The 41,358-nt window shown below is 74.3% G+C and carries 31 protein-coding genes; 20 read left to right on the top strand and 11 right to left on the bottom strand.

Annotated elements, in window-relative coordinates; all coding sequences use genetic code 11:
* From Sru01_RS02015 to Sru01_RS01995, 5 genes are all read left to right on the top strand, one after another.
* On the top strand, positions 1 to 294 hold a 294-nt coding region (locus Sru01_RS02015), incomplete at its 5' end, for a glycosyltransferase (protein ID WP_203982076.1).
* A gap of 15 nt (positions 295 to 309) precedes the next feature.
* Positions 310 to 1,413 (top strand): mannose-1-phosphate guanylyltransferase, encoded by a 1,104-nt coding sequence (manB, locus tag Sru01_RS02010; RefSeq protein WP_239136764.1) that lies wholly within the window; start codon positions 310 to 312, stop codon positions 1,411 to 1,413.
* A gap of 16 nt (positions 1,414 to 1,429) precedes the next feature.
* A complete protein-coding gene (locus Sru01_RS02005) occupies positions 1,430 to 2,344 on the top strand; it encodes a DNA-3-methyladenine glycosylase family protein (protein ID WP_203982075.1) in 915 nt (304 codons plus the stop codon).
* A gap of 336 nt (positions 2,345 to 2,680) precedes the next feature.
* Entirely contained in the window at positions 2,681 to 5,305 is a 2,625-nt protein-coding gene (locus Sru01_RS02000; RefSeq protein ID WP_445009377.1) for a bifunctional FO biosynthesis protein CofGH, read from the top strand.
* A 215-nt stretch (positions 5,306 to 5,520) separates the two neighbouring features.
* The gene (locus Sru01_RS01995; RefSeq protein WP_239136762.1) at positions 5,521 to 7,305 is read left to right on the top strand and encodes a substrate-binding domain-containing protein; all 1,785 of its coding nucleotides are present in this window, start codon (positions 5,521 to 5,523) and stop codon (positions 7,303 to 7,305) included.
* A 120-nt stretch (positions 7,306 to 7,425) separates the two neighbouring features.
* Here the strand turns inward: Sru01_RS01995 and Sru01_RS01990 are convergent, their stop codons facing one another.
* The 4 genes from Sru01_RS01990 to cofD all read right to left on the bottom strand — a co-directional run bounded on the left by Sru01_RS01990 (position 7,426) and on the right by cofD (position 11,649).
* The gene (locus Sru01_RS01990; RefSeq protein WP_203982073.1) at positions 7,426 to 7,938 is read right to left on the bottom strand and encodes a peptidase inhibitor family I36 protein; all 513 of its coding nucleotides are present in this window, start codon (positions 7,936 to 7,938) and stop codon (positions 7,426 to 7,428) included.
* Positions 7,939 to 8,294: 356 nt separating this feature from the next.
* Positions 8,295 to 9,215, bottom strand: a complete 921-nt coding sequence (locus Sru01_RS01985; protein WP_203982072.1) for a hypothetical protein — start codon at positions 9,213 to 9,215, stop codon at positions 8,295 to 8,297.
* Between the two features lie 236 nt (positions 9,216 to 9,451).
* Entirely contained in the window at positions 9,452 to 10,726 is a 1,275-nt protein-coding gene (locus tag Sru01_RS01980) for a coenzyme F420-0:L-glutamate ligase (protein ID WP_203982071.1), read from the bottom strand.
* Positions 10,723 to 11,649 carry a 2-phospho-L-lactate transferase gene (gene cofD, locus Sru01_RS01975; RefSeq protein ID WP_203982070.1) on the bottom strand — a complete coding sequence of 309 codons (927 nt, stop codon included), beginning with the start codon at positions 11,647 to 11,649 and terminating at the stop codon, positions 10,723 to 10,725. Before cofD ends, Sru01_RS01980 begins: the two co-directional genes overlap by 4 nt.
* Before the next feature lie 213 nt (positions 11,650 to 11,862).
* Here cofD and Sru01_RS01970 point away from each other — a divergent pair, with 213 nt between their 5' ends.
* The 4 genes from Sru01_RS01970 to Sru01_RS01955 all read left to right on the top strand — a co-directional run bounded on the left by Sru01_RS01970 (position 11,863) and on the right by Sru01_RS01955 (position 20,405).
* Positions 11,863 to 14,586, top strand: a complete 2,724-nt coding sequence (locus Sru01_RS01970) for a hypothetical protein (RefSeq protein ID WP_203982069.1) — start codon at positions 11,863 to 11,865, stop codon at positions 14,584 to 14,586.
* A gap of 285 nt (positions 14,587 to 14,871) precedes the next feature.
* On the top strand, positions 14,872 to 15,114 hold the full coding sequence (locus Sru01_RS01965) for a WhiB family transcriptional regulator (RefSeq protein WP_184889896.1): 243 nt from the start codon (positions 14,872 to 14,874) through the stop codon (positions 15,112 to 15,114).
* Between the two features lie 201 nt (positions 15,115 to 15,315).
* A complete protein-coding gene (locus tag Sru01_RS01960; protein WP_203982068.1) occupies positions 15,316 to 18,414 on the top strand; it encodes a glycosyltransferase family 2 protein in 3,099 nt (1,032 codons plus the stop codon).
* Entirely contained in the window at positions 18,411 to 20,405 is a 1,995-nt protein-coding gene (locus tag Sru01_RS01955) for a DUF5719 family protein (protein ID WP_239136760.1), read from the top strand. The genes Sru01_RS01960 and Sru01_RS01955 overlap by 4 nt, the downstream gene beginning before the upstream one ends.
* Before the next feature lie 133 nt (positions 20,406 to 20,538).
* Here Sru01_RS01955 and Sru01_RS01950 read toward each other — a convergent pair whose 3' ends face one another.
* Positions 20,539 to 21,003: a metallopeptidase family protein gene (locus Sru01_RS01950; protein WP_239136759.1), complete on the bottom strand. Its 465-nt coding sequence runs from the start codon at positions 21,001 to 21,003 to the stop codon at positions 20,539 to 20,541.
* Between the two features lie 227 nt (positions 21,004 to 21,230).
* On the opposite strand from Sru01_RS01950, the gene Sru01_RS01945 reads away from it, so the two are divergent.
* From Sru01_RS01945 to Sru01_RS01925, 5 genes are all read left to right on the top strand, one after another.
* A complete protein-coding gene (locus Sru01_RS01945) occupies positions 21,231 to 21,596 on the top strand; it encodes a DUF3499 domain-containing protein (RefSeq protein WP_203982067.1) in 366 nt (121 codons plus the stop codon).
* Between the two features lie 81 nt (positions 21,597 to 21,677).
* Entirely contained in the window at positions 21,678 to 23,033 is a 1,356-nt protein-coding gene (locus tag Sru01_RS01940) for a phosphomannomutase/phosphoglucomutase (protein ID WP_203982066.1), read from the top strand.
* On the top strand, positions 23,030 to 23,209 hold the full coding sequence (locus Sru01_RS01935) for a Trm112 family protein (protein WP_275412130.1): 180 nt from the start codon (positions 23,030 to 23,032) through the stop codon (positions 23,207 to 23,209). The genes Sru01_RS01940 and Sru01_RS01935 overlap by 4 nt, the downstream gene beginning before the upstream one ends.
* The gene (locus Sru01_RS01930) at positions 23,206 to 24,330 is read left to right on the top strand and encodes an SIS domain-containing protein (RefSeq protein WP_239136757.1); all 1,125 of its coding nucleotides are present in this window, start codon (positions 23,206 to 23,208) and stop codon (positions 24,328 to 24,330) included. The genes Sru01_RS01935 and Sru01_RS01930 overlap by 4 nt, the downstream gene beginning before the upstream one ends.
* A 63-nt stretch (positions 24,331 to 24,393) precedes the next feature.
* Positions 24,394 to 25,314 carry a cation diffusion facilitator family transporter gene (locus Sru01_RS01925; RefSeq protein ID WP_203982064.1) on the top strand — a complete coding sequence of 307 codons (921 nt, stop codon included), beginning with the start codon at positions 24,394 to 24,396 and terminating at the stop codon, positions 25,312 to 25,314.
* Between the two features lie 43 nt (positions 25,315 to 25,357).
* Here Sru01_RS01925 and Sru01_RS01920 read toward each other — a convergent pair whose 3' ends face one another.
* Positions 25,358 to 25,750, bottom strand: coding sequence for a MerR family transcriptional regulator (locus tag Sru01_RS01920; protein ID WP_203982063.1), 393 nt, complete (start codon positions 25,748 to 25,750; stop codon positions 25,358 to 25,360).
* 111 nt (positions 25,751 to 25,861) lie between these two features.
* On the opposite strand from Sru01_RS01920, the gene ahcY reads away from it, so the two are divergent.
* The 3 genes from ahcY to Sru01_RS01905 all read left to right on the top strand — a co-directional run bounded on the left by ahcY (position 25,862) and on the right by Sru01_RS01905 (position 30,604).
* Positions 25,862 to 27,289 (top strand): adenosylhomocysteinase, encoded by a 1,428-nt coding sequence (ahcY, locus tag Sru01_RS01915; protein ID WP_203982062.1) that lies wholly within the window; start codon positions 25,862 to 25,864, stop codon positions 27,287 to 27,289.
* 107 nt (positions 27,290 to 27,396) lie between these two features.
* Positions 27,397 to 28,647, top strand: a complete 1,251-nt coding sequence (locus Sru01_RS01910) for an adenosylhomocysteinase (RefSeq protein WP_203982061.1) — start codon at positions 27,397 to 27,399, stop codon at positions 28,645 to 28,647.
* 766 nt (positions 28,648 to 29,413) lie between these two features.
* Entirely contained in the window at positions 29,414 to 30,604 is a 1,191-nt protein-coding gene (locus Sru01_RS01905; RefSeq protein WP_203982060.1) for an ATP-binding protein, read from the top strand.
* Here Sru01_RS01905 and Sru01_RS01900 read toward each other — a convergent pair.
* The 3 genes from Sru01_RS01900 to Sru01_RS01890 form a co-directional block, all read right to left on the bottom strand.
* Positions 30,582 to 31,379 (bottom strand): RDD family protein, encoded by a 798-nt coding sequence (locus Sru01_RS01900; RefSeq protein WP_203982059.1) that lies wholly within the window; start codon positions 31,377 to 31,379, stop codon positions 30,582 to 30,584. The genes Sru01_RS01905 and Sru01_RS01900 overlap by 23 nt on opposite strands.
* Before the next feature lie 158 nt (positions 31,380 to 31,537).
* A complete protein-coding gene (locus Sru01_RS01895) occupies positions 31,538 to 32,263 on the bottom strand; it encodes a response regulator (RefSeq protein ID WP_275412129.1) in 726 nt (241 codons plus the stop codon).
* Complete coding sequence (locus tag Sru01_RS01890) at positions 32,260 to 33,429, bottom strand: sensor histidine kinase (protein ID WP_239136769.1); 1,170 nt, start codon at positions 33,427 to 33,429, stop codon at positions 32,260 to 32,262. Before Sru01_RS01890 ends, Sru01_RS01895 begins: the two co-directional genes overlap by 4 nt.
* A 174-nt stretch (positions 33,430 to 33,603) precedes the next feature.
* Here Sru01_RS01890 and Sru01_RS01885 point away from each other — a divergent pair, with 174 nt between their 5' ends.
* From Sru01_RS01885 to Sru01_RS01875, 3 genes are all read left to right on the top strand, one after another.
* Entirely contained in the window at positions 33,604 to 35,772 is a 2,169-nt protein-coding gene (locus Sru01_RS01885; protein ID WP_203982057.1) for an MMPL family transporter, read from the top strand.
* Positions 35,772 to 37,301, top strand: coding sequence for a multicopper oxidase family protein (locus Sru01_RS01880; RefSeq protein WP_203982081.1), 1,530 nt, complete (start codon positions 35,772 to 35,774; stop codon positions 37,299 to 37,301). Before Sru01_RS01885 ends, Sru01_RS01880 begins: the two co-directional genes overlap by 1 nt.
* An 87-nt stretch (positions 37,302 to 37,388) precedes the next feature.
* A complete protein-coding gene (locus tag Sru01_RS01875) occupies positions 37,389 to 38,378 on the top strand; it encodes a stage II sporulation protein M (protein WP_203982056.1) in 990 nt (329 codons plus the stop codon).
* A 21-nt stretch (positions 38,379 to 38,399) separates the two neighbouring features.
* On the opposite strand, the gene Sru01_RS01870 is transcribed toward Sru01_RS01875, so the two are convergent.
* Positions 38,400 to 39,233 carry a hypothetical protein gene (locus tag Sru01_RS01870; RefSeq protein ID WP_203982055.1) on the bottom strand — a complete coding sequence of 278 codons (834 nt, stop codon included), beginning with the start codon at positions 39,231 to 39,233 and terminating at the stop codon, positions 38,400 to 38,402.
* A 243-nt stretch (positions 39,234 to 39,476) separates the two neighbouring features.
* Complete coding sequence (locus Sru01_RS01865; protein WP_203982054.1) at positions 39,477 to 41,156, bottom strand: penicillin-binding transpeptidase domain-containing protein; 1,680 nt, start codon at positions 41,154 to 41,156, stop codon at positions 39,477 to 39,479.
* Between the last annotated feature and the right edge of the window lie 202 nt (positions 41,157 to 41,358).

Below are 41,358 nucleotides of genomic sequence, written 5' to 3'. Positions count from 1 at the left end.
GTGGCGTTCCCCTCGCGGGGTGAGGGCTTCGGCCTGCCGGTGCTGGAGGCGATGGCCTGCGGCGCCCCGGTGCTCACCACGCACCGCACTTCGCTGCCCGAGGTCGGTGGGGAGGCGGTGGCCTACTCCGAGCCGGACGCCGGTGGCATCAGGGACGCGCTGCGGGCGCTGCTGGAGTCGCCGGAGCGCCGGGCGTCGCTCGCCGCGGCCGGGATCGCCAGGTCGCGGGAGTTCACCTGGGAGGCGTCCGCCGAAGCCCATCTGACCTCATACCAGCGGGCGCTCGATCGGTGAGCTAGCCTCGCTTCTGTGACGGAGAGCTACTCGCCGGAGTCGGCATGTCTTGAGGCCATCCTCCTGGTCGGCGGGCAGGGCACCCGGTTACGGCCGCTGACGCTGAGCACTCCGAAACCGCTGCTGCCCACCGCCGGGGTGCCGTTCCTCGCCCACCAGCTGGCCAAGGCCCGCGAGTCCGGCGTGCGGCGGGTGGTGTTCGCCACCTCCTACCGCGCCTCGATGTTCGCCGAGGCGTTCGGGGACGGCTCGGCGTTCGGGCTCTCGCTGGAGTACATCACCGAACAGGCCCCGCTCGGCACCGGCGGCGCGATCCGCAACGCCGCCGAGGCGCTGACCTGCGGCCCGGACGCCCCGGTGCTGGTGCTGAACGGCGACATCCTGTCCGGGCACGACATCCGGGCGCAGGTGGCGGCGCATCTGGCCCGCCAGGCGGCGGTGACCCTGCACCTGACCGAGGTGGACGACCCGTCGCGGTTCGGCTGCGTGCCGACCGACGCGGGCGGCCGGGTCACCGCGTTCCTGGAGAAGACCCCCAACCCGGTCACCAATCGGATCAACGCCGGGTGCTACGTGTTCCAGCGGTCCTGCATCGACCGCATCCCGGCCGGCCGGGTGGTGTCGGTGGAGCGCGAGACGTTCCCCGGCCTGATCGAGGCGGGGGAGCTGGTGCTCGGGTACGCCGACCGCTCCTACTGGCTGGACGTCGGCACCCCGGCGGCGTTCGTCCAGGGCTCGTGCGACCTGGTGCTCGGCCGGTTGCGCTCCCCGGCTCTCCCCGGGGCGACCGGCGACGTGCTGGCGCTGCCGCGGTCCCGGGTGTCGCCGAGCGCGAAGGTCTCCGGCGGCACGGTGGTCGGCCCGGGCGCGGTCGTCGAGTCGGACGCCGGCGTGCACGGCAGCGTGCTGGGCGCGGGCTGCGTGGTCGAGTCCGGCGCCGTCGTGGTCGACTCGGTGGTCGGTCCGGGCGCCGTCATCGCGTCCGGGGCGGTGCTGCGCGGCGCGGTGATCGGGGACGAGGCGGTGGTCGGCTCCGGCAACGAGCTGCTGGCCGGTGCCAGGGTGTGGCCGGGCGTGCACCTCTCGCCGGGCGCCGTCCGCTTCTCCAGTGACGTCTGACCCTTAATGTGGGGGAGTGCTGGAGCGGAGGTGGCGGCCGGACGGCCCGCTGGACGTGCCGGCGGTGCTGGCGCCACACCGGCGTGGCACCGGTGATCCGGTGTGGCGGCACGCCGGCGGTGCGGTCTGGCGTACCTGCCGGACGCCGGACGGGCCGGGGACGCTGCGCGTCGCGGTCGAGGCCGGCGAGGTCGCCGGCCGGGCGTGGGGGCCGGGGGCCGGGTGGCTGCTGGAGACGCTGCCGGGGCTGCTCGGCGCGCACGATCCGGTGGCCGGCTTCCGCGCGCTGGTGGCCGCCGCCCGGCCGGCGGGCCATCCGCTGGTCCGGGAGCTTTCGGCCCGGCATCCAGGGCTGCGGCTGAGCCGCACGCTGCGGGTGTTCGAGGCGCTGGTGCCCGCCGTGCTGGAGCAGAAGGTGGTCGGCCGGGAGGCCTGGCGGGCCTGGCGCTGGCTGCTGAACCGCTACGGCGAGCCCGCGCCGGGGCCGGCACCCGACGGGATGCGGGTGTTCCCCGCCCCGGAGGTGTGGCGGGGCATCCCGTCGTGGGACTGGCACCGGGCGGGCGCCGAGGCGGTGCGGGCCCGCACGATCATCAACGCGGCCCGGCACGCCGCCAAGCTGGAGGCGGCGGAGCCGGTGGCGCTGGACGGCCTGCTGCGGGCGCTGCCCGGCGTCGGGGTGTGGACGTCGGCCGAGACCCGGCAGCGGGCCCACGGCGATCCGGACGCGGTATCGGTGGGCGACTACCACCTGCCGTCGCTGGTCGGGTGGTCGCTGGCCGGCCGCCGGACCGACGACGCCGGGATGCTGGAACTGCTCGCGCCCTACCGGGGACACCGGTACCGGATCACCCGCCTGCTCGAACTCGGCGGGCGGCGACCGCCGGCGCGAGGGCCGCGAATGGCCGCGCGGGACTACCGGTCGTTCTGACCCGCCGGCCGGCCGGAGATCGGGCCGGCCGGGGGAGCGATCGCAACCGCTCGCCGGGGGTCCAGTCCCGGCCGTCGCGGGTGTCCGCGCCGGCCAGCGGGGCGAGCAGGGCGACGGTGACGATGAAGGCGATCACGAACCAGGTCATCGGGGGCTCCTGTGGGTCGTTCTGCTGACCCCTTGAGTATGTGCTCGTGCAACTGTTTACGTCCATCGAAACCTGCTGAGCAGTACTGTTTACCAATGCTGAATTGATCTCCTGGCGGCCCCGGCCGCGCCCGCCCAGCCCGGATTACGTACTGTTCGGGGATGGACGTGAATCCCACACCGGCCGCGATGCGGCGGGCGCTGGCCCGGGCCAGGGACGGCAAGGCGCTCGACGTGACCGAGGCCGCGGTCCTGCTGCACGCCCGCGGCGCCGACCTCGACGCCCTGCTCGAACACGCCGGCCGGGTCCGGGACGCCGGCCTGGCCTCGGCCGGGCGGCCCGGCGTCATCACCTACAGCCGCAAGGTGTTCATCCCGCTGACCCGGCTGTGCCGGGACCGGTGCGGCTACTGCACCTTCGCCACCGCCCCCGCCAAGCTCCCCGCGCCGTTCCTCACCCCCGACGAGGTGCTGGAGATCGCCCGCCAGGGTGCCGCCATGGGGTGCAAGGAGGCGCTGTTCACGCTGGGCGACCGCCCGGAGGACCGCTGGCCGCAGGCCCGGGAGTGGCTGGACGCGCACGGCTACGACGACACCCTCTCCTACCTGCGGGCCATGGCGATCCGGGTACTGGAGGAGACCGGGCTGCTGCCGCACCTGAACCCCGGTGTGCTGACCTGGCGCGACCTGCAGCGGCTCAAGCCGGTCGCGCCCTCGATGGGCATGATGCTGGAGACCACCTCGCGCCGGCTGTTCGAGGAGAAGGGCGCCGCGCACCACGGCTCGCCGGACAAGGACCCCGCGGTGCGGTTGCGGGTGCTGGAGGACGCCGGCCGGTCGAACGTGCCGTTCACCACCGGCATCCTGATCGGCATCGGCGAGACCGTCCTGGACCGGGCTGAGTCGATCTTCGCGATCCGCCGGGTGGCGCGCGAGTACGGCGGCGTCCAGGAGGTCATCGTGCAGAACTTCCGCGCCAAGCCGGACACCGCGATGCGCGGTATGCCGGACGCCGACCTGAGCGAGCTGGCCGCGACCATCGCGGTCACCCGGCTGGTGCTGGGCTCCCGCATGCGCGTCCAGGCGCCGCCGAACCTGGTCGGCGACCAGCACGACCTGATGATCCGGGCGGGCATCGACGACTGGGGCGGGGTCTCGCCGCTGACGCCGGACCACGTCAACCCTGAACGCCCCTGGCCGCAGATCGAGGCCCTGGCCGCGCTCACCGCCGGCGCCGGGTTCGCCCTGCGCGAGCGGCTCACGATCTACCCCGAGTACGTGCTGGCCGGCGAGCCGTGGCTGGACCCGCGGCTGGACGGCCACGTGGCCGCCCTGGCCGACCCGGTCAGCGGCCTGGCCAGGGAGGTGAACCCCGAGGGACGGCCGTGGCAGGAGCCCGACGGGGGGTTCGCCGCCGCCGGGCGCACGGAGCTGCACGTCGAGGTGGACACCGCAGGGCGGGCCCGGGACCGGCGCGACGACTTCGCCCGCGTCTACGGCGACTGGGACGCCCTGCGCGACCGGCTGCCCGCCGGAGTCGCCCCCGGCGCCCGCCCCGCGGCCCCTGTGGGCGCCGTCCAGGCGCCTGACGGCCCCGTGGACGGCGGTCCCGCCGCGGCGCCGGCGCGCGGCGGAGCCGTCGACGGGGAGATGCGCGCGGCCCTGCGCCGCGCGGAGAGCGACCCGGCGGGGCTCACCGACGCCCAGGCCATCACTCTGCTCGGCGCGGACGGCTCCGACCTGTCCGAGCTGTGCCGGATCGCCGACGACCTGCGCCGCGCGGCGGCCGGCGACGAGGTCACCTACGTGGTCAACCGCAACATCAACTTCACCAACGTCTGCTACACCGGCTGCCGCTTCTGCGCGTTCGCCCAGCGGCGCACCGACGCCGACGCCTTCACCTTGTCGCTGGAGCAGGTCGCCGACCGGGCCGCCGAGGCGTGGCAGGCAGGGGCGACCGAGGTGTGCATGCAGGGTGGCATCCACCCTGACCTGCCCGGTACGGCCTACTTCGACATCGCCAGGGCGGTGAAGGACAGGTGCCCGGACCTGCACGTCCACGCCTTCTCCCCGATGGAGGTGATCAACGGAGCGAGCCGGACGAACCTGTCGGTCCATGACTGGCTGGTGGCCGCCAAGGAGGCGGGGGTCGACTCGCTGCCGGGCACGGCGGCGGAGATCCTGGACGACGACGTGCGGTGGGTGCTCACCAAGGGCAAACTGCCGACCCGCGAGTGGGTCGAGGTGGTCACCACCGCGCACCGCGTGGGCATCCCGACGACTTCGACGATGATGTACGGCCACGTGGACACCCCGGCGCACTGGGTGGCCCACCTCCGGCTGATCCGCCGCATCCAGGAGGAGACCGGCGGCTTCTCGGAGTTCGTACTACTGCCGTTCGTGCACCACGGCGCCCCTATCTACCTGGCCGGCATCGCGCGTCCGGGGCCAACGGCCCGGGAGAACCGCGCCGTCCACGCGCTGGCGCGCGTCATGCTGCACGGCGCGATCGCCAACATCCAGTGCTCGTGGGTGAAGCTCCAGGACGACCTGTGCCGGGCCGTGCTGTCGGGCGGCGTGAACGACCTCGGCGGCACGCTGATGGAGGAGACGATCAGCAGGATGGCCGGGTCGGAGAACGGCTCCTACAAGACCATCACCGACATCGCCGCGATGGTCGAGCCGACCGGCCGCCCGCTGCGCCAGCGCACCACCGGTTACGGCACCCCCTCCCCCGAGCGCCTGGCCGCCGCCCAGGCCAGCGACGGCGTCTACCGTAGCGTCCGCCGCCCCCTTCCGCTGCTCGCCCCCTGAGGGGAGCTACCGGGTCGCCTGATCGGGGGCGGACTCGGTGCCCGGTAGCCGCTGGTGAGTGAGCACTCTGACGCCCTCGCCGCCCGCCACCTCGTTATGAGACTTGGTTATAACAAGTTCCGTATCGAGGTGGCGGCGGGGTTGCGCGGGATGTGGGGGACGCTGGGAGAATTGTCCGGCTGGACCGTGTCCGACCTGGCAGGGAGAGGCGAACCGTGGCGCTTGGCCGTCCCGGTCGGCACCGCGCCGACCCGAACGCCGACCCGTACGCCACGCCGCCGCGCCGGCGGCCACGCCGCCGGGTCTGGGTGGCCGGCGCGGCCGCGATGGTGGTGCTGGCCGGGATCACGGTCGCCATCGGCGGGCGGCTCGGCGGGCCGTGCTCGTCGCGGAACCCGGTGCTGGTCGGGGTGGACGCCGCGGTCGACATCGCGCCGGTCGCGATGGAGGCCGCCGGCCGGTTCAACGCCACCCGGCCCGCCGTGGACGGGCGTTGCGTGCTGGTGCAGGTCACCGAACAGCCTCCCGCCCCGGTGCTGCGCACGCTGATCGGCGATCGGGCCGGTGCGGTGGCCGGCCGGCCGGACGCCTGGATCGCCGACTCCTCGGCCTGGATCCGGCTGGCCCGCAAGCAGGGCGCGCCGGACATCGCGGCCGGCGAGACCGTGGTGGCCGCCTCGCCGCTGGTGTTCGCCACCCGGCGCTCGCTCGCCCGCCGGTTCGCGGCCGGCGGCACCGAGATGAGCTGGGAAATGATCTTCCCGGCCACCGCCCGGGGGCGGTTGGAACCGGGCGCCGACGAGCCGGACGTGGTCCGGGTGCCCGACCCCTCGGTCACCGGCGCCGGCATCGCGGCCGTCGCGGCGGCCCGCGACATCGCCGGCGGCGGCGAGAAGGGCGACCGGGCGCTGACCGCCTTCGTGCGGATGGCGCAGGCCGGTTCGGCCCCCGACCACCGGTCGATGCTGGCCGCGGTGGACGACCGGTCGTTCTGGCAGCGGCCGGTCGTGGTGGTGCCCGAGCAGTCGGTGTGGCTGCACGACCGGACGCCGGCCGCCGACCCCGTCGTCGCCCTGCATCCCAAAGAAGGCACGATCCTGCTCGACTACCCCTACGTGGTGACCGCCGCCGACCCGGCGGACGCGGCCGGCGCGCGGCTGTTCGGCGGCTGGCTCGCCTCGGCGCAGGTCGGCGAGCTGGCCCGGGGCGCCGGGTTCCGGTCACCGGACGGCCGGGCGCCGCCGGCCTCGGCCGGCCCGCGGATCCCGGCGGCGCTGCCGCGCCCGCGTCCGTCCATCACGCCCGCGGTGATCGACGAGGCGCTGGAGGCGTGGAGCCGGCTGGCCCCGCCGAGCAACATCCTGGTGTTGGCGGACGCCGGGCGGCACATGGCCGAGCCGATCGCCGGCCGCAAGGACGCCACCCGGCACACCGTGGCCCTGGAGGCGGCGCACCTCGGGCTGCAGCTCTTCCCGGCCTCCACCCGGATGGGCCTGTGGGAGTTCGCCGCCGGGTACGGCGGCGGCCGCGGGTACCGAACACTGGTCGGCCTCGGCCCCATCACCCAGCCGCCCGCGGCCGGCGACGGGCTCACCCGCCGCGGCCGGCTGGACGCGCTGACCCGGACGCTGCGCCCCGACCCGAAGCGGAAGAGTTCGCTGTACGACGCGATCCTGGCCGGCTTCCGCGAGGTCACCAAGGACTACGACCCGGCGATGAACAACTCGCTGCTGGTGATCACCGCCGGGAAGGACGACGGCGGCGGCCTGTCCCGGGCCGAGCTGGCCGACCGGCTGCGCGAGGACTGGGACCCCGACCACCCGGTGCAGGTCATCGTGCTGGCGTTCGGCGCGGACGCCGACCGGGCGGCGCTCGGCGAGATCACCGCGATCACCAACGGGTCGCTGCACGTGGCCACCGCGCCCGGCGAGATCATCGACGTCTTCCTCAGCGCGCTGGCCCGCCGGTTGTGCCACCCGACCTGCGGCGGGCCCCGCTGAGGCCGGGCGGTGATCTCCGGCCGCGGCACCCTGCCGGAAAGTCGCCGTTCCCGATTTCCTTTCGCCGGATGCCGCGGCTCTGTCAGGCGCGGAGATGCGGGCGCCGCTGTGCCGCCGGGCTCAGCAGGAGTTCGCCCAGCGGTGGCTGGCGATGTTGTCGTTCATCGACTGGCCCTGGCCCGACTTTCCGTCCCACAGGAAATAGATGCCCGCCAGGTTATTGAGATAGGTGCCGTTGGGCAGGCAGTTCCTGGAGCCTTTGTAATCGGGGCTGTAGTACAGGTTGACGTCGTCGTACGAGCCGGACCAGCCGCGATTATCCAAGGAACTCGCCCCGTTGCGCATGTTCATCTCGCGGAACATTCCGGAACAGGTGCTCCAGTTGCCGTCATTCTCGGACCACTGGCAGTAAGGGCCTACTCTGTTGGTGTCGTACCATGCCCAGAGGTAGCCGTCCGCCGCCGCTGCCGATGCGGCCGACGGGGCCGACGCGATCGGCACGGCCTCCGATTTCGGTGCGGTCACGGCGGAATCGGCTGAGGACGGGTTGTCCGCCTGCGCGGCACCGGGGGTGGCGAACAGCGCCAGGGCGGCGAGTCCCAGCGTGGCGAGGGCGGTGTTTCTCCTGTGCATTGCTCTCTCTTTTCTCTCATCGGCCGGTCGGGCCGGTGGGTCTCATTTCCCGAAGAGCCCATGTCCCGCGCCGCGGCTTCCGCCGAGGTTCGTGAATGAGGCGCGCGTCTCACGGGGATCTGGGTGGTCTGATTCGGGGGCATCGCATGCTCCCGGCGGAATCACGTGACAGCGAGGGCCGGCGCGGAACGTGAATCACGGGCGTTTCATGGCTGCGGCATCGTGAACGCCGGATGCGGTCACAAGCCCTTTGCGGGGAAACGCGAGAGTGCTCAAGGCCCGGGCCCCGGGCGGTCGGTGCGGCGACCGCCCGGCGTCCGGCCGCGCTCGGCCCCCCTTGGCCGGCATGGCGGGTCTCATCCGGTCTGCACGAGGGAGCCGGCGCGTCCCAGCGCGGCGAGCTCCAGTCGCAGCCGGGTGTTCACCTCGCCGGAGTACGCACCACGCAGGCGCTCGCCGTACTGCCGGTCCAGGCGACGGATGGTGTCGGACAGGCCGCTGCTGCTCGCGCATCGGGCCTCGGCGACCGCGGTGCGCACCTCTTCGGCCCGCGCCGCGGGCTTGTCCGGTTTCGTGAACGCGGCGCGGGCTTCATAGGGATCCGGGAAGCGGAACCCTTTCGCGCCCATGCAGGTGGACCAGTTCTTGACCGACTCGGCGAACCCGGTATCGGCGAGCACCTGCCTGCCGCGCATCTCGGTGAGCGCATCGGTCATCGTCGTGACGCGGAACCAGACGTCGAGGTCCCCGTAGAGCTTCTCCTGGGCCTGCGCGATGCAACCGTCGTCGGCCCGGCCGACGGTCATGCCGTTCGGGGTCCTGACCTTTAGTTGCCTCGCGGATCGTTCGCCGTGCAGCGCGTCCAGCGCGCGCTGCCGTTCCGCCGGCGGCAGACCGGTGAAGTACCGCCGGTTGGGATCGGATCTGCGCAACCTGTCGCGCTGTGCGTAGATGTCCGTGCCGTAGCCATGCCGGGAGGCCCACATCACATCGTCGATGACGTAGGGAAAGTCGCGGTCTTCCGGCAGCGGCCGCCGGGGCACGGCCCACATGTCGAAGCCGCGGGCCTTCATACACGAACGCATCAGCTTGTCCTCGGCGTCGTGCAGCAGGTCCTTCTCCTGCTCGGTGAGGGACCGCGTGGGAGCGGCGGACGTGGCCGCGGCCGCGGCCGCGGACCGGCTGGGAGCCGGTTCGTCCAGCGCCTGGAAGATCACCACCAGCGCGGTCGCCCCCACCGCCACGATGGCGGTGACGGCACGCCGATGTAACCGCATGCGCTCTCCTCCCCGTCCCCCGTGCCCGGCCGCTGTCGAGCGGCGGCCGGATTCGCGCCCCCTGAAGCGCTCGATGACCGCAGCATCGATGAGCGCCGGATTCGGTAACAAGACCTTTGCGGGGAAACGCAAGGGTGCTCGACGCCCAGGGCCTCGCGGTCAGGTGCGAGATCGGTCCGATATCCGGCCGCGGCACATCGCGGCGGTGTGGACCGCGACGGGCGGCGGCCGGGCTTCTAGCGGGTGACGATGAAGTCGGCCGGGTCGCGCGGGGGACGGTCGCGGGGCGGCGCGGCGGCGTGGCCGACCGCCACGGCGCCCATCGGGTCCCAGATGGCGGGCAGGTCCAGCACCTCGCGCACGACCTCGCGGCAGAACATCGTCGAGGACACCCACGCCGAGCCCAGGCCCTCGACGGCGAGGTGCACCAGGAGGTTCTGCACCCCCGCGCCGGTGGCGACGACGAACATCTCGCGCTCGGCGGCGTTGCGGCGGTCGTCGGGATAGGTGTGCGACCCCTCCATCACCAGGCAGGGGACCACCAGATACGGGGCCCGGCGCAGCACCTCGCCGCGCCGCACCCGGCGGGCGATCGCCTCCTCGGTGAAGCCGGTGGCCCGCAGGTCGCGGACCCAGGCCGCGAGCATCGCGTCCAGCAGCTTCTCCCGGGCCGCCGCCGTCTCCAGCAGCACGAAGCGCCACGGCGTGGTGTGGTGCGGCGCCGGCGCGCTGATCGCCGCGGCCACCGCCCGGCGCACCGCGGCCGGGTCGACCGGGTCGCCGGTGAACTCGCGCACCGTGCGGCGGGCGAACAGCACGTCCGCCGAGCCGAACCGGAACATGTCCTCGTCCGCCGGGCGGACCAGCGGGCGGACGCCCGGGCCGTCCTCGGCGGTGACCAGGTGGGACAGGCCGCGCACCACCGCGACCGGCACTCCGTCCAGCTTGCCCTTGACCAGCTCGCCCGCGGCGGCGATCTCGTCGACCAGCGCGGTGACCGTCGCCGACAGCGGGTTGCCGTACGCGTCGGACCGGCCGCGCAGGTCGTCCAGCGGCCGGACCCCGGCCGCGCCGATCGCCAGGTCGGTCAGCCCGTTGCGCCACGGGCGGCCGAAGGTGTCCGACAGCACGACCCCGGCGCGGACCGGGAGCGCGGCCCGGATCCGCCGGGCGGAGGCGTCCGGGTCCTCCGGCAGCAGTAGCACGGTGCCGCGCTCGGTGTTGGAGGCGTCCACTCCGGCAGCCGCCATGACGAAGCCGTGCCGGGTCTGCGCGATCACCGTGTCGCCGCGCCGCGCGACGACACGGTCGGTCTCGGCGGCGATGGCCTCGGCCCGGCCGTCCCCCCGCCGGATCCGGCCCTCGGCCTTGCTGACGATCTTGGAGGTGACGACCAGGATGTCGCCCTCGGCCAGATCCGGCACGGCGGCGGCGAGCAGCGCGCCCAGGTCGTCCCCGGGCCGGATCTCCGGCAGCCCGGGAACCGCGCGCACGCTCACCGTCCGGCTCATCGGACCAGCTCCAGCGCGGCGCGGGCGATGGCGGTGGTCGCGGCCAGGTCGCTCATCAGCAGCGGCACCGCCCGGACGCGGACCCCGTCCAGCGCCGCACCCGCGTCCTGCTCGGCGACCAGCCAGCCGTCCAGCAGCCGGGAGCCGTACAGCTCCAGCACCCCCTGCGCGCTGGTCTCCACCCCGACGGCGGCCAGGCAGGCGTCGGCCATCCCGCGGACCGGGGCGCCGCCGATGATCGGCGAGACCCCGACCACGGCCTTGGCCTCCAGCGCCGACCGGATGCCGGGGATCTGGAGGATCGTCCCGATGCTCACCACCGGGTTGGACGGCGGCAGCACGACCACGTCCGCCGCCTCGATCGCCTCCAGCACCCCCGGCGCGGGCTTGGCGTCGTCCGCGCCGACCAGCGCGATGCGGTGGGCCGGCACCGAGGCGCGCAGCCGCACCCACCACTCCTGGAAGTGGATCGCCCGCCGGCCGCCGTCGTCCTCGATCACCACGTGCGTCTCGGCCCGGTCGTCGGTCATCGGCAGCAGCCGCACGCCCGGCCGCCAGCGCTCGCACAGCGCCTCGGTGACGGCGGACAGCGGGTAGCCGGCGTTCAGCATCTGGGTGCGCACGATGTGCGTGGCGATGTCCTTGTCGCCGAGCCCGAACCACTGCGGCTCCACCCCGTAGGCGGCCAGTTCGTCCTTGACCGTGCGGGTGTCGCCGGCCCGGCCCCAGCCCTGCGCCTCGTCGATGCCGCCACCCAGGGTGTACATGACGGTGTCGAGGTCCGGGCAGACCCGGAGACCGAAGAGGGTGATGTCGTCACCGGTGTTGCCGATGACGGTGATCTCCGATTCGGGGGCCGCGGCGCGCAGGCCGCGGAGGAAGCGGGCGCCGCCGATTCCGCCGGCGAGGGACACGATGCGCATGTTGTCAAGTGTTCCACTGCCCGCCGCCCGGCTCGCCGCGGCCCGCACCCGCGACCGGGTGATCGACGAACGCCCTGGTCAGAGCCCGAAAGCCGGCCGCGCATGCCGTACATATGTCAATACCGGGACCTATGAGGTTGTTGATGGGTGCCCCGGCGAAGTGCGGACCTGTGCGAAACTGCGCATGCCGTATGGACCCATTGGGGGGTAGTTGTGGTCAAGGTAGAGCCCGCGCGGCTGCGCGAGCCGGCGGCGATGATCATGCTCGCCGCCGCCTGCGCCCAGGTGCTGTTCGCGATGCTGCGGATGCTGACCGGGTCCGGCGACTCCGGCTTCCGCTCCGCCCTGGCGCTCGCCACGCTCGGATCTCCGGTGAACGTGGCACTCGCCGTCGGCGCCGTCGTGCTGGTGACCCGCTTCGGGCCGCCGACGCCGCGCGCGCGGCTGGTGAACCGGGCGGCGGCGGGCGTCCTGGCGTTCGCGGCGCTGGTCGAGTTCGTCGGCCTGGCCGGCGGCCTGTTCGCCGGTCTGTCCTTCCTCGGCCTGGTCGAGCATGTGCTGACCGGACTCCTGGCGCTGGCGCTCACCGCGGTCGGGCTGCTCTACACCATGGCGGTGCTCACCCCGGCCGCCGCGCGGCCGCGGCCGTCCTTCGGACCCGGCACCATGCCGGCCGGCCCGGGCTTCCCGCCGCACGGCCCGGCCGGCCACGCGCAGCCGGGTCCGGGCGGGCCGGGCGGCCACCAGGGCACACCCCCCGCCCTGCCTCCCGCCCCCTATCCGGCCGACGGGCAGTGGGCCGGCGATCGGCCCCAAGGCGAGCAGCAGTGGGCCGGTGATCGGCCCCAAGGTGAGCAGCAGTGGGCCGGTGACCGGCAGCCGGGCGAGCAGCAGTGGCCGGGCGAGCGGCCGCCGGGGGACGTGCCGCACTGGCCGGGTCCCGGCGCGCCCGGCCAGTGGCAGCCCGAACCGGCACCCGCCCACGCCCACGGCGGCGAACCGTACCCGCCGGCCGGCGAGCCGGGTCCGCGCCCCGACGAGCCGTTCGGCATGGGACGCCCGCCGGCCGAGGCGCCCGCCCCCGGCGGGCCGTACCAGCCGGCCGGCTCCTCCGCCGAACATCCGGCGCCCGGCCCGGGCCACCCGTGGCCCGGGTCCGCGCCGGACCGGCCGCGGCCCGAGGACCTCGACGACCACGCGGGCCGGCCGCGGGCGGCCGATCCGTATCCGCCGGGCGAGACCGGCGGCCCGGACGCGCCGGCGGCCGACGGCCGCCATGTGGCCGGCCCCGGCCGGCCCGGCCCGGCCGGCGGGCCCACCTCGCCGCACCCGTCCCAGCCGGCCGCCGGACCGTACCTTCCCGGTGCGCACGACATCCCCGGGGCGCACACCGCGCCGCCCGCCGGGTCCTTCACCGATCCCGACGCCTTCACCACCGGGGCGCGCCAGGCCATCCCGGCGACGCCCGCGAACACCGCCGACGGCCCCGGCGGCCCGCAGGGTCAGGGCCCGGCGAGCCCCGGTCCCTGGGACGCCGGCCGGCCGGCCGACCTGCTGGACGAGCCGACCTCCTACGTCCGCCCGGGCACGCCGGACCGGTCGTCCGCCGCGACCGGCCCGCAGCCGAGCCCGCTGGACCAGCCCTACGGTGTGACCGGCCCGCAGCAGAGTCCGCTGGACCAGCCCTACGGTGCGACGGGGCCGCAGCAGAGTCCGCTGGACCGGCCGGCCGGTTCGGCCGACCCGCGGCCGGGACCGCTGGATCAGCCGTACGGTGCGACGGGCCCGCAGCAGAGTCCGCTGGACGCGCCGTCCTACGGGCAGCGGCCGGGTCCGCTGGACGGCCCGCCGGCGTACGGCGCGACCGGCCCGCTCGATCGGTCCTACGGCGCGACGGGCCCGCAGCAGAGTCCGCTGGACCGGCCCGCCGGCGCGACCGGCCCGCAGCCGAGCCCGCTGGATCAGCCGTTCGGCGCGGCCGGCCCGCAGCCGGGTCCGGCGGATCGGTCCGCCGGTTCTGCCGGGTCCCAGGCGGGTCCGCTGGATCAGCCCTATGGTGGGACGGGTCCGCAGCGGAGCCCGCTGGACGCGCCGTCCTACGGGCAGCGGCCGGGTCCGCTGGACGGCCCGCCGGCGTACGACCCGACGGCGTACGACCCGACCGGCCCGCAGCCCGGCCCGCCGGACCGGACCGCCACTGCGACCGGTCCGCAGGACCAGCCGTTCGGCGCGGCCGGCCCGCGCCTGGACGCCGCGGCCCCCCATGGGCGGACCGGTCCGCAGGATCAGCCGTTCGGCGTGGCCGGCCCGCAGCCGGGCCCACCGGACGGACCTCCGGCGTCCTACGGACCGGCCGGGTCGCCGGCCGGCCCGCATGACTCCGTGCCCGGCGGATCGTACGGTGGTCCGGGCGAGCGGTACTCCGGTCACGCCGGAGACTTCTCGCGGCCCGCCGAGCCGTCCCCGCTGTACGCCGAGGCCGCCGACCCGCGGCAGCAGCAGATCGCCCAGGCGTACCAGCAGGCGCAGAACTACCAGGCCCGGCAGGCCGCGGCCGACCCGCGGCCGCCCGCCCAGGAGCCCGCGCCGCGGACCCCGGATTACGGTGCCGGGCCGTTCGGCCATCCGCAGACGCCGCCCGGCGCGCCGGGCGGTCCGTCCCGGCCGGAGCCGGAGCCGTTCCCGCGGCCCGAACCGGGCTGGACGGACCCCCGCACCGAGCAGACCGTCCGCCTGGAGCAGACGGCTTTCGAGAAGGACCCGCTGAACGCCCCGCTCCCCAAATCCGGTGCCGAGGAGCCGACGGACGAACCTCTCGATCCCACCGCGATCTACGCGCCGGATCGGTCGCAGTCCAGGCCTGAGCAAAGCGGCGGTAGAGATCAGACAGGATCCGGAGTGGATCCGGGAGGTCACTGGTACGGTTCCGATCGCTGAGGGCATTGAAGATCGGGGGATTAACCAGGCCGTCGGATCCCTCGCAGGGCGGTATATGAAGGAGTTGAGGCATCACATATTCCGCCAAAGCCCGTGTACCGGGGTGAGCTGCTCTTTCCCCGGATACTGTCCTGCTGCTTGACGCCACACGCGGCACATGCGTGTAATTACAGCTGTGTTGTTACACCTTTCACTGCATGGGTATTGGGGAAGGTGTTCCTAAGGGGGGCTCCGTTGCGGGGCGGGCGGGCGATCGGCAGGAGGTGTGCAGTGACCGATCTGGTCATGGCACAGATGCTCGGCGCGGAAGAGCTGGGATGGCAGGAGCGCGCGCTGTGCGCGCAGACGGATCCAGAGGCGTTTTTTCCAGAGAAAGGCGGTTCCACGCGCGAGGCCAAGAAGGTGTGCCGGTCCTGTGAGGTCCGGGCCGAATGCCTGGAGTACGCCCTGCAGCACGACGAGCGGTTCGGCATCTGGGGAGGCCTGTCGGAACGGGAACGCCGCCGCATCAAGCGCGAGGCCGGCTGACCCGCGAGGCGGCGCCCGCACCGAGGGCGGTCACGGTCCGAGCGGCGGCGGCCAGGCGAGGCCGCCGCGGTCCTCGGGCGAGGGGACGTGACCGCGGCGGCGAGCGGGCGGACCGGATTGGCGGAGTGACCGGCAGGCGGCGTGCGACGTGCCGTATCGTGATCGGCGCAACGCCACCCGAGCCCCAAGGACACCACCTCCGTGCACCCCTCGCCCCCCTCGGTCACCGCGATCGTCGTCGCCCATGACGGCGCCCGCTGGCTGAAGGAGACGCTGCGCGGCGTGCTGCACCAGACCCGCCGGCTCGACCGCGCCGTCGGCGTCGACAACGGCAGCCGGGACGGCGGCGCGGCGATGCTGACCGAGGCGTTCGGCGCGGGCAGCGTGCTCACGCTGCCCCGGTCGACCGGGTTCGGGGAGGCGGTGGCCGCGGCGCTGGAGAAGCTGCCGCGCACCGGCGGCCAGGAGTGGATCTGGCTGCTGCACGACGACTGCGTGCCCGATCCCGGCGCGCTGGCGGCCCTGCTGCGGGCCGCCGCCGACGACAAGAAGGCGACCGTCCTCGGGCCCAAGCTCCGCGACTGGCTGGACCGGCGCATGCTGCTGGAGGTGGGCGTCACCGTCGACCGCTCCGGCCGCCGCGACACCGGCCTGGAGCCGCGCGAGTACGACCAGGGCCAGCACGACGGCACCCGCCGGGTGCTGTCGGTGTCCACCGCCGGCATGCTGATCCGCCGCGACGTGTGGGACGAGCTCGGCGGTCTGGATCCGGATCTGCCGCTGTTCCGCGACGACCTCGACCTGTGCTGGCGCGCCACCGCGGCCGGCCACCACGTGCTCAACGTGACCGAGGCGGTGGCCTGGCACGCGGAGGCGTCGGCCCGGCGCCGCCGCCGCATCACCGCCAGCACCGACCATCCCCGCCGGCTGGACCGGCGCAACGCCATGTTCGTCATCATGGCGAACCTGCCGTTCCGGTCGATGCTGTGGTCCCTGCTGCGCAACACCGTCGGGTCGCTGCTGCGCACGCTGCTGCTCCTGCTGGCCAAGCAGCCGGCCAACGCGCTGGACGAGATCGTCGCGCTCGGCTCGCTGCTCGGCTCGCCGCGGCGGCTGATGCGGGCCAGGAAGGCGCGCCGCAAGGCCCGAAAACAGGGCCATCCGGCGGTCAGGAAGCTGTTCACGCCGACCGGCGCGGCCTACCGGCGGCTCGCCGACATGATCCAGGGGTACCTGTCCGGCGCCGGGCCGATCGACGCGGCCGGCCGCCACCACGCGATGCTCGCCGACCCGGCGGCCCAGGAGGAGGGCGACGAGCTGCTGACCGACGACGCCGGGCTGCTGCGGCGCGCGTTCGGCAATCCGGGCGTGCTGATATTCCTCGCCCTGGTCGCGGTCGCGGTGGCCGCCGAGCGCCCGCTGCTCACCGGGGACCTGCTCGGCGGCGGCGCGCTCGTCCCGGTGGCCGGTGGCGCCGAGGACCTGTGGCGGCTCTACACCTCCGGGCACCACGCCGCCGGGCTCGGTTCGACCGGCTGGGCGCCGCCGTACGTGGCGATCATCGCCGGCCTGTCCACCGTCCTGCTCGGCAAGACCTGGCTGGCCGTCTCGGTGCTGCTGCTCGGCTGCGTGCCGCTCGCCGGGCTCTCCGCCTACCTGGCCACCCGGACGATGATCTCGCACCGGCTCGCCCGGGCGTGGCTGGCCGCGTCCTACGCGCTGCTCCCGGTGGCGACCGGCGCGGTGGCCGCCGGGCGGCTCGGCACCGCCGTGGTGCTCGTCCTGCTGCCGCCGTGCGCGGCCCTGGCCGCGACCGTGCTGCTCGGCGACCGCCGCCGCGCCCGCCGTGCCGCCTGGCGGCTCGGCCTGCTGCTGGCGGTGGCGACGGCGTTCGTCCCGCTGATGTACGTCCTGGCCGGCGCCCTGGCCGCGCTCGCCGCGGCGACGTTCGGGCGGCGGCGCCGCGGGGTCGGCGGGTCGCTCGGCGTCGCGCTGGCGGTACCGCTCGTGCTGCTGTTCCCCTGGCTGGCCGGCGTGGCCGCCGACCCCGGGCGCCTGCTGCTGGAGGCCGGGCTGCACCGGTCCGGCCTGGCCGACCCGCGGCTGCCCGCCGGGTCGCTGCTGCTGCTCGGGCCGGGCGGTCCCGGGGTGCCGCCGTTCTGGGCGACCGCCGGGCTGGTGGCCACCGCGTTCGCCGCGCTGCTGTACCGCCGCCACCAGAAGGTCGCGGTGGCCGGTTGGGGAGTGGCGCTGCTCGGCCTGGCCGCCGCCCTGGTGGCCGCCCGGGTGCCGGTCGACGGCATCCCGGCCTGGCCCGGCGTGCCGCTGGCGCTGGCCGCCATCGGCCTGGTCGTGGCCGCCGCGCTGACCGGGCAGCGCGTCATCGAGCTGTACCGGGCCGGCGGCGCGCGCCGGGCCGCCGCGGCGCTGATGGCCGCCGTGGCCTGCGCGACCCCGGTGCTGGTGGCCGGGCTCTGGGTCACCGAGGGCGTGCCGGGGCCGCTGCGCCGGGGGGTGCCGAGCGCGATCGGCGACTTCGCGGCGGCGACCTCGACCGGCGGCGAGGGCACCGTCGTGCTACGGCCGCGGGACGCCGCCCGCCCGGACGGCGGGCTGCTCTTCACGGTGCTGCGCGGCCGGCCCCCGCTGATCGGCGAGCCGGAGCTGCCGGCGCCCGAGGCGGTCCGGACCCGGCTGACCGACGCGGTGGCCGGGGTGGTCTCCGGCCGCGGCGGCGAGGACGCGCTGATCCTGGCCACGTTCGGCGTGCGCTTCGTCGCGGCGCCGGCCCCGGTCTCCGAGCGGGTGCGCCTCCCCCTCGACTCCGACCCGGCACTTGCGCGGGTGAACCTGTCGCCGGCCGGCGGCCTGTGGCGCCTGGTCCGGCCGCTCGGCCGCACCTACCTGCTGGCGCCGGACGGCGGGCGGGCCGCGGTCCCGCCCGCCGAGATCACCGGTGACCGGGTCACCGTCGCGGTGCCGCCCGGGCCGGCCGGCCGCACTCTGGTGCTGGCCGAGCCGGCCGGCGGGTGGACGGCCACGGCCGGCGGCACGGCACTCGCGGCACGCGCCGTGGACGGCTGGGCCCAGGGGTTCGCCGTGCCACCGGCCGGCGGGCGGGTGACCATCGAGTTCGACCGGTTCTGGCACCGGGCGTGGCTGTGGGCGCAGCTCGCGCTGGTGCTGCTGGTCCTGGTGCTGGCCGCGCCCGGCGGCCGCCGCACCGAGGCGGTCGTCGAGGAGCCCGCCCCGGCCCCGGCGCCGGTGGAGCGGGAGCGCGAGGAGGTGCTGGTCCGGTGACGGCACAGGACGGCGAGCCGCACCCGGCCATCCAGGGGGGCGGGACCGGCCCGGCCGGGGAGCCCGGCGGGCTCTTCCGCCCCAGGTCGGAGTCCAGGCGCACCGAACCGGGGCCGCCGGAGCCGGATGGCGGGCCGGCCCGCCCGGCGGGCGGCCGGCGGGGCCGCCGGGCGAAGGCCGACGACGGCCTGGACCCGGTGCCCGAGGCCGGCCCGGTGGCGGCCGCCGGCGGCCGTCGAGGCCGGCGGCTGAAGGCGGAGGCCGTACCCGACCCGGCCACCGGCGGCCCGGCGGCGGACGATGGCCGGTGGGTGGCGGCCGGACCGGATCCGGCGCCCGGCGGGCGGCGGGTGGATGGTGAAGCCGGATCGGATCCGGCGGCCGGCGGGCTCTTCACGGCGGCGGGTGGCGGCCGGCGGGGCCGGCGGGCCAGGGACGGATCCGCGACGGATCCGGCGGCCGGTGGTGGCCCGGACGCGGCCGGTGGCGCCGCCGAGCCGGCCGCCGCCGCCCGGCGGGCCGGGTCGCGCGGCGGCGGTGCGCGGCGGGCGCTGCTCGGCCATCGCCTGTCCTTCGTCGCGCTGGTGCTGGCCTGCGCGGGCCTGCTGTACGGCGTGGCCCATCTCACCCGGCCGCCGGTGGTCGCCCCGCAGGCGGTCGCGCCGGTCAAGGTCGCGGTGCGGTCGGTGTCCACGGTGTGCCCCGACCCGGCGGACGCCCGGGTCAGCGCGATCACGCCGGCCGGCGCCCCCGGCACCGGAGCGGCCACCGTCACCGAGCTCGGCGCGGCGGCGGCCCGGCCGCAGCGGCTGGACCGGCCCGGCGTCCTCTGGCAGCGCGAGATCCCCCGCGGTTCGGGGCCGCTGGAGGTGGCCGGCTCCGGCGCGATGGCCGCCGGGCTGGAGGCGGCGCAGACGACCCGGCGGGCCGACGGCGCGTCCCGCGGGCTGGCCGGCGTGCGCTGCGTCGAGCCCGGGGCGAGCGCGTGGTTCGCCGGTCCCGGGCCGGCCACCGCCGACGTCCGGCTGTACCTGGCCAACGCCGACACCGCCCCCACCACCGTCTCGATCATGGTGTACTCCGGCGAGGGGCCGGTGGCGGGGGAGACCGGCGACGGTGTCGTGCTCGCCCCCGGCGAGCACCGTACGGTCTCGATCCGCGACCTCGCGCCGTCTCCGCTGGTCATGGCGGTGCAGGTGCGCACGGTGAGCGGCCGGGTGGCCGCCGCCGTCCGCGCGGTGCTCGGCAAGGGCGAGGGCACCGACTGGCTGCCCGCCGCCGCCGAGCCGGCCACCACCGTCGTGGTGCCCGGCATTCCGGGCGGGGGCGGCAAGCGCGAGCTGTACGTGGCCGCCCCCGGTGCCGCCGACACCGTGGTGCGGATCAAGGCCCTCACCGCCGACGGGTTCTACGCGATGAAGAACCGCGAGACGGCGGAGGTACCGGCCGGTTCGGCGGTGTCGCTCGACCTGTCGACCGGCATCGGCGGCCAGCCGTCCGCGGTCGTGCTGACCGCCGACGTGCCGATCGTCGCCGGGTTGATGGCCACCGGCACCGGTGTCCGGCCGGACGTGGCGTTCAGTGCGGGAGCGGTGCCGATCGACGTCGGCAGCGTGGTCGCCGACAACCGGGGCGGGAAGAAGACCTCCAGCAGACTGATCCTGTCCGCGCCGGCCGCCGCCGGGAAGGTGCGCGTGCAGGCGGTGCCCGAGCGCGGCGCCGCGCCGCCGCCGGTGGAGGTGCCCGTGCCGGCGGGCCGCACCGCCGAGGTCAAGCTGGCCGCGCCGGCGGGCGGCGGCGACTTCGCCGTGGTGGTGCTGCCGCTGCCCGGCTCCGGCCCGGTGTACGGCGGGCGGGTGCTGGACGAGCGCGCGCCCGGCGGCCTGCTGCTCACCGCGCAGCCGCTCGCCCGGGCCCGTACCTTCGCCCTGGTGCCGCCGGTGGTGGAGAGCCCGGCGGCCGTCCTGCCCCCGATCCCCGGGTCGCGCTGAGCCGGGTCGCGTCGAGCCGCAGCCGTCCCTGGCCCGACCTGTCCGGCCGGGGGTCCTCAGCCGGGCGGTGCCGCGCCGGGCCGCCCTGCGCCGGGCCGCCCTGCGCCGGGCCGCCCTGCGTCGGGGCGGGCCGTCAGTGGCGGTCGTCGTAGCCGGGGTCGACGGTCTCGGGGGACACGCCCAGCAGGTTGGCGACCTGCTCCACGACCACGTCGTGCACCAGCGCGCCGAGCGCGTCCCGGTCCCGGGCCCGGGCCTCCAGCGGGCGGCGGTAGACGACGATGACGGCCGGTGAGCCGCCGGCGGCCGGCCGGGCCCGGCCGAACGGGATGGGTTCGTCGGACAGCCGGCCCGGGCCGTCGCCCAGCTCGGCGGCCGGCGGGACGTCCTCGACGGCGAACTCCACCGACGAGAGCTGGTCGCCCCACTTCGGCCTGAGCCGGTCGACCGCGTCCAGCACGTAGTCGTCGAACCGCTCGGCGCGAGAGCGCGCGATCGGCACGTGCGAGGGCGCGAGCGGGCCGCGCATGCCGCGGCCGTGCCGGTCGCGGCGCCGCGGGCCGTTGGGGCGGGGACTGCCGCCAGGGGCCGAACTCACAGGGCAAGCCTAGATCGTGCGCACCGGCCGCCGTACCCCCGCCCGGGAGACGGAAGGGGGCCGCCGGGGAGGGGACTCCGGACCCCGGTACCGGCCGGCCGCCAAGGGACTTCCACGCCTGGCCATAAGGACCGTAAACGGAGGACAAGTGTCCGAATTGTGGCGACACGCTCGTTAGGAGGTGCCAGGTGGTGGCAATGTGAACGCGGACCGGATACGGTCCCTCCGTGAGCCCCGTCCGCAGCTGTTCCCGTACCGCCTGCAGGCAGCCTGCCGTCTTCACACTCACGTACGTCTACGCCGACTCGACAGCGGTGCTCGGACCCCTGGCGACGTACGTCGAACCACACTGCTACGACCTGTGCGCGGACCACGCGGAGCGGCTGACGGCCCCGCGCGGATGGGAGGTCGTCCGGCTGCCGTCGGAGGTCGGGCAACCGAGCACCGACGACCTGGAGGCCCTGGCCAACGCGGTGCGCGAGGCGGCCCGGCCGGCCCCGGCCTCCGGCGAGCCGGTGGGGCAGGGCGTGGAGGTCGGCCGCCGCGGGCACCTTCGGGTGCTGCGTTCCGCCCAGCAGAACCGCGAGCACTGAGCCCTCTCCGGCCGGGCGTCCCGCGCCGCCGGAACACAGTAGGCTCGACCGGGGACAGACGTGACTAGGGGCGGAGCGGCAGTGGGCGACCTCGCCAAGATCTTCAAGGCGTACGACATCCGTGGCGTGGTCCCCGGCGAGCTGGACGAGCGGGCGGCCGAGGCGGTCGGCGCGGCCTTCGCCGAGGTGGTGGGCGCCGACGCGGTGGTGACCGCCCACGACATGCGGGCCTCCTCCGCGCCGCTGGCCGCCGCGTTCGCCCGGGGCGTCACCGGCCGGGGCGCCGACGTGGTCGAGGCGGGCCTCGGATCGACCGATCTTCTCTACTACGCCAGCGGCACCCTGGGGCTACCCGGAGTGATGTTTACGGCCAGCCATAATCCCGCCGAGTACAACGGGATGAAGCTGTGCCGGGCCGGTGCCGTGCCGATCAGCGCGGACACCGGGCTGCGCGAGATCCGCGACCGCGCCGCCGAGATCATCGCGGCGCCGCCGGCCCCGGCCGCGCGGGCGGGCACGATCACCTCCCGCGACCTGCTCGCCGGGTACGGGGCGCACCTGCGCGGGCTGGTCGACCTGTCCGGCATCCGGCGGCTGCGGGTCGTCGTCGACGCGGGCAACGGCATGGCCGGGCGCACGGTGCCGGCGGTGCTCGCCGGCCTGCCCCTGGAGATCACCCCGCTCTACTTCGAGCTGGACGGCACCTTCCCCAACCACCCGGCCAACCCCATCGAGCCGGACAACCTGCGCGACCTGCAGAAGGCGGTGCTCGACCAGGGTGCCGACATCGGCCTGGCCTTCGACGGCGACGCCGACCGCTGCTGGGTGGTCGACGAGCGCGGCGAGTCGGTGTCCCCGTCCGCGGTCACCGCGCTGGTCGCGGTGCGCGAGCTGGCCCGGCACCCCGGCGCGCCGGTCATCCACAACCTGATCACCTCCCGGGCGGTTCCGGAGATCGTCGCCGAGCACGGCGGCGTGCCGGTGCGCACCCGGGTCGGCCACTCGTTCATCAAGGCCGAGATGGCCCGCACCGGGGCGGTCTTCGGCGGCGAGCACTCCGCCCACTACTACTTCCGCGACTTCTGGTTCGCCGACTCCGGCATGCTGGCCGCGCTGCACGTGCTGGCCGCGCTGGGCGAGGGCGACCGCCCGCTGTCGGAGGCGCTCGCGCCCTACATCCGGTACGCCGCGTCCGGCGAGATCAACAGCACCGTGGCCGACCAGGCCGCCGCGCTGGCCCGGGTGCGCGCCGGCTACGCCGGCCGGCCCGGGGTGACGTTCGACGAGCTCGACGGGCTGACGGTGTCCGGGCCGGGCTGGTGGTTCAATCTTCGTCCGTCCAACACAGAGCCGTTGCTCCGGCTGAACGCCGAGGCGGCCGACGAGAAGCTGATGGCGGCGGTCCGCGACGAGGCGCTCGCCGCCGTGAGGAGTTGACCGTGAAGATCGACGATTGGTTGCTCGACATCCTGGCGTGCCCGGCCTGCCGGTCGCCGCTGACCGAGGTCGCCGGGCAGGACGAGCTGGCCTGCACCTCCGAGAGCTGCGGCCTGGTGTACCCGGTCCGGGACGACATCCCGGTGCTGCTGGTCGACGAGGCCCGCAAGGCGTGAGGTCCTTCGAAGGCGACCGGCTCGACGATCCCGCCTTCCTGGCCGAGGGCGACCCGTCCGGCATGCTGCCGGGCGTGGCGTCCTCGGCGGCCCAGGTGCGCAGCGCGCACCGGGCGGCGGCGGAGGCGGGCGTCGCCCGGCTGGCCGGCGAGCCGCGGCCCAGGGCGCTGGTGGTGGCCGGCATGGGCACCGCCGCGCTGGCGGGCGAGATGCTCGCCGCGGTCTGCGGGGGCGGCGTGCCGATGCCGATCGCCTCGGTGGCCTCCTACCGGCTGCCCGGCTGGGTGGGCGCCGCCGACCTGGTGGTCGCGGTGTCGGCGACCGGCGACACCGAGGAGACCCGCGTCCTGGCGCTGGAGGCGGTGCGCCGCGGGTGCCGGCTGGTCACCGTGACCCGTCCCGGCTCGCCGCTGGCCGCGGTCGCCCGGCAGGCGTCCGGCCTGGTGCTGCCGGTCGTGCCGCCCGGTGGGGCGGCGAGCCCGGCGGCGTCGCCGGCCGGGCTCTGGGGCGTCCTCATGCCGCTGCTCGCGGTCGCCGAGGCGCTGCGGCTGGCCGAGATCGGGCCGGTGACCGAGGCGGTGGCCGGCCGGCTGGAAGACCTCGCGCACCGCTGCCGGCCGTCCAGCGAGTCCTTCATCAACCCCGGCAAGTCGCTGGCCCTGGAGCTGGCCGGGTCGATCCCGGTGGTCTGGGGCACCTCGCCGGTCGCCGCCGCGGCCGCGCACCGGCTGGCGGCCGGGCTCGGGGTGATCGCCGGCTATCCGGCGCTGTGGGGAGAGATCCCGGCGGCCGATCACGACCAGCTCGCCACGCTGGACGGGCCGCTGGCCGAGCGGGACATTTTCGCCGACGGGCCGTCCCTGGCCCTGCGAGTGGTGCTCCTTCGCGACCTGGAGGAACACCCGCAGGTCGGCAAGCGGCGGGCGATGTCGGCCCGGCTGGCGCACGACCGCGGGGTGGCGGTCAGCGAGATCGCCGCGGCGGGCGCGCACCCGCTGGAGCGGCTGGCCTCCCTGGTGGGGCTGGCCGACTACGCTGCCGTTTATCTCGCGCTGGGTTTCAACGCCGATCCTGGGGCACCTGGTGCTGTCACAGAACTTGCGGCACGGATTTCCCAATAAGATCGCACCTGACCGCTTTCCCGAGCGGGTAAGTGCTGGTTAACGGATAGGTGGAGGCTGCCGGTGAGCGCGGGCGGCGGTACAAAGGCGATCATCGCGGCACTGGCCGCCAACCTGGCGATCGCGGTGGCGAAGTTCGTGGCGTTCCTCTTCACGGGGTCGTCGTCGATGCTGGCCGAGTCGGTGCACTCGGTCGCGGACTCGGGTAACCAGGCGCTGCTGCTGCTCGGCGACAAGCGGTCCAAGAAGCGGGAGAACCCCAAGCACCCCTTCGGCTACGGCCGCGAGCGCTACTTCTACGCGTTCGTGGTGGCCGTGGTGCTGTTCACCATCGGCGCGGTGTTCTCGCTGTACGAAGGCTTCGAGAAGATCGCCCATCCGCACCAGGTCGAGGCGCCGATCTGGGCATTCGGCGTGCTGATCTTCGCGATCATCGCCGAGGGCTTCTCGTTCCGCACCGCGATCAAGGAGTCCAAGGCCATCAAGGGGAACAACTCCTGGGTCTCCTTCATCCGGCGGGCCAAGGCGCCCGAGCTGCCGGTCGTGCTGCTGGAGGACTTCGGCGCGCTGCTCGGCCTGGTCTTCGCGCTGTTCGGCGTGACCATGGCCGTGGTGACCGGCAACGGCGTCTGGGACGGCGTCGGCACGCTGATGATCGGCGTGCTGCTGGCGATCATCGCGGTCATCCTGGCGGTGGAGACCAAGTCGCTGCTCATCGGCGAGAGCGCCGTGCCGGAGACCGAGCGGAAGATCCGGGCCGCGCTGGAGGGCGCCCCCGAGGTCAGCAAGGTGATCCACATGCGGACCCTGCACCTGGGGCCGGAGGAGCTGCTCGTCGCCGCGAAGATCGCGGTGGAGCACGACGACACCGCCGCCGAGGTCGCCCGGGGCATCGACGAGGCCGAGCGCCGGATCCGGGAGGCGGTGCCGATCGCCCGGGTGATCTACCTGGAGCCCGACCTGTTCCGCGAGGCCCGGGTCTGACCGTCACGCCCGCCCGGGGCTGACGTCACCCCCGGGCCGGCCGTCACGCCCGCCCGGTTCCGGGCGGGCGTCCCGCGCCCTCCCGCCTGCCGGGCACGCCGGCCGGGCGGCCGCGGAGCAGGCGCAGCGCCTTCTCCTTCTCGAAGTCCAGCGCCCGGCGCGGCGCGTGGATGCGCCCGATGCGCAGGCCGAGGTCGCGGACCGCCTGGGCCACCGCCGGCTCGCTGAGCACCCGCAGGGCGAACGACAGCTCGGCCGGTGACACGTCGAAGCGGCGTTCCAGCTCCATCGCCTGGGTGACCGCGGCGAGTTCCTCGGGCCCGAACCTGCGGTGCGACCCGCCGGCCCGGGTCGGTGGGAGCAGGCCGAGCGCCTCCCGGTAGCGGAGCATCCGGGGGGACAGGCCGAGGGCGCGGGCCGCTTCACTGATGCGCATGCCGTCGATTCTGACATTCTTATGTCAGATTCAAGGTTCTGGGGGTGCTTTGTGGTTCGGCGGCCTCTTAAACTCGCAGAGACGAACTGACCGGGTTGAGGGGAAGACACGATGGACTTCAAGGTCGCCGACCTTGCGCTGGCCGACTTCGGCCGCCGGGAGATCCAGCTCGCCGAGCACGAGATGCCGGGCCTGATGGCCATCCGCCGCGAGTACGCCGAGTCCCGGCCGCTGGCCGGTGCCAAGATCATGGGCTCGCTGCACATGACCGTGCAGACCGCCGTCCTCATCGAGACCCTGGTCGCGCTCGGCGCCGACGTCCGCTGGGTCAGCTGCAACATCTTCTCCACCCAGGACCACGCGGCCGCCGCGGTCGTCGTCGGCCCGGACGGCACGGTGGACGACCCCAAGGGCGTGCCGGTGTTCGCCTGGAAGGGCGAGACGCTGGAGGAGTACTGGTGGTGCACCGACCAGGCCCTCGCCTGGCCGGGCGGCGGCGGTCCCAACATGATCCTCGACGACGGCGGCGACGCCACCCTGCTCGTCCACAAGGGCGCCGAGTACGAGAAGGCCGGCGCGGTGCCGTCCGCGGCCGAGGGCGACTCCGAGGAGTGGAAGATCATCCTCGATCTGCTGCGCCGCACGGTCACCGACGAGGGCCGGTGGACCAAGGTGGCCGAGGGCATCCGGGGCGTCACCGAGGAGACCACCACCGGCGTGCACCGCCTGTACGAGATGTTCAAGAACGGCACGCTGCTGTTCCCGGCGATCAACGTCAACGACTCGGTCACCAAGTCGAAGTTCGACAACAAGTACGGCTGCCGGCACAGCGTGATCGACGGCCTGAACCGCGCCACCGACGTGCTCATCGGCGGCAAGGTCGCGGTGGTCTGCGGCTACGGCGACGTGGGCAAGGGCTGCGCCGACGCGCTTCGCGGCCAGGGCGCCCGGGTCATCGTCACCGAGATCGACCCGATCTGCGCGCTGCAGGCGGCGATGGACGGCTTCCAGGTCACCACGCTGGACGAGGTCGTCGGCACCGCCGACATCTTCGTGACCACCACCGGCAACTTCAACATCATCACGGCCGACCACATGAGCCGGATGAAGCACCAGGCGATCGTCTCCAACATCGGCCACTTCGACAACGAGATCGACATGGCCGGGCTGGCGAAGATCCCCGGCATCGTGAAGACCGAGGTCAAGCCGCAGGTGCACACCTGGACCTTCCCCGACGGCCACAACATCATCGTGCTGGCCGAGGGCCGGCTGATGAACCTCGGCTGCGCCACCGGACACCCGAGCTTCGTGATGTCCAACTCGTTCACCAACCAGGTGATCGCCCAGATCGAGCTGTTCACCAAGACCGAGCAGTACCCGATCGGCGTTTACGTGCTGCCCAAGCACCTGGACGAGAAGGTCGCCCGGCTGCACCTTTCCGCGCTCGGCGTCAAGCTCACCACGCTCACCAAGGAGCAGGCCGAGTACATCGGCGTGGACGTCGAGGGCCCCTTCAAGCCGGACCACTACCGCTACTGACCGGCCGGCGACCTGCGGGCCGCCCGGCCGGACCAGGTCCCCGCGCGGGCTCGCGCGGGGACCTTCCCACCGCCGGGGGCCGGCCGCGGGACGCCAGGGGGAGGCACGTGCACATCGAGGAGGAGTCGCTGGCCGAGGCCGGCGAGCGGCGGATCGACTGGGCGCTGCGGTCCATGCCGGTGCTGCGGGCGGTGGGCGAGCGCTTCGGGCGCGCCCGCCCGCTGGACGGCCTGCGCATCGCGGCCTGCCTGCACGTCACCGCGGAGACGGCCGTGCTGGTCGGCGCGCTCAAGGCCGGCGGGGCCGAGATCTCGCTGGCCGCCTCCAACCCGCTGTCCACCCAGGACGACGTCGCCGCGGCGCTGCGCGCCTACGGCGTGTCGGTGCACGCCCGGGCCGGGGTGGACCGGGAGACCTACTACCGGCACATCCACCGGGCGCTGGACACCGGTCCGGAGCTGGTGGTGGACGACGGCTGCGACCTGGTGAACACCCTGCACACCGAGCGGCTGGACATGCTGGACGGCGTCACCGGTGGCTGCGAGGAGACCACCACCGGGATCATCCGGCTGCGCCAGATGGCCGCCGAGCAGGCGCTGCGCTTTCCGATGGTCGCGGTGAACGACACCCGGACCAAGCGGATGTTCGACAACCGGTACGGCACCGGGCAGTCCACCCTGGACGGCATCGTCCGGGCCACCAACATGCTGCTGGCCGGCCGCACCGTGGTGGTCGCCGGGTTCGGCTACTGCGGGCGCGGCGTCGCCGAGCGGGCCCGCGGCCAGGGCGCCCGGGTGATCGTCACCGAGATCGACCCGGTGAAGGCGCTGGACGCCAGCCTGCACGGCTACGACGTGCGGCCGATGTCGGAGGCGGCGCGGGTGGGCGACCTGTTCGTCACGGTCACCGGCAACCGGGACGTCGTGCGCGGCGAGCATCTGGCCGAGATGAAGGACGGGGCCATCCTGGCCAACGCCGGCCACTTCGACGTCGAGATCGACGTGCGCGCGCTGGAGGCGCTGGCCGAGGACGTCAACCTCGGCGTGCGGCCGCACACCGACGAGTACGTGCTGCCCGGCGGGCGCCGGCTGCTGCTGCTGGCCGAGGGCCGGCTGGTCAACCTGACCGCCGCCGAAGGACACCCGGCGGCGGTGATGGACATGTCGTTCTCCGCGCAGGCGCTGGCCGTCGCCTGGCTGGCCGAGGAGCGGTCCCGGCTGGCGCCGGGGGTGTACGACGTGCCGGGCGAGATCGACACCGAGGTGGCCCGGCTCAAGCTGGGCGCGGCCGGCATCGGCATCGACGAGTTGACCGCCGAGCAGGCCGACTACCTGCACTCCTGGCGGGTCGGCTCCTGACGTCTCCGGCGCTCGGACGGCTCTGTCGGACGGGTGGCCCTGACGTCTCCGCGGGTACGGGCGGCTTGGACGTCCCGAAGGATACGGGTGGCGCGGCGGCCCCGGAACTCGGGCGGGCGAAATCCTGGCGAGGTCGTGGCGGCGTGCCAGGCGGTTACCGGGGCCGGTTGAGCCGGGTCGGTGCCCGGTGGTGTCGCGGGATGGATATGGCCGGCGTGACCTCTCCCTCACACGCCGGCCATACCCGATTCCCACGTCGCGGGCCAATGCCCCAGTGGCCCGCTGCGCAGCCTCGTGCCCGGGATTGCCCGCCCTATGCACATCCATGACGAGAAACCGAGAAACCCCAGGAAATCACCTGCCGCACTCGAGTGCGGCGATCACCATCCGACCGCTTCCCGCGCTCCCGGACGGTGGTCCGGCAGCCGGGCCACGCCGGCCACCGTCGGCATCGAAGGTGCCACCGTGACCCGGTCGACTCGCCGCGTGGATGGGCCCCTCCGGTCTGCCGGTCGTGTCTCGCCGAATGTCGGTTCGATTAGCCCACTGTGTTGGTTTTTTCGCCCGTCAACTGTCGGCGCTCGTACCGTCATCTGTCGGTTAGATCAACCGTCAAATGTCGGTTGGGTACCTATGAACTGGCGGTCTCCGTATCGTCGAGTGTCGTGGCGGCTCCTCGATGGTGCCGCAGGAGGGAGCCGTCATGGCCGATCTGGTCCCCCGCGGGGTCACCGGCCACGCCGAGGAGTTCCTCGACGCCTTCCGGGTGTTGATCGTCAACGGGCCGCGACAGTCCGGCAAGACCACTCTGCTGCAGGAGCTCAACGCAGGACGTGGCGGAACGTATCTGACCTTGGACGACGGGTCGTTGCGAGCGGCGGCGCACGCCGATCCGGTCGCGTTCATCGCCGGTGGCGCACGGCCCATGATGATCGACGAGATCCAGCGGGGCGGGGACGACCTGATCCTGGCGATCAAGGCGGCGGTCGACAGGCAGGGCGGCCGAGGGCAATTCGTGCTGGCAGGCTCCACCAGGTTCCTGTCAACGCCGTCATTGAGCGAATCGCTCGCCGGGCGGGCGGGCATCCTTGAGGTGTGGCCGTTCGCCCAGGAGGAACTGGCCGGTTCGGGGAAGTCGTTCCTGGTGACGGCTTTCGAAGATCCGGAAACCCTCCGGACATCGGTGCTCGCCGCCTACGGCAGGCAGGACTACTTCGAACTCATCTGCCGCGGTTCCTACCCGGAGGCGGTCGCATTGAGGTCAGAGTTCACCCGGGACCAGTGGTACCGGGCCTACGTCCAATCGATCATCGACACCGACGTCAGGGAGATGGCCAGGATCGACGAACCGAGCAGCCTCCGCCGGCTGCTCGGCCTGGCCGCGGCGAGCACGGTCCAGGAGCCCAACATGGCCAAGATCGGCAGCGATCTGCAACTTCATCGTGGCACGGTCGCCCGCTACCTTGGGCTGCTGGAGACCGTCTTCCTGGTCCGGCAGATCCCCGCATGGTCGCGGAACCTGGTGGCGCGCGCGGTCCGCCGCCCGAAGGTGCACGTCACGGATACCGGCCTCGCCGCCCACCTCATCGGCGTCGACCCCGATGGCCTGGCCGCACGTGTGTCACCGGCGCGGGGGCCGCTGGTGGAGTCGTTCATCGTCAACGAGATCGCCAAGCAGGCAACCTGGGCGCCTTTCCGGGTCGGACTCCATCATTGGCGGGTCAGCCAGGGCGCGGAGGTCGACCTGGTGCTCGAACGGAACAACGGCCGGATCGTCGGGGTGGAGGCTAAAGCCACCGAATCGGTGAAACAGGATGACTTCAAAGGCCTGGCCACGTTGCGGGACACCATCGGCGCCGACTTCGTGCACGGATTCGTCTTTTACACCGGGCCGAGGTCCCTGTCGTTCGGAGACCGGCTGACGGCGTTGCCGGTCAGCGACCTCTGGGACCGCTGAGGGTGCCATATCCGGATGGCTGCGGCCCAGGGCGGCGGCGGGCCAGGCGCTCCAGGGTGCGGCGGCGCCGCTCGGCGAGCACCGCGGCCAGATAGGCGTACGGCGGCGCGTGCGGCGGGGGCGGCGGCGAGACGTAGGCCGCGAACTGCGCGGCGATGCGCAGGCCCATCTCGTGCTGGACCGGCGGCGACAGCTCGCCCAGCCGCGACAGGTACTGCCGCGCGGTGGCGGCCAACGGCTCGGGCAGCCGGGACAGCTCCAGCGTGCGGGCCCAGCCGGCCAGCGGCGGCGGCATCTCCGGCGGCGGGTGCTGCCGGGGACCGCGCTCGGAGATCACGATCGTGCCGGAGAAGAGGTCGCCGAGCCGCTTGCCCTGCTCGCTGACCAGCGAGCAGATCAGCGCGGGCGCGCCGAACAGGATCCAGAACTCCAGCACCCCCGCCAGCCCGCGGAACAGCGCCTGGCGGAACCGCTCGGGGCTGCCGTCGTCGCCGACCACCCGCAGGCCCATGGCGAGCTTGCCGATGCTGCGTCCCCGGGAGAGCGTCTCGAAGATCACCGGGTAGCCGACGATGACCAGCACGCTGAGCAGCAGCGACAGCGCGGTCAGCGCCGCGCCGTCGAGCACCGTGGCGAGCAGGCCGACCAGCGCGCTGAGGCCGATCAACGCCGCGATCTGCAGGGCGATGTCGATCGCCAGTGCCACCGCGCGGCTCGGCAGCTGGGCGACCCGCACCTCCAGGACCACGGCCTCGCCGGTCACCACATCGGACACGCCCCCACCCTAGACGAGTCCGCCCGGGTACGGTTCGCGGTCCCGGCGGGCAGGGCGCACGGCGCGGGGCCGCCGGCCCTCCCGTCAGCGCGGGTACGTCCCGGGGCCGCCGGCCCGCCGGTCAGCGCGGGTACGTCCCAGGGCCGCCGGCCTGCCGGTCAGCGCGGGTAGGTCCCGGGGCCGGCCCGCCGATCATGGTCCTGCGGCGGGCGCGGCCCGGATTCCTCCATGGCCCGTACCAGGCCCGTCTCGTAGGCGGCGATCACCACCTGGACCCGGTCGCGGAGGGCGAGCTTGGCGAGGATCCGCTTGACGTGCGTCTTGACCGTCGACTCCTCGACGACGAGGGTGGCCGCGATCTCGGAGTTGGACAGGCCCCGGGCGACCAGCTCCATGACGTCGCGTTCGCGCGGAGTGAGCACCCGGAGCCGCCGGGCGGCGGCCGGCTCCACCCGCGGGTAGCGCGCCATGCGGTCGATCACCCGGCGGGTGATGGAGGGGGAGAGCAGGGAGTCTCCGGCCGCCACCGTGTGGATGGCCTCGATGAGCTGCTCGGGCCGGGTGCGCTTCAGCAGGAAGCCCGAGGCGCCCGCGCCGAGCGCCCCGAACACGTAGTCGTCGTCCTCGAACGTGGTGAGGACGAGGACCCGCGGCGCGGGCACCAGCGCGGTGATCTCCTTGGTCGCGGCGACGCCGTCCAGCACGGGCATCCGCACGTCCATCAGCACGACGTCGGGCGCCAGCTCGCGGGTGCGCCGCACCGCCTCGCGCCCGTCGGCGGCCTCCCCGACCACCCGGATCGTCTCGTCGCTGGACAGGACGGCCCGCAGCCCGGCGCGCATCAGGTCGTCGTCGTCCACGATCAGGACGCCGAGCGTGGTCACGTCGCCTCCCTTCCGCAGGGCAGCCGCGCGTGCAGGCGGAACGTCCGGCCGGTGGTCGTGACGTCGAGCACGCCGCCGAGCAGGGTGGCCCGCTCGCGCATGCCGATGATGCCGTGCCCGCCGGTGCCCGGCCGGGTGCCGCCCGGCCCGACGGGGTTGGTGACGGTGATCTCGACGGCGTCCGGGTCGAACCGCACCGCGACGTCCACCCGGCCCTCGCCGCCGTGCCGGGCCGCGTTCGTCAGGGCCTCCTGCAGGATCCGGTACGCGGCCCACGCGACGCTTCTGGGCAGCGCGGCGCGCGGTCCCCGCAGGTCGGTGGAGATCCGCAGGCCGCCGGCGCGGTGGCGGCGCACCAGCTCCTCCAGCGCCGCGGGGTCGGCCGGTTCGAACTGTGCGGAGCCGTCGTCCTCGCGCAGCGCGCGCACCAGCCGGTCGATCTCCCCGATGGTCCCGCGCGCCACCTTCTCCACGGTGGCGATCGCCCGGCGGGAGCCCTCCGGGTCGCGCTCGTGGAGCAGGCGCGCGGCGCCCGCCTGCACGAGGATGACGTTGATGGCGTGCCCGGCGGAGTCGTGCAGCTCCCTGGCGATCCGGATCCGTTCCTCCGCGGCGGCCAGGCGCCGCTCACGCTCGGCCTCGCGTTCGGTGCGCGTGGCCCGCTCCTCCAGCACGGCGAGCTGCTCGCGGCGCAGCCGTGCCCGGTCGCCGGCCAGCCACAGGCCGCCGGTCAGCAAGGCGAAGAACACCAGTTCCGGGGTGATGCCCTGCAGGCGGTGCTCGCTCAGCGCGTAGGCGACCGCCGTGGCCGGGGCGAACGCCAGGATGGCGAGCAGCGCCGCGAGCCGGCGCGAGCGCCGGGGGTGCCCGCTCCAGGTCACCGCGAGGCCGTACGCGGCGATCACCGGGCCGAACGGGACGTCGTAGGGGTAGCCGAAGGCGTCCAGCAGCAGGCCGGCCACCGCGACCACCCCGTAGACGGTGAAGGGGGCGCGGCGCCGCGCGAGGAGGGGCAGCGCCGTGGCCGCCGCCAGCAGGACCCCCGGCACGTCCAGCGGCCGGGCGCCGGGCGTCGTGTCCCCGAATCCGCCCCCGGCGAGCATCACCAGGGTGAGACCGAGGGCCGCCAGGGTGACGGCCCCGTCGGCGGCCAGGCTCCTCCGCATCACGCCTTGAGTGTATGAGCGCGGATTACCACGACATATCGCCCCAAAGGAGCATCCGGCCGTCCCTCCGCGGGGGGACGGCCGGATCCTCCCGCGGGGCGTTCCGGGCTTGTTGCCGCCGCTCCTACGGTCAGACCGGATTCAGTGGTTTCTCACCCAGGAGGTCTGGTACCGATGGTCCAGTCCACGATCACACCCGCTCCCGGCGGGGCCGTCGCGCGGCCGAGCCGCTTCGAGCGGCTCGCCGGCTGGTCCTACCGGCGCCGCTGGTGGGCACTGGTGGCATGGGTCGTCGTGCTCGCCGGCGTCACCATCGGCGCCCAGGCCGCCGGCGACGACTTCCACAACGACTTCTCGCTGCCCGGCACCGAGTCGCAGGCGGCCCTCGACACCCTGAAGCAGGACGCGCCCGTGCAGGCGGGCGCCACCGTGCAGATCGTGATGCGCGATCCCGGCGGCCTCGGCGGGACGGCGACGCGCGAGCGGGTCGAGGACATGCTCGCCCGGGTCAAGACCCTTCCGCACGTCGCCGGGGTGCGCAGCCCGTACGCCGACCAGTGGATGGTCGCGCGCGATGGGACGATCGGCTACGCCACCGTGACGCTGGACGGCGCGTCCCAGGACGTGCCCGTCGCGGCCGTCACCAAGATCATGGACACCGCCCGGACCGCGGCGAGCGGCTCGCTGCAGGTGGAGTTCGCCGGTGACCCGGTCATGGCCGCCGAACCGAACCCGGGAGGCCCGGCCGAGAGCATCGGGCTGCTGGCCGCACTGATCATCCTGATGATCCTCTTCGGCTCGCTGCTCGCCGCGACCCTGCCCATCGTCGTCGCGGTGTTCGCGGTCGGCTCGACCATCAGCCTGATCGCGCTGGCCTCGCACGTCTTCACCGTCGCCGAGTACACCAGCCCGCTGATGATCCTGGTCGGGTTGGGCGTCGGCATCGACTACGCCCTGCTGCTGTTCTCGCGCTACCGCGGCGAGCTGCTCGCCGGGGCGGATCGCGGCGCGGCCACCCGCAAGGCCCTGGACACCGCGGGCCGTACCGTCTTCTTCGCCGGCTGCACGGTGATCATCGCCCTGGTAGGGCTGGTCGTGCTCGGCCTCGGCTCGCTGCAGGGCGTCGCGGTGGCCGTCGCGCTGACCGTCCTGGTCACCATGGCCGCCGCCCTCACGTTGCTGCCAGCCCTGCTGGCCATCATGGGCGGGCGCATCGAGCGCTCCGTGCGGCGCCGCGCCGCCCGCGCGCGCCGGCAGGACGGCGCCGGCTGGCGCCGCTGGACAGCGGCCGTGCAGCGGCGGCCCTGGCCCACCACGATCGTCGCGGGCATCGTCCTGCTCGCGCTGTCGGCACCGGTGCTCGGCATGAACCTCGGATTCGCCGACCCCGGCAACGGCGCCCCCACCCGGACCAGCCGGCAGGCCTACGACCTGCTCGCCAAGGGCTTCGGCCCCGGGTTCAACGGGCCGATCATCGTGGTCGTCAAGGGCGACCCCGGCCGGGCCAAGGCGGTGCAGGACGCGATCGGCCGGACGCCCGGCGTGGCCGACGTCACCCCGCCGCAGCCCGCCGAGAGCCGCGCGATCAGCACCCTGATCACCTTCTCGGCCTACCAGCCGCAGGACACCCGCACCGCCGACCTGGTGCGCCGGCTCCGCGAGGACGTGCTGCCGCCGGTGGCCCGGCAGACCGGCACCACCGTCCTGATCGGCGGCGGGACGGCCGCCGCCGAGGACTTCGCCGCCGCCGTCACCGACCGCCTGCCGATCTTCGTCATCGCCGTCGTCGGGCTGTCGTCCCTGCTGCTCCTGCTGGTCTTCCGCTCGATCCTCATCCCGATCAAGGCCGCGGTGCTCAACCTGCTCAGCGTCGCCGCGGCGATGGGCGTGGTCACGCTGGTGTTCCAGCAGGGCCTGCTCGGCGGCCTGCTCGGCATCGAGCCCGGCCCGGTCGAGGCGTTCGTCCCGGTACTGATCTTCGCCATCGCCTTCGGCCTGTCGATGGACTACGAGGTGTTCCTCCTGTCGCGCATGCACGAGGAATGGGAGCGCCGGCGCGACGCCGGCGCGGCCGTCCGCGAGGGCATGGCGACCACCGGCCGGGTCGTCACCGCGGCGGCGGCGATCATGGTGGTGGTCTTCGCCGGGTTCCTGCTCAGCCCGGACCGGATGCTGAAGCAGTTCGGACTCGGGCTCGCGGTGGCCGTGTTCCTGGACGCCCTGGTCATCCGCTGCCTCATCGTCCCGGCGGTCATGCAGCTGTTCGGCGCCCGCGCCTGGTGGCTGCCCCGCGGCCTCGCCCGGGTCATGCCCCGCATCGCCCTCGAGAAGGGCGATGCGTGATGCTCGGCCGACGCGAGGTCCTGCGACTGGCCGGCGCGGCCGCGCTGTCCGCGCCGGCGCTGGCCGCCTGCGGCGACGGCGGGCCGTTCGAGCGCGGCGCGAGCGCCGGGGGGAGCACCGGCCGGCTGCTGCGCAGCCAGGCCCACCTCCCCGCCCCGTTCACCGTGCCGCTGCCCGTCCCCCCGGTGCTGAAGCCGGTGCGCTCCGACGGCGCGGCCGACCACTACGAGATCACCCAGCGCGCCGCCGCGGTGGAGATCCTGCCGGGGCTGCAGACCGAGATCTGGGGATACGACGGCAGGTTCCCCGGCCCGACCATCGAGTCGCGTCGCGGCCGCCGCACGGTGGTGACGCACCGCAACACGCTGGCGGTCCCGACCGTCGTGCACCTGCACGGCGGCAAGACCCCGGCGGAACACGACGGCTACCCCACCGACGTCATCCGGCCCGGCGGGGCGGCCAAGGAGTACGTCTACCCGCTGGACCAGCCCGCCGCGACGCTCTGGTACCACGACCACCGGATGGACTTCACCGGCCCGCAGGTCTACCGGGGCCTGGCCGGTTTCCACCTGGTCCGCGACGACGAGGAGGAGGCACTGCCGCTGCCGAAGGGCGAGCGGGAGATCCCGCTGCTCATCGGCGACCGCGCCTTCGCCGCCGACGGCTCGCTGCGCTACCCCGCCCTGGACCCGGCGCTGCGCGACCGGCCGGGCGTCGAGGAGGCCTACCGCGACGGGGTGCTCGGCGACGTCATCCTGGTCAACGGCGCGCCGTGGCCGCGGATGGCGGTGTCGGCCGCGCGGTACCGCCTGCGGTTCCTGAACGGGTCCAACGCGCGCCGCTACCGGCTCGCCCTCGACCCGCCCCCGCCGTCCGGGCCGGCGTTCGTCCAGATCGGCAGCGACGCCGGCCTGCTGCCCGCCCCGGCCGGGCACGCCCGGATCGACATCGCCCCCGCCGAGCGGTTCGACGTGGTCGTCGACTTCTCCGCCTACCCGGTCGGCACCAAGGTCAGGCTGGCCAACGAGTTCGGCGAAGGGAACCTGAGCCACGTGATGCGCTTCGACGTGGTGCGCAAGGCCGCCGACGACAGCCGGGTGCCGTCCCGCCTGGTCGCCGCCGAGCCGGTGTCCCGGCGGGACGCGGTCGCCAACCGGAAATTCCTGTTCGGCCGGGGCGTCGGCGGCCACGGCGAGCACCGCCAGGCGATGTGGACGGTGAACGGTAAGCCGTTCGACACCCGCCGCGCCGACGCGCGGGTGCGGCTCGGCACCACCGAGGTGTGGCGCATCATCGCCGACGTCCACCACCCGGTCCACCTGCACCTGGCCCACTTCCAGATCCTGAGCCGCAACGGGCGCGGCCCGCGAGCCACCGACCGGGGCTGGAAGGACACGATCGACCTCGGCGGCTCGGAGGTGGCCGAGATCCTGGTGCGGTTCACCGGCTACCGCGGCCGCTATGTCATGCACTGCCACAACCTCGAACACGAGGACATGATGATGATGTCCAACTTCGACGTCGTCTGAGCGGCTCAGAACCGGCCGCTTCCACCCGGCCGGCCCGCCGATCGGTCCCGGACCCGCCGGGCGGGCCGGGGCAATAGGCTCGTCCTCGTGGACATCGACGCGTTCGCCGCCGCGCACCAGCCGTCGTGGGACCGGCTGGAGGAGCTGGTCCGGCGCCGGGGCTCGCTGAGCGGGCCGGAGGTCGACGAGCTGGTCGAGCTCTACCAGCGCACCGCCACCCACCTGTCGATCGTCCGGTCCGGCACCGACCGGCTGCTGGTGGGCCGGCTGTCGGCCCTGGTGGCCCGGGCCCGGTCGGCGGTCACCGGCGCGCACACCCCGGCCTGGCGGGAGTTCGCCCGGTTCTTCACCGTCTCCTTCCCGGTCGTCGCCTACCGCGCCCGCTGGTGGTGGGCCGGCACCGCGCTGGCGTTTCTCGCCGTCTCGCTGGTGCTCGGCGCCTGGGTGGCCGGCGACCCGGCCGTCCAGTCCGCCATCGCCACGCCCGAGCAGATCAAGCAGCTCGTCGAGCGGGACTTCGCCGACTATTACTCGGAGCACCCGGCCACCGCGTTCGCCGGGCAGGTGTGGATCAACAACGCCTGGGTGTCGATGACCGTCATCGCGTCCTCGGTGCTGCTCGGCCTGCCCATCCCGTACGTGCTGTGGCAGAACGCCTTGAACGTCGGGGTGACCGGCGGCCTGATGGCCTCCCGCGACCGGCTGGACATCTTCTTCGGCCTGATCACCCCGCACGGCCTGCTGGAGCTGACCGCGGTCTTCCTGGCCGCCGCCGCCGGCATGCGCCTGGGCTGGACGGCGATCGACCCCGGGCCGCGGCGGCGCGCCGAGGCGCTGGCCGAGCAGGGCCGCGCGGTGGTGAGCGTGGCGCTCGGCCTGGTGGTGGTGCTGCTGGTCTCCGGGCTGATCGAGGCGATGGTCACCCCGTCCCCGCTGCCCACCTGGGCGCGGATCGCCATCGGCGTGGTCGCCGAGGGCGCGTTCCTGGCGTATGTGGCCTACTTCGGCCGCCGCGCGCTGCGCGCCGGCGAGACCGGCGACCTGGAACGCGCCCCCGACCTGGCCCCGACGGCCTGACATCCGCCGGGGCCGGGCCGGTCAGTAGCCGTACCGGGACTTCAGGTGCCGCCACCAGTCGCGGAACATCCACTTGTCGAACTCGGTGATGTACGCGGCCGAGCCGGCCTTCATCAGGAAGCCGCCCACTCCGGACGGGGTCCAGTCGTAGAAGTCGTCCAGGCCGAACGAATGCCCCATTTCATGGAGCAGGATGTGCACGTTGTCGGCGTTGAGGTTGTTGACGAAGTACTCGCTGCCGATGCGCTGGCCCCAGTCGCCGCCCGCGCCGCCGCCCATCCCGGCGGTGAGCCACAGCGACATGTCGTAGTGGTGCGCCGCGCCGCCCGGGCAGCCGCCGTAGTCGCCGTCCTGGTGGAAGAACCGGCCGCAGGGCCGCGAGCACTGCGGCGCGTTCTCGTTGATGTCGTTGACGTAGACGTCCACCGAGGAGTCGCTCCACTGCAGCTGGGCCCGGTCGCGGACCGCCCAGCCGACCACCTTGACCGGTACGTTCGCGTACGGCCAGCCGTTGTGACCGGCCATCACGTCCATCCACTTCTTGAACTGGCGGGCGAGGGTGGCGTGGATCTGGTCGCGCAGCGAGACGGACACCTTGGCCGGGGAGTCCCAGCGGACGCAGTAGTTGATCGAGCCGCGGTTGGCCATGACCTGGTCCCAGCCGTAGTTGCGGAACCCGTAGGGGTTTCCGTAGGTCGATTCCACGTGCTGCCAGACCTGGTTGAGCGGGGTGACGAGGTTGGCCGGCGGGTTCCAGTCGTCGGCGGCGACGGCGGACGCCCGCGCGACGCCGCCGAGCGAGAAGAGCAGTCCGATGATCAGAAAGGGCACGGCGGCCAGACGCCGATGTCTCATGGGGGGCCTCCTAGGCGGTCGGACGGAACGCGGCCGATGACGGCCTGCTGACCAATCGCTAGGTTGTGTTAGCGTTAACAGTCAACGCGCGTGGCTCGGCGCCCGGACGCCGGGCGGCCCGGCCGCCGAGTCTGCGGCGGGCCGGAGACCGCCGTCGACCGGCTGCGTTCGCGATCTCTCCGGCCGGCGCCGCAGGCGGAGCCGATCGTGAAACTTTCGAGCCGCCCGCGCGCCGGTCCGGGGTCACAGGGCGCGCAGGAAGCGTGCGGCGATCGGGGCGGCCACCTTCGGGCCGCTGCCGCCGTTCTGCACGAAGACGGCGAACGCCAGTGATTTCCGGTAGCCGATGAACCACGCGTGTGACGCGGCACCGGACACCTCGGCGGTTCCGGTCTTGCCCGCCGTACCGTCCGGCAGCCCGGCCTGCGCGGCGGTGCCGCCGGTCACCACGGCGCGCATCATGTCGCGCAGCGCGGCGGCGACCCCGCCGTCCAGCGGCACCGGCGGCACCGAACCGGCCGGCGGCGTCTCTGCCAGCGTCGCCGGCCGCCAGGTCCCGCTCGCCACCGCGGCGGCCACCTCGGCCATGCATAGCGGGCTGGCCTGCACCGAGTTCTGCCCGATGGCGTCGCTGCCCAGCTCGTCCGGGGTGGTGGCCGGGCGGATCCGGCAGTAGGCGAGCCCCGGCTTCTCCCGGAACCCGAACCGGTCGGCGGCCTCGGCGCGCAGCCGGTCGCCCGCCAGCCGCTCGTACGCCTGCCGGGCGAAGGTGGTGTTGCAGGAATGGGCGAAGGCCATGGTCAGCGAGACGGTGCCACGGTCGGCGCCGCCGTCGTTGGTGAAGGTCCGGCCGTTCGGCAGCGTGTAGGAGGCCGGGCAACCCACCTGCGCGTCCGGGCCGAGCCCGGCGCCGAGCAGCGCCGCCGCGGTGACCACCTTGAACGACGACCCCGGCGGGTACAGCCCGTTGAACGCCCGCCGGCCGCCGAGCGTGTCGGCGACCGCGCGGATCTGCCCGGACCCGGTGTCCAGCGCGACGATCGCGGCCGGGCGCCCGGCGGCGTCCACCGCCTTCGCGGCGGCGGCCTGCACCCGGGCGGCGATGGTCGTCCGGGTGCCGGCCGGCGGCTCGGGGGAGGAGAGCAGCACCTTTCCAGAGGGCTGCTCCTCCAGCGCCAGCCGGGTGGTCCGCCCGTCCAGGCCGGTGAAGTAGTCGCCGGCCCGGCTGTCCGCCGGGAACGGCTTGCCCTCGCGGGTGAGGTTCGCCGGACGGCGCTCCTCGGTACGGCGCAGCCGCAGGCTGCCGCCGTCCTTCAGCGCCGGGTGCAGGGTCTCCGGCGACCACCGCACCCGCCAGCCGCCGCCGGCCGGGGTCAGGCGCAGGGCCGAGTCGAACTCCCAGGCGCCGATGCCGGTGACCTCCCGGACGCCGTGGAAGGGCACCTCGGCCGCGTCCGCCGCCGGGCGGGCCATCGCGCCGGGGGTGAGGGTGAGCGAGGTGACCCCGAGGTCGGCGCTGAACCGGCGGTGCCGATCGGCGAAGTCGGCGGGCGGATCGGCCACCAGCCCCGCCATCGCGGCGAAGTCCCCGGCCCGCCACGCGGTGAAGTACCGTTCCGCCACCGCCTCCGGGGTGTCCTGGGCGGCGGCCGGAGTGCCGGCGGGCGGCGAGCCCGCCGTCCCGGCCGGGTCGGTGGCGACCACGGCCGGCGGGGGTGTGGCCGCCTGGGCACCGGACCCGGCGCCCGGCGGGGCCTCCGCGGGCGCCCCGGACCCGGGGGGCGTTTCGGGCCGCGGCGAGGTGGGCATCGGGCGCTGTGCCGCCACCTCCGCCGGTTCGGGCGCGAGCAGCAACGCGAACGCCCCGGCGGCCATCATCAGCGCCACCATGGCGACCATGAGCACCGGCCACCGACTCCGCATCCCGCCACCCGTCCGTCGTACCGGTTCCCCTGGCGGAGATCGTAAGGCCGCCGTCCGACAAATCACCCTCTAAGCCCGCAAAGCTCCACGCGAAACCGCAGTTAACGCCGACCGCAACCCCGTCACCGAACTCCTCCGGCGCCGTGGACACGCCCCGGCCGGCCGGATGGCCCGGGACCCGCGGCCGGATGGGAGACTGCCG

The sequence above is a fragment of the Sphaerisporangium rufum genome (assembly GCF_016863395.1).
GTDB classification, from domain to species: Bacteria; Actinomycetota; Actinomycetes; order Streptosporangiales; family Streptosporangiaceae; genus Sphaerisporangium; species Sphaerisporangium rufum.
The sequence above is the reverse complement of the archived record's forward strand: the minus strand, read 5'-3'. Positions and strand labels throughout refer to the sequence as shown.

Excerpts from the sequence above, each read along its gene's own strand:
- Sru01_RS02000 (WP_445009377.1), top strand. The coding sequence starts at position 2,681 with ATGCGGCGGGCGCTGGCCCGGGCCAGGGACGGCAAGGCGCTCGACGTG.
- Sru01_RS01990 (WP_203982073.1), bottom strand. The coding sequence starts at position 7,938 with ATGCACAGGAGAAACACCGCCCTCGCCACGCTGGGACTCGCCGCCCTG.
- Sru01_RS01985 (WP_203982072.1), bottom strand. The coding sequence starts at position 9,215 with ATGCGGTTACATCGGCGTGCCGTCACCGCCATCGTGGCGGTGGGGGCG.
- Sru01_RS01980 (WP_203982071.1), bottom strand. The coding sequence starts at position 10,726 with ATGAGCCGGACGGTGAGCGTGCGCGCGGTTCCCGGGCTGCCGGAGATC.
- cofD (WP_203982070.1), bottom strand. The coding sequence starts at position 11,649 with ATGCGCATCGTGTCCCTCGCCGGCGGAATCGGCGGCGCCCGCTTCCTC.
- Sru01_RS01965 (WP_184889896.1), top strand. The coding sequence starts at position 14,872 with ATGGCACAGATGCTCGGCGCGGAAGAGCTGGGATGGCAGGAGCGCGCG.
- Sru01_RS01920 (WP_203982063.1), bottom strand. The coding sequence starts at position 25,750 with ATGCGCATCAGTGAAGCGGCCCGCGCCCTCGGCCTGTCCCCCCGGATG.
- ahcY (WP_203982062.1), top strand. The coding sequence starts at position 25,862 with ATGGACTTCAAGGTCGCCGACCTTGCGCTGGCCGACTTCGGCCGCCGG.
- Sru01_RS01890 (WP_239136769.1), bottom strand. The coding sequence starts at position 33,429 with ATGCGGAGGAGCCTGGCCGCCGACGGGGCCGTCACCCTGGCGGCCCTC.
- Sru01_RS01885 (WP_203982057.1), top strand. The coding sequence starts at position 33,604 with ATGGTCCAGTCCACGATCACACCCGCTCCCGGCGGGGCCGTCGCGCGG.
- Sru01_RS01880 (WP_203982081.1), top strand. The coding sequence starts at position 35,772 with ATGCTCGGCCGACGCGAGGTCCTGCGACTGGCCGGCGCGGCCGCGCTG.
- Sru01_RS01870 (WP_203982055.1), bottom strand. The coding sequence starts at position 39,233 with ATGAGACATCGGCGTCTGGCCGCCGTGCCCTTTCTGATCATCGGACTG.
- Sru01_RS01865 (WP_203982054.1), bottom strand. The coding sequence starts at position 41,156 with ATGCGGAGTCGGTGGCCGGTGCTCATGGTCGCCATGGTGGCGCTGATG.